We start from the raw sequence: 57,671 nt of genomic DNA on the forward strand, positions 1-57,671 counted from the left end.
GCAGCAAGAAGATGAGGTTGGCCCGCCTTTGTCACTGACCATGGCAAAGAGGTCATCTATACACCTCGCAGCATTCGGAACTATGGGCTCGCTGCTGCCGTTCTCTGCGACATGCCCCAACAGATCGAATGAGCCCATAGCCGACTTTGCTATTTGCCCTGGCTACCGCAGTTGCATTGGACTGCTTTCTGCCGAAAGCAGACAATGACTGCACAATGTGGGCCGAACATTCCCAAGCGATTTGGATGTTGAGGATGCAGTCGGCAGCAAAGCAGACCTATGCTCAGGGTGAAGCCAAAGTTCTATTTTGAGCTTTGGCGGTCCATTGAGTGCCCTAGCTGTCTGTTTGGTCTGGCCATCTAAGATTGGCGGTAGCCATGATACGCCCTCCCGTACGAAACTTGTTCATTCGGCCTTGCAGCGGTTGGGTTAGTTTCCGACCAGGCGGTAGAAAGCCCACGGGGCTTACATAAACTTGGCTCTTATGAACCATAAGACCGCGTAACGGAAGCCAACCCGCTTCTCTCAAATTCCCGACAAGACCACGACGTAGCGCGTTCGTAACAATATCTACCAATTCCAGCCCGGGCTCTGGCTCACTCGAAAATCTGAAGCTCTCACGATACATCTTCTGGAGATCGACGCCCGCACCGTATTTTCGATCAACAGGAGGCGCGACATCTCGGAGATATTCAGGGATGTCATCAATGATAAAACGGCCAAAATGGCGATAGTCGCCGCCTGGAAGCAATGCTCCGGGCTTGTTCAGTGACATCGATTGAAGCCATACGACGAGCGTCTTTGACCACCAGTCTTCCCAATCTGTAATCCCCGTTGTGCCTTTCGCATCCACAACCCAATGGAATTTTTCCAGTTCCTTGGGGAAGCGTTGGCAGTGATAGACAATCATATCTTGCATAACTTGATTGAGCAGATCGATTGTAACAGCTCCCTGAACGTATAATTGATCAGAAAACCCTTTCATTCTTTCTTGCAGCTCAGCAATGCCATCTCTGAGCTCTTGCGTGTGCCCGTTGCTGAGGTTTGCAGCAAGGCTGGCAATCTGGTTCGTTCGATGTTGCGCAATATCTTCGGCCGCATGCACTGACATATCGATCATTGAAGCACAGAACAAAGCACCGTTTTTCCACAGTATGTCGATGACCGATGCAACTTGCGATTCATTGAGAAGGCTTCCTTTGACTTCTCCCTTGCGCTGCGGAAGATTTGCGCGGAGCCGCTTATATTTTCTAACTAGTTTGGGTAAACGGTGTGAGGCGATAATTAGAGCGCCCAGCGTGGAAACGGCTGGTTTGCTTGCGCCGTAACCAGTGAATGTCCCAGACTCGTCAATGAATATATGCAAAGCAGTACTCCTCGATGGAACTTCTTCAACTCTGCTTTCGGTTATCGTCAAACCCAAAAAGAACGGAAACCGATCTGCCAGCCAATTGTGAACGGTTTCTATCGGTAGTTTAATGCTCTCTAACTGTTCTGCGCGGTTTTCGTTCACGCAAGATGCGCCAGCCGCCGGGACACGTACGACCGCGTTACAACGCAGTCACGTCATCTTAGCCGACCAATCGACATGGCGAGTGTTGAGACACTACAAGTGGAATCTAAAGTCCTTAGGAGGCGCGTAGAGCAGCGATCTTTTGATCGCGCCGTTAAAACCGAGAGCTTGTAGTTCCCTTTTCAATTCCTTGTATTCAGCGACAGAAACCTGTGGATGGATCATGATTTGGTCAATCAAATCATTTGGCTCAATAGAATAGCTAAACAGTTTATCTTCCTGGTCCGCTCGGGTCCTATAGTAAACAAGCCGAACTTCTTTCTCGTGCTTGAAGGCTTTGCGCTTAACCATATAAGAGGCTGCCGTAGCCTCATGTAAACTTTGGCCTGGGGATCTGAAGTGTCTGCGCCCCCAATCAACTAGCTCTCTATCATTCAAGTATTTTACTTTCCCAATGTGGCAAGTTACCGCCGGGAAATCGACTTTCAATTTCAGAGACTTGACCAGCTTGCCAACGTTTGTGCGTATTCTAAACCCATCATTTCCCTTTGAGTAAATTTGCCAAATTGCATCCGATGCGGTGTGTAAAGTCCAGCACTGACCGAAAAACCTATGTGCATTTCCGAGTTTACCTATCAGTCTCGTGTGATTGTAAAATGTGGATTGACCTAACAAGTCCTCGAATGTGTCGGGCCATATTGAAGGGTGAACAAGTGTGTTTCTCTTTTCAACTAGAATCTCCTCAAGTCTTTTAAACGACACGGTTCTGTAAATTCTTGTGCTTGAACGAAGGCCTTCTCCAATGATGCCTTCACCATCTACATTTTCGTCCAATGGCCACTCGCTCCATCGTTTAACCTTCATGCGTAGCCGATATTGTCTTCGCAGGCTGCCAAGGTCTAGACCGCGATTGGGCTATCTTTGAAAAAGGTCTATAGACGAAAGATGCCGTTAGGTATGATTGATCATGCAACCGCAGCGAAGGTCCGCTTGGTGGCCTTTCTGTCGAATACTCTATGTCACCTGTACCCGTGCCGGGGAGAGTCTAGCGTTGGTTATCTACTCTGACGATCCGAATGCGGTTGCAGCGACGATGATAGGCAAAGAGTGGGTTTCCGAAGACGAGGTTCTGGTTTCCTAGTTGTTTGTGATAACTCACTCGATGAGGTCATGCTTAGTTGCCGGTTGTGCTTTCGACAAACGTTTCTCCGCAGTGGAAAACAGTTACAACTCTGTTGGCCCGCTTAGGTCTCACTCAAAACCACGTCCTCTACCTGGAACCCGGAACATATCCCGCTTGATGGCATCCTGATGGTCCCCCCAGGGGGCTGCGTTGATTTTGTCCTGCTGGAAGAGTAACCGCAGCGCACCTTTGAACCCTGACGAACCCTGCGGCGCGACATCAATCCCGCGTGGTGGTACAGTGTTGTGTTTGACCAGCTGATCGATTTCCCGGATTGTAAACACCTTGTAGAGTTTTTCAGCCAGGGCGTTCCTGCGATTTTCCGGCGGCTCAGCGCCACTGGACAGCTCTTCCAGAACAGACAGGCGATCCTTGCGCAACTCATCCGGATCGGGCAGGGGCTCGATTACGGTCGCGCGCACGACCGCTTTGGCCAGATCTCGTGTGTTTTCGGGAAGGTCTTTTGGCAGGAAAGCCGTGGCACGGGCGATCGCGCGGTCTGTATTGGTTGCCTCATAATCTGACGGGACCATGTCTTGCAGGCGAGCCTGCAAGACTTTGTCGTACCTGGCGGCGTTTTTGGAGTTGAGAAAATCAAACGGGTTTTTGCCTCGGTGGACCGCCTTGACAGTATAGTGGTCATCCCGTTTTTCTCTGGATCCGCTTTCCTTCAGAACCATATCGATGACGTCCAGCTTGACGGCATTGATATGCCGACGGCGCGCGATTTCATGCGCGGCCGCTTCGACCTTCTCTGGATCGTCCGGGGCAAAGCGAGCACCGTCGGCCAGCAAACTGCGGAGATCGCCACGCAGGTTGGCGCGCTGATGCACGGGATTTTTGCCGTCGATATGCTGCGTGACAGCAGAAGCCAACGAGCGAGCCAGGTGCCCAAGCCGCGGCGGGGCAGGGCGAGCGGGCGCGGTTGACTGTGGGATCTCCCGCACGGGTGCAGGCTCCTCAATCAATGGCTGGCCGGTATCGATCACCAGTGTGCCGTCAGCGCTGCGTGTCAGCGTGGCCCGGTCGTCAACCGTCATCCGGGGACTGTTTTCCTTGTAGGCCTTGAGAAAACTTTCGACAAAGCCGGGCCCCCGGGATCTGTACGGCACGAACGCCTTAAGCACGGCCCGCGCTGCGGCGGCTTCGCTGTTCGGGATGAGATTGGAGAGCCGTCGGGGTGACGGAAGCCGGATAGGTGACCCGCCGCGTCGGGCATAGGGAGGCAATGTTCGCGTCTGTGCCGGGGCCTCGGGGGCGTTCGGAATCTGCTCGACCACCTGAGCCTCGAGCGTTTCAATGCCGGGGCCAGCGCGGACAATGTGCGCCTGCTTGGCATAGAGAGCGAGACCGCGGCGGAAGTGAGAGGCAAGATCAGCCTCGCCCCGGGTCTCTGCCAGTTCCGCCCCCCGGGCCAGCACCAGGGCCGCAGGCATGGCCTTGCCATCACGCCCCGGTCCGGCTGTGGCCAGCGCCAGACGCTCCGCGCGCGCCAGAATGTCTTTTGTACCGCGCTGTCGAAGGCTGGATTTTCCCTGCAGCCGAATGGCATGCCTGACAAAACCGTCGAGCCTGTGCCGCACGTCCGGAGCCGGAGCTGTACCGGTCTCGCGGATCGCACCCGCCATCACCTCACCGATTGCTTCCGCACCGATGCCTGCTGGCAGTCCATCAGACCCTTTCAACCGCAGGGCTTCACCGCGCGCAGCCTGCCGCATCGCAAGCGCAGGATCAAAGCTGTAATCCAGCGCCCCCCGCGCCCGTCCGTCTGTCTGAAGGATCTTACGAACAACGGAGATGCGCCGGTCTTCGCTGGCTGGCACCACCACGTTGAGCCGGTCCTTATGCAACGCCATTCCCGAGTTCAGAACTTCACGGCTCATGGCCGGGTTGACCAGCAGATGCACGGACCCATGGCCCTGACACCGCGCCCCGTTCACGGTGCTTGCGAAGGCAAAGCGGTACCGGAACGCCTCATCCTCACCCTTGAACACAACTTCCTTTTCGGCGCCGCCAGGTCTGCGCAGCCGGATCCGAACACTCTCCGCATCCCGCGATACCACATCGCCGATGCTGCCGGGCCCCAGTGCCGCAGCATCGTAATATTCCGTCAGGGTAATCCGGTCCCCAACCTGCAAGGCCGCAACCGATCCTGTATGCTGCGCCGTGTTTTTGAATGCCGCCCGCTCCGGCATGATCTCGTCCAGCTCCGCGCGGATTGCCGTGTTGAGCTTTTGTACCTCGGCACCCGACCAGGCCAGTGCGATCTTTGTTTCGGAGCCATCTGTCACATAGTTCCGCGCAAGGGTCTCGATCGTCGCGTGTGAGGTGCCACCAGCCTGGAATACACCTGCTGCTTCCAACGCTTTGAGTCCTTGCGCCGCCCGCTCGCCCTGCTCCGGTGCTGCCAGATCCGCCAGTGCCTTCGCGAGCCCCGGATCGCTCTGCCGGTGGCTCTCCCCGAGCGCGATCGATCCCATGCGCGCCTCCAGCATCTGCCAGACCGGCCCTGACCCAAACGGACCGGGTTGTTCCGGATCCGCCAGCATCACCATCTGCGCACCGCTCTTCTCTACCAGGTCAAAAAGACGTTTGCCGGTTTCCGCATCGAGCTGGCCCGCGTCATCGAGTACGATCATGCTGCCCGCTGTGAGCGACAGCATAGGATCAGCCCCCTCGGAACCTGCCGATGCCAGTTCCGTAAAGTGACGCGCACTGAACACCCGCCGCTCTCCGGCCTCCCGCAAGGCCCCAAGCCCCGCTCCGGTGGGGGCGAGCGTATAGACATGATCGGACCCGGCCTCGCGATACCCTTTGGCCAGCATGCTTGCCAGCCTTGTCTTACCGGAGCCGGACCCGCCCCGAACAAGGCTGAGTCGGGACCCGTTTGCAACATCGCGCAGCGCCTTCGCCTGCTGCTCGTCCAGTCCTTGCCGGCGGCCAAGCTGGTCAAGTAGAGCACCATCCGGGCGAGGAGCCTTAACATCCCGCCCCGGTAGATGGGTACTGAGCCCCAGCCGCAGGCCCTGATCGACAACACCCGCCTCGAAGGCAACCTGTGATTTTGTGCTGTAGATCCGACCCTCACCACCGATTCCCTCATCACTCATAATGATCAGATCCGGATGCTGCATCGCCTCGCGGAAGAGGCGCAGGAAGGTGGCGGGATGTTGGGTGACACGGGTCAGCGCACCTGCCACATCCGCCGCGCGCAGGTCTGATTGCTGTTTCAGAAGATCATCCACCACTTTTGCAGGGCTGGACGTATAGCCCCATGGATCTTCACCGACCAACTCCTGCCCCTGTGTGAACTCCGCCTTCAGCAGCCCGCTGATCCGGTTGGCAACCCCCGACAGATGCGCATCCGCTTCGAAGGCCACAACGGGAGCCGGAGTGTCTTCCGGCAGCAGATCGGCACGGGGCTCAACCACCCCTGGGGTGGCCAGCCCGGGTGAAGACCGGCGAGGTGACAGGGAAGTGCTGGTCGGATCCGCATCGGGATCGTCCAACCGCAGATATGCGCTGCGCAGCATTGCGGCCTCCAGCGCAGCCATGTCCTCCAGCCGGTCTTTCGGAGCATACAGCTCGAACGCCTGGTGATGCCGGGTCGCCATTACGGTGAGCACATGCCGGTTCATATAGCCGTGGCCAAGCCCATAGACATAGTCTTTGGACATGCCCTGGGACTTGTGAGCCGTGGTGGCATAGCCATAGTCGAAGCTGCTGAACTCCTTCAGATCGACCGTAACCGGCCGGGTATGCTTATCGATCAGTATGTCCACCTGCTGCGCCCGGATCGCCTGGACCGTGCCAAAGCTCGACTTCGGGATCCGCAGCCCGCGATGGCTCGCCGTGAACATGATGCGATCGCCCGTGCGCAGCTTCAGCGGCAGGTGGATTTTCCGCTCCCGCTCTCCGTCCCGCAGGATCCGCACGATCTCGCCGCAGTCCCGCTCCGGACCCTGCAACTCACCGCGCTGACCCGCCTCCGATCGCAACGCCGCGTTCAGGGCCCAGACATCCCTGTTTGTATAGGCCAGCGCAATCCGCTTGCCAGGTGCGCCACGCTCGAAATATCTCTCAGCGATCTGTGCGATGGCTCCAGACACATCTTCGGTAAAGCGGATATCGCCCTTATCATGGTAAAACCGCAGCGCGCTGATCGCCTCGCTGCCGCCTTCTTCCAGCTGTTTCGAGGCATGGCGTTCGAGATGGTTCTCCTGCCGGATCACCTCATACATCGCGGTGAACCCGATCTGCTCCTGATCCATCAGAACCAACTGTGCGCTACTTTCGCTGGTCGGCTGCAGCTGCCCCGGGCCACCCACGGCGACCAGCTTACCGCCAAGCGCATCAATCCGCTTTTGGACCCGCGCCCAGGTGTCGCCACCCACCATACCGGCCTCATCCATGAAGAAGACAAACCGGCCCGATGCCGGCCGCCAGCCCCGCTCCCAGCGCGACTCCCAGGCCGCCAGCGTCGCAACATCCAGATGTCTTACATCCGTGGCCAGCTGTTGGGTCATCGGGCCGGATGACGCGCCGCCGATCACCTCGTAGCCGCGCGCCTGCCAGACTTTGGCCGCCTCGCCGATCACGTAGCTCTTGCCCGCTCCGGGATCGCCTGTCACCAGGGTCAGCCGCTTTGCGTCCAGCATCGCCAGCGCTCCCGGGCGCTGCCCTTTTGTCAGGCTGGGGGACAACAGATCGAGATGGGCCTGTTCATCCACATCAAACCTGTCTGTCGCCATGGCCACACCCCGGGAGATCAGGTCCATCTCCACCGCCGAGCGCGCGCCGGTGCTGTATTGCGCCTGTCCACCGGGTCCTGTCTGCGCGATCTGCACCACTTCTGGCATGTCGAGCACCAGCTCAGCCAGGTCCCGCGCCTCTCCGCGACCCGCTTCGAGATAAGAACGGGCGGAACGGACAATCTCCTCCTCCGTAAAGATCGCCCGTTCCGCCGCAACGAGGCTCAGCATGTGTTCGGGATGTGCCCGCAGGAACGCCGCGTTCGCCGCGCGGATCTCCGCACTGGCAGGGCTCTCCAACACTGGGGCAGGGGCCTGAGACCACGGATCTGGCAGGTCATCCACCAGGCGCGGCTCAAGCCCTTCGATACCCGGTCCCCACCGGGCTTCTTCGGCACGCGCCCCATAGAGATCCAGACCACGCTGGAACCGCTCTGCCAGGTCATCTTCCCCAAGAGCTTCCGCGGCAACCGCCCCGCGCGCAAGGACCAGCGCTGCCGGCAGACTGCGTCCGTCGCTGCCCGAACCGGCCCGGTCCAGCGCCAGCTGGTCGGCGCGCGCTTCCGCCCCGGGCGGCAGGCGTCTGCGCAGGATTTGCCAGCCATCTTCTTCGGCGACATGGCGCACCATATCGGTCAGTGCGCTGCGCGTTGCATTTGTCGGCCCGGCCCCTGTTTCAAGAATCTGCGCGCCGATCAGCTCCGCCATTGCTTCGCCGCCAATGCCATGGGGCAGGGCGCGGACAGGGGGCACGTCTGTCAGCCCGATCATATCCGGAGTCGATATTTCCGGAACACCTGTCTCGGTTCTGACCGTCTCCGGCCCCATCCAGAGCGCCAGCCGTTCCGCGCCCTCAACGATCGCATCCTCGCGCAGCTCCACCGCCTGGCCCCGCAGTGCTTCCCTCGCCGCCAGCGACACATCGAACCCGTAATCCAGCGCACCCCGGCCGGTCCCGTCCTTCCGCTGGATGGCCCGCACCGCACGCCCCAGGTTGTCCTCCGGCACCGGCAGAACCACGTTCAGCGCGGTCTGGTGCAACGACATCGCCGCATCCAGCACATGACGGGTCATGCCCGGGGTGGCCAGTACATGCACCGACCCGTGGCTCCTGCCAGCAGCCCCATGCACCGTGCAGGCAAAGCCGAAGCGATAGCGGAAATCCCGATCCTCCACCGAGAAGGTCAGATGCCGCTCCGTCCCGTCGGGCGCGGCCATCAGCAGCGCAACTCCGTTGTCATCATGGCGCAGGACCTCGCCCTCGCTGCCGGCGGGCAGATTGGCCCCGAAGTACCCGCCCGCGAGCAGGATCCGATCCCCCGGGCGCAGAGCCGCGATCGAGCCGATCGGGGCCTCGGCAAGCTCCTTACTATTTCCGAACGGGCTGGCCGTTATCGTTCGCTCGGGATAACGCGCATCCATGTTCTCACGGATCAGCCTGTTGAGCTCATTCACATCCGCCCGGGCCTGGGCAACCACGAGTTTCGAGGACACCGCGTCGCGCACATAATCCTTCGCTATTCGGGCCAGCGCCAGGACTCTTGTCTCTCCCGCCTGGAACACACTTTCTGTCATGAGCCCGGAAAGACCCCGTTCCGCCGGACCTTCCCCTTGCGGATCGCCGGGAACGCCCGTCGGGGCCTGCCGGAACGCTTCCAGCAACTGTTTGCGCACCGGATCGACCTGACGCAGGCTGTCCCCGAGACGGTGCCCACCAACCCGATCCTCCAACATCCGGAAGACCGGGCTGGCCTCCAGGGCAGCAAACTGGTGCGTATCCCGCAGCGCCACGATCTTGGAGCCATGAGTTTCTGCAAGGCCGATCAGGCGATCCGCTGTTTCCGCTCCTACGAGACCGGCATCGTCGAGCACGATCACGCTGCGCGGCATCAACGCAATCCGCCCGTCTGCGACCCGCTCCTCGAACTGGCGGATGCTCATCGCCCCACTTTCTCCGGCCCGTCGTAACCGGTCGACGCCGGCGCTCGTGGGTGCGATCGCATTGACCTCTTTCACTCCCGCCGCGCGGTAGGCCCGCGCCAGCGCCCCTGCAACCCGGGTCTTGCCGGATCCCGATGGGCCGCTGACAAGACTCAGCCCCGGCTGATCGATCGCGGACCGGAATGCGGCCTCCTGTTCCCGAGTCAGACCGGAGCTTTGGATTTCGGCTGACAGGAGCGCTTCTTCCCCAATTCCGTGCAGGGATTGGCCGAAGGCCTTCGACCGGGCTTTTCCTGCATGAGGCAGATGTTCCAGCAGCGACAACCGTACACCACGATCCAGGACATTCATTTCCTGGGCCACCTGCGTCCGCGTACTGTAGATTCGTCCTTCACCATTGCGGCCACCCTCATCGAGGATGACCAGGTCAGGATGTTCCATCGCCTGCTTGAAGAGCCGCAAGAAGGTCTCCGGGTCCTTGGTGATCTGCGACAGCACATCTGCAATATCCGACGCCCGGAACACCGCCTGCCGTTCCATCATCTCGTCGATGACGCGCCAGGGATCCTGCGCATAACCTTGCGGGTCCTCTTCCAGGATCGGGTCCCCGTCCACGAATTCCGCCGAAAGCAGGCCGCCCACGCGCGAGGCTATACCTGACAGATGTGGATCGCCAATGAACCTTTCCCGAACCAGCTTCTGCACGGTCTCGCTGACGGGTATGAGATCCAGTCGGTCCTTCGCAAGCCCACTTTCCACCAACCCGGTACCTGCACGCCGGATCTCGTCTGGTTCCTCGGACCCGTCGATCCACAGGTGGCTTTTGGTACCGAACAGATCCTTCAGGTCTTCGAGTGTCTCGATCCGGGCCTCCGATACGTAGAGATCCACCCCCTCTTCATGCCGTGTCATCGCCACGTTGCCCAGGTAGCGATTCATCCGGGGATGCGCCAAGATATGTACTCGTCCTTTCGACATGCCCTGCATTTTATGGATCGTTGCCGCGTAGGCGTAATCGAATCTGTTGAACGCCTCCAGGTGCACCCGCACCGGGGTATCGGCGCCATCAAGCAGGATATCCAGCGCCTTGTAGGGCATTGCCACCACCGTACCCATGCTGGACTTCGGGATGCCCAGTTCGCGATGGGAGGCTGTGAAGATCAGCCGCTCGCCCTCCCGCACCAAAAGGGGGTGGGTCAGGCGCACATCGCGAAGACCCCGGTGATCGATCCGAATGATCTCTCCCAGTTCCTGTTCCCGCTCCCCCAGCACGCCGCGATTGATTGCCTCGGCGCGCAGCAAATCCTGCAGCGCCCATACGTCGCGGTTCGACACCGCACCTGCTATCCGCTCATTGCTATGACTGACAGGTGCATCGAAATACCCCTGGACCAGCTTTGCAAAGGTTTCCTCGTTGTTTTCCAGGAAGTGGATATGGCCCGCGCCATGGTAATGATCGAGCGCTTGATCTATATGTTTCCCGCCCTGTGCCAACTGCCAGGACGCTTTCAGATCGTCTTCGTTGTTCTGCCGCACGATCTGGTCCATCAGCACCGGGTCTTTTACTTCCAGCAGAGCATCCACGATGCTTGAATCCATGACCGGCTGCAGCTGCTCGCCGTCACCCGAAACGATCAGCTTGCCTCCCATGTCCGAGACCCGCTTGAGCACCCGCACCAGCGTATCACCCCCGACCATGCCAATTTCGTCGAGGAAGAAGACAAACTTGCCTTGTACGGGCAGAGCGCCCCGGGCCCAGCGAGCCTCCCAGGCCGCGAGGCTGGCGATCGCCATCTCCGGTATTGTGGAGAGTTCCTGTGTGGCCTTACCCGAGATTGCCCCACCCAGGACCTCATACCCGCGGGCTTTCCAGACCTTTGCGGCCTCCCCGATGGTGTAAGTCTTTCCCACGCCACCGTAGCCAGTAACCAGCGACAACCGATCCGGGCTGACCATCTCCAGCGCCGCATTGCGCTGCGTCTCCCGGAGACCCTCGGACAGCAGATCCAGCCGGTCGGACCCATCCACATCGAGCGACTGACGCGACAGAACCTTTGCATCGAGAACGAGATTGCGCTCCCTGTAGGCCCGAGCCCGTGTGGTCAGGCCGGGCCATTCTTCACCCTTCCTATCCTCAATCGTGCAGTCCAGTTCCACCAGTTCCCGCGACGCCATCGCAGTATTCACCAATGACCTGACCTCATCTTGACCGGCATCATCGAGCCGCCTTTTGAACTCGTTTTCAATATCCTGCTCGGAGAAGATCGTGGCCTTCGCCGAAACCACGGTAAGCACATGCTCGGGATTGGCACGAAGGTAGGCCGCATTGTCGCGCCGCACCTGGGTGATACGGTCCTTCTCCCGGGCCAGATCGCCGGACTGTTCTGCATGCTCGGCGACATGCGGATTGTAGCTGTCGGGCTTCAGCTCAATGCCCTGTTCTTCCAGCGTACGGTGATCGATCCGCTGGTGCAGGCCCGCCCGTTCCAGGGCTGTATTGGCCACATTTGCCCATTCCATCCGCCAGCTGCGGAGCAGGGATTTATTGTCCCATGCCATATTCTTTTTGCCCCACGCATCGGGTCCGAGATCCCGCATACTGGCCATTACGTGGATATGCGGGTTGTCCTTGAGATCGTGGAACGTGCAATCTGCGATCATGCCGCGCTCTGCAAAACTGCGCTCCACGAACTCCCGGCTCAGCCTTACTTTCTCTTCAAAACTCAGCTCCAACGGCAGCGCAAAAGTTACGCTACGGGAAAGCCGGGCTCTGTCACGACGGGAGTGTTTGCTGTGAACCTCGATGAGGGTCAGGTCTTCCCACAGCCTTGTCGAGACCTTGGCTACTTCGGCACGGGCTTCCGGGCTGTCACCGAGAAATGTCAGGTAGCGCTGTTTTGCCCAGTCGGGTGCATCCTCTGGAACTGCGATCCAGGTATGAGCTATTTCGTCTTTCCCGGTGTAATCAAAGGTTTTGCCTGTCGTGACGTCTTTGACCTTGATGCCATGCCGATAGGCGGCGGCGGCAATGGCTCCGTTTCCGCTGCCGCGGGATAAAATGCTGACGTTGAAATAATAGACCGCCATGGGGGGATTGGAGCACCGCCTGTATGAGATGTCAATCTCATACGTAAACGTGCTTATGTTGATTTCTCACAAAATCATTTCGGATAGCTTCCTTCAACTGGCTGCGGCCCTTTTCAGAGCCCTGTTCCAGCGGTGAGCCCCAGATTTGCCACGAAGTGCCAAAGGCGAAGTTGACACCGACCCTCTCAGATCGACCGACATCGCGAGGTGCTAGCTGTGCGGCGCTGGTGCCAGACAGGACGGGCAGGGCATTGATCTGCCCCGCTGCACTGGCAGCCTTCCGACTGCAGGGCTTTCAGCGCTCGCGCGCTGGCTGTCCTGGCCGGAACGACAGCCACATACCCGGAACGCCGGCGCCTATGGCAAACATGGCCGTCTGGGGCGGCCTGCAGAAATCGCCAAAGGCGCGATATCCGGGCCACTGAGCGCGGTTTCTTTATTTTGGCAGGGAGCAGGGAGCCACGGACCCCCGTTAAGCCCGCTCTACGGCGCGCTCAGGGGCTCACCTGAGCCCCATCACACGTGCAAAACACCTTCTGGCCCCTCAACCAGAAGGGCATAAGAACTGGCATTACCAGTCTTTATGCCCAGTTGTTTATCTGGGCTATAACTTGATAGTTGCTGGCTATTGCGATTGCTATTGCCCGGTATTTTGCCAGTTGGTTACATTGGCAAACGTAGTGCAACTAGCCCTGATGTTATCTGGATGATCAACAGGCAATTGCCTTTGCACTTTACCGGAACGAAGGGAAACGCTCATGGCCGGACAACCGGGCGCGTTCGAAAACGCCCTCCAAAATATTAGAGACGCCGCCAGATCAGAAGAGGGGCCTGCCAAAGAGGACCCCGCACTCGGCCCGGGCGCCAAGCCGAAGACCGCCACAGCCAATCCGAAGCCGAAGTCCTCACCGGTTCGCTCACTAAAGGGGCGGAGAAAACCCGGGACCGAACCCTTCAATCACCGCATCGATGTCGAAATCAAAGCCTACCTCTACGACATAGCGCTCGCCAACGACTGGACCATGAACCGCACCTTGCGCGAAGCAGCCAAAGCTTTGGCAACAGCACGGGGCGATAAGAAAGGGGCAGGGCTGTGACAGCGCGACCGCTTTCCGACGTTTCTCAGCAATTGGGGCCGCCTGAGCGGCCCCTGCACCCAACCTATGAAAGTCTGGCCCGAAATCTTCCGGAGGAAATTTCGGCTCTCCAATATCCCCGAACCGGGGGGTTCGAAGGGGGTGCAATCGCACCGCACATCAACCCGCTGATGCGTTGACCACGACGCAGGGCGATAACAAAGGAAGCGAACTTTGAGCGCACATGTCTGGGCCACTGCCAGCACCAAGGGCGGTGCAGGGAAAACAACACTCATCGCAATCCTCGCCGGGGAGATTGTGCGGCTTGGCGGAACCGTCGCGCTCATCGATGGCGATCCAAACACACCGTTGCTGAACTGGGTGAACCGCTCGGACCTGGCGAAGCGGATTCCCGTCATCGTTGACACCGATCCGGAAGGCTCCGAATTGGAGAGCAATATCGAGAAGGCATCCGGGCAGGCGGAGTTCATTTTGCTGGATACGGAAGGCACAGAAAACGCGCGATCGGCGCTGGCCGTTCAGCTAGCCGATCTGGTTCTAATCCCGATGCAATATTCCGCCCTCGATCACGATGAGGCGACCAAGGTTCGGACCTTTCTCACCAAGCTGGAAACCCGTACCGGCCGGGCTCGACCAAACGTGATTGTTCCAACGCGGGTTCCGGCCGCGATCAAGTCGCGAACCCAAAAAGGCATTGGCGATCAGCTGACGGATCAAGGCTTCCCGGTGCTGGATCCACCCGTTCTGGAAAAAGACGCCTACCGCCAGATATTCAGCGAAGGATGTCTGTTGCAGGATTTGCCACCTGCGCCCGCACTAACGTCGGCGCATCAAAATGCGCAGGCGCTTCTGCAAGGGCTGGCCGCGATCTACGGCACAGCACATGCGGCATGAAGGACCTGCTCTCCGCGATACTGCGCCCCGCGATCCTCTGGATGGTCGCGATCTCCGCAGTCACCGCGGTCGAGACCCGGTTCGGGCTACCTCAACTGACCTATCTTCTTGTGATCATCTTCGCTCTTTTCTGGGGCGTTGAAGCAATAACCTGTTGCCTCGTCTGGTCGCCGTCCGAAGGAACCCGCGATGCTTTGGGCTTGCTCACCGCTTTTGTGTTGTTCCGATACTGGCCGAACATCGAGGGCGGTCTCACGGTGCAGGCCACCGGGCCACAATACAAGTTTCTAACAGAATCCGATCTGACAACGTGGTTAATTGCGGGCGTGGCGATCTCCGATTGGCTGTTGCCATGGGTGTTGATCGTCTCGACCGGGATACTTGCGCTTGGCAATGTCATCCGCCTGTTGCGACCAAAGCCATCAAACAAGCCAACCACAGATGCGGCGGGGGCAGGTCCGGTTTCAGCCGCTCCCCGTCAAAGCGGCTACGTAGCATCTGAAGAAAATCCTCTCGACACATTCCGACGTTTCTAGGCATTGTTAACAGGGAGACGGCTGTCGGTCTTTGCTTTTGCCCGTCAAGATGACCGGCGTCTGCTTCGTGCTTCCACAGGAACGGATAACGCCAAACCTGCCCGATCTTCGGCGCGCCGTTGTCAGTCATTGCTTATGCTGGCCTCTAACTCGGCCACAAGACGCGCAGCCTCGTCATCATCCAGGTCATCAACATGATGTGCGGAGCGGCTGTCTTTGCCAAGACGCAGAGTTTCGAACTCCTCGGTTGACAGAACCACAAAGCGGCGCTTTCCGTGGCGAGCAATGGCGACGGGCTGCCGCGCAGCGATAGCCAGAACATCACCCGTCTTATTGGCGAGGTCTGTTGCAGAAAACTGTCGCATCGTATTCCTTTCTTGGTTTCAGCTAATTTAGCTAATATACACAATACGCCGAGCGGCTTAACAATGGGTATTTTAGCTAAGTTATATAAAAATTTAGGAGCAGCAGGTCCGGTTTCAGCTGCTCCCCGTCAAAGCGGCTACGTAGCATCTGAAGAAAATCCTCTCGACACATTCCGGCGTTTCTAAGCAATTGGAGCCGCCTGGGCGGCCCCGGCACCCAACCTCTGAAAGTCTGGCCCGAAATCTTCCGGAGGAAATTTCGGCTCTAGGATGTCTCCGAACCGGGGGGTATCGAAGGGGGGCACCCCCTCGACGACTGCGCAGCCATTAGCTGCGCACCGGTCGCGCGGTGCAATCGCACAGCAGGTCTTTTCAATTGTTATGAAACAGGCGATCTGCCCAACATCGTGCGGAAACGCAGAAAAGCGGCCCCGAGGGGCCGCAAACTCTCACAGAAAAAGCTTGGTGAACGCTGCAGCACCGGCGAAGAACGCGGCACCAACAATCAAGAGATACCAACGGTTCTCAGTATTGATCTTGGCCGTTTCCGCGACAAGCTTTGCGATCTCGGCGCGCATCTTATCGTCCTGGAGTCTGACTTCAGCTTCGGTCATGTCGTTCATGCTCATGATGATTTCCTTTGAATATAGGTTGAAAACCGTTTGAAAGCAAAGCGAACTCGCCCGCCCTGCACGGTCGCGGGCATTTGGACACGCCGAGTCAAGGACCGCTGAAGGCGGCGTGCGAGCGCCGCGCCTGCGCGGCGTGAAGTCCTTTACCGGTGTGGGATAATGACAAGACCGTGTGGGGGTGGGCCGCCCGGCCCTGGGCCGCGCCCGGCGCGGGCCAGGTTAACAGCCGGGCACGAATGGCACGGAATCCGACTGGCGCAACGTGCAAATGATGCGACTGGCCGGACCTGCAACGGTTGTGGGTTCAAATTGAAACAGGCGATCGCCCAACATCATGCGAAAACGCAGAAAAGCGGCCCCGAGGGGCCGCAAACTGTCAGGTTCCGATGAAGTTCAATATTGCTGCCGTGATTGCCGTCGTGGCACCGATCAGCGCAGCTGCAGCCAGAAACGGTGCTAAGAAGGTATTGACGCCGATCTGTTTTGTTTCAGCAATCAGCTTCGCCACTTCAGCGCGTAGTTTCTCATCTGTCAGTTTGACTTCGGCTTCGGTCATGTCGTTCATGCTCATTGATGATCTCCTTTGAATATAGGTTGAAAACCGTCTGAAAGCAAAGCGAACTCGCCCGCCCTGCACGGTCGCGGACATTTGGACACGCCGAGTCGAGGACCGCTGAAGGCGGCGTGCGAGCGACGCGCTTGCGCGGCGCGAAGTCCTTTACCCGTGTGGGATAATGACAAGACCGTGTGGGGGTGGGCCGCCCGGCCCTGGGCCGCGCCCGGCGCGGGCCAGGTTAACAGCCGGGCACGAATGGCACGGGATCCGCCAGGCGCAACGTGCAAATGATGCGACTGGCCTGACCTGCAACAGTTGCGGGTTGTAATTGAAAAGTGCGATCTGACCAGCAAAAAAAGCTGACCGCAGCCTTATTCTCTTTCGACGGTGGTCACCCGACCTGCTTTCAATTCCTCACCCAGTTTTGCAATCAGCTTCTTGTAGAAGATGCGGCTAAAACTATGACCCGTTCCGATCTCAGAGATGTAGAAAGATGTTTCAAAAATCTCGCGGTTCCATTCAGAGAGAATGACCCACTGCGATAGGTTCCGGCTAAGGCCCGCACGTTGCACCTCGGTACGCGGAACTTCCACAGCCACCTGATCCGCAGTCGGCTCCTTAGTGGTGATCGGCAGCATGTAGACACGATGGCGGCCGGATCGTAGCGGGACAACCAGTGCGACACAACTTGGCCGCTCTTTGCATCCCTCTGACTCGCCGCGGTTAGCCTGCCAAGACCATAGATATGGGTAGTCAAAAGCCTCGCCAGACTTCGGAAGATCAATCACGGCTCAACTCAGCATCAATAGCAGTCAGCATTTCTTCACGCACACCGTCTGGTACGGTGTCCAACTCAAACACCTCACGGCCATCTCTGCCTTTGGTCAGCCTTTCGTAATGCTCAGCGCTCATCAGGACATATTTTGCGCGACGATACTTCGTGATAGCGACAGGGCCGCGTAATGCAGTTTCGAGGATCTCTCCGGATTTGCGCGTGATATCTGTAGATGGGAATTGTTTCATCGCGACCTTCAATAATACGTAATATACAAAACTTTTGTATATTAGACAAGATCAAACCATCTTCGGCAAGATCACAAAATCATCCCCAAAGGTGGCATGTAAGTCAGTTGATCGCCCGTCCATTTGCGGATTTCAGCCAGATGGCTGACCTCAGTTTCACCACCCGTTGTCAGCTGTTGAATGGTTTTCGGGTCGTTGGGATTTCCAGTTTTTTAACATAATTTCTATTACACCGCTTATTGGTTACGCCATACTCGCTCACTCCGTCTGCCAGTCATCATCGAGCGAGGATTGCACTCCGCTCTCTGTGATCGAAGCATTGTGCGTGGCGGTTTCGGTGCCCACTTCTGTACCGTCACCCGACATGTAGGCCTGTGCGAACTCAGTGCGCTTGAACACGGATCCATCTAGTTCGATTGTGGTGCGGTCCTCCGCCGTCGCGCGTGTAACAGATCCATCGTACCAAACCTTGATCCGTGTCCGGTCTGCAATCTGTACCACAACGGCCATGGGTTCGATCTGCACACCCAGCCAACCTTCATCGGTATCTCGCCGCGCGATAATCTTGTCAGACAGAAACTTGACCTGGACATCACCTGACAAACTGTTGCCGGTTGATTTCAGAACAACAAAAGCCTCCTGTTCGGCCGGGTTTGGATGGATGGTTGCACTTGCATTCTTAGGCGGCCAGACTTTGGCAGAGTCGCGCTTATTACCCTTCTTGTCGCGATGAAACCCGACATAAAGCTGGGCTGATCTCCAGATGCGCGTGGCCTTCCGTGTAAGTGCCGTGGATTTTGCAGTCATGTGATTGGGCCTTTTGGAACGGATATCTCGAACTGGTGCTTACGGACGCCATGCGGATCTGACGGGTTAAGGTCGAAGGGCAAGGTATCAAGTGTGAACCGCCCGATAGAATACCCATGAAGAAAATCCAGCAGGTAGACTGGATCAGCTGGGTACGGCGCACAGTTCCACGCCTGGCGCAGGGCGGCGGCTTCGTTGGAAGAATGGGCCGCCATCCGGCACCGGGCCTCACGCCATTTATCGGCGCGTTGTTTTCGGCTGCTTTTCTCCTGACGTTCCCAATCCACTGCGCGTTTGCGCATGACCTCATCTTCGCCTGGTTGTTGCTCAGAGATCTGATCCGCCAATAATGGAAGAGCCTCGCGTTCCTTCTGTTGTTTGCGACGCAGGGCGGCGCGCTTGCGCGGTGTATCTTCGAAGGCAAAACGGGACCACATCTTGAACCTCATGGCGTTTCCTCCAAACGGTGCGCATGGGCATCCAGCCGCCCGATGAGCGAAGCCATCAGTTCTCTCAGCGATGCCTGATCGGCGAGGATAAGTGCGGCGCGTTGACCCGCTGCCTGGGCGGCGACCTTGGGCGGCTGCGATTCTGTCATCTGGACTGCAGGTGGCAGAACGCCCAGTCCGGCCAGCTCGTCGGTAAGGGGACTCAACATATCTGCCAGTGCGTCAGTATCGGCGCTGTTCGAGGTGGCGGATTTCACGATGAGCCGCAGGGTGTCCACCATCTTTTTGACGCGGCCTGTGTTTGTGTCGTTTTGGAATGCCATGTCGTTACCCTTTCGTGTCTTCCACGGCGCAGTCGCCTTTCCTCTTTGTCGTGATGCGGTTGCTGCTGTCGCCCGGCCTGGCCGCTTGCGTTTCGTTATGAGCACAGCAGGCCAAGGTAACGGCCTGCTGGCCTGTCCTCTCCCCCTGCCCCATCCGCGTTTTTCCCGGACGGGAGTGGGGGGCGATGGAAGAGGTCCGAAACGGATTCCGCCGGGTTGGTCAGGCTAAAAAACGGAAAGTTTGGCCCAAGGGGCTAAAAGCCGTTTTTTTGCTTGAGGCGTACAAGAAAGAAGATGTGATCCGCGTTTTCGCGGATCTCCAATTGCGCCCTCCAGCCCGCCGGGATCGGTTACGAGACCTGTTCGCCCCCCCGAACCGTCGGGGAAACAAGCGCCGCAGCCCGCGTCTGGCGGGCTGCTCAGCCAATCATGATAATGTCGGGGCTGGGGTGAGTGCGCCCTGGCGCGTTGAGCCCCTGCCCCGTCCATTGGATATCTGCGAGCCGCGCGCCTGGCGCGCGGATCTCCAAAGTCGATTGCGAAAGGCCGAGAGAAACGAGGGAATCGCGTTACCTTTTATGGGCCGAAACAACCTGATGCAGGCGACTTGCGGCCGCGGTTAAAGCTGGCTCGAATGAGACAGATTTCACCGCTCCCGGGCCGCAGGGAGATCGCGTCTGGTTGGTTCGGGTCGGATGCCGGTGCAACCGGCATCCGAGTAGCGACCGGTCCCGCTGCCTGTGGCGGCGGGATTTGCGCATATTACCCCCAACCTCATAAGACAAGAAAACGCCACCATCAGTCACAAAATTCCTGTTGAATTGTAATCCGCTAATGGAACCAAACTGGCGCAATATTGGAGAAAGTTTCCCACCACCGACACGAAGGATGCGCGGCAGCGCCAGTCCTGCGGCGATGCGGACCCGAAGGGGCCGGGTTGGCGCGGGACACCCCTACCCGGCCGGGATTTGGTACAGGTATGATCTGTTGGGGGACGCGTCTTCGTTTGCGCAGGCCGCGAGTTATCCAGTTGTTGGGATTTCGACCCTGGGAGAAAGTGCTTTCGGCAGTCTTGCCGAAAGCGGTGTAATCTCGACGACCGGATAACTCGCGGCCGCGTGCGCTTTGCGGGCGCTCAGAGCGAAGCGACCCGTCCTGTTGGCTGCGCGGGGCGCTCTGTCCCGCTCAGCTACAGGACTACCAGACCCGCCGCCCGGCCTGCGATACGCCAAAAAAAACCCTGCGCAATGCAGGGCTAGTCACGGGGGAGTTCAGGGTTATGCGCCGAAAAACAGCTTTGCCATTGCGACGCCAGCAGTTAGCAGCACACCGGCAAAGCCAGTGCCCACCGCAATAGGATACCAGCGGGATTCCGTGTAAATTCTTGAGGTTTCAGCATTCAACTTTGAAGCCTCAGAAATCAGCTTTGCGATTTCAGCGCGCATTCTGTCGTCTGCAAGTGCCTGTTCCGCTGCTGTCATATCAAGGTCGCTCATGGGTCTATTCTCTCAATCAAACATAAGGTGTATTGGGATGGATTGCCAGATTTTGCTTTAGCGCGGGCGGGGCGATTGCCCCGCCCGGTAAGTTTGAGGCTTTCTCTTCCAAGTAGTCCAGCTGGGTAGCTCCAATATCGACCCGCGCCCGGAATCCAGAGATTGCTTCGTCTAGTGTCACCGGTTCGGTAACACTCGCTGTGCAGTTTTCGACGCGTCGACCGGACAACAGGTGAGAAATCGCGTATCCGCCGGCTATGGCGTGGGCAACAAATGGAAACGCTCGCGCCTCGTGATAGATAAGAAACAAATGTCCGTCTGTTGGTTCTGTTTTCCCGTCCATCATCGAGCGATTGAAAGTGATTTGCATGGGTTTCTCCCGTTGTTTCGACCCCAATCGGGTCACAACACAGCAAAAGACCCCCCTTCTCCTCTCGGAGTTGGGGGCAAGGTCAGAAATCGGCCGCGACGGTCTACGCGCTTCGGAACAAGGCCACGGCTTCATCCAGTGGCAGCGTGTTCAGGATCCGGATTCCGGGGTGCTGCGCTTGGAGTTTTTCAACAACCCGCTCAGCCTGGCCTCGGTGTTTGATCTCATAAACGCCGGGCTTGTCGGGAAAGATGAAAAGAACCTTGATCTTGATCAGCCGTTTGTAGTCCTTCGTGTATTGCCATGTTTCCAGAAGACTGCCGCAGTGATGCTCAAGATCTGTTTCGTGCTCTTCGTCGGAAAACTCGGGCAGTGACCATTTGGGCAAGTTCTGTCGGCACCAGGTATCAGCCTCCTTGTAGGCGGCATGATCGCCCCTGAAGAGATCGCACCCGCCCTTACCGTCGTTGGAGACTTCTCCGATTTTTTTGCCATCAACATACAAGCTGGCGGTGTAGCAGCTGGTCTCTTCTGAGGCGAAGGCCCCGAATTTGATGTTTTTCAGTTCGATTTTCATGGGAGTATCCTCGCTGGTTGTCTTTGTCCCCGGATTAGGGACACAGCAAAAGAAGCCTCCTCTCACTTTCACCCAGCAATACCATATGTGGTACGACGGAATCCTATAGACACTATATGATTGCCTTTGAACCCGGTTTGTTCTACAATGAAGCAATGCTGCTGAAGGAGAAATACCGATGTCTGCACCTGCCATTTCGGAATCTCAAACCGCGCTGCCAGCCACGGCTAAGCAACTCGCCTATGCACGTAAACTCGCGGAGCAACAGAATGTGGTTCTGCCTTGGGAAATCCAGCAGGATCGCCAAGCGCTCAGCCAGTGGATCGATACGCAACGTACAACGCCCCGCGTACACGATACCCGGCCGAGCTCAAAGCAGGTGGCCTTTGCCGAGCGCATCGCCCGGATCAAGCGCAGCGCCATTCCAGACGAGTGCTTTCGCGATCGCAATCTGATGTCCCGTTGGATCGACAGCAACAAGCCGAGGTAACGCGCGCGCCATGGCTGCTCAGCTTGCTGTTCATCTTCGGGCACGAAAAAACCTTCGAACGCCCTTTTAAATTCTGCGAGCGGATCATCGGGGTCCTCGGGAAGATCGATTCCTTCAGCAGTCAGAAACTGCATGCTCATCTCCATCAACATTTCGCTGCTGTGGTGCGTGCCACGGATGAGCCGCTGCATTGATGGCATCGAGACGTCGCGCTTCTTGGGATCGGCTTTGAGAACACGATCCCACAAGGTCGGCACGCCGATGCGATGGGACTTCATATAGGCCTTTAGCGCGGCCCTGATTTTCGCGCGCGTTTTGGTATCGAACGCTGATGCAATGCTATTTTCCGCCATGAACGCCCCACACAAAATTCTCAAGCTGAATGGGGCCGATGATCAACATCTGACCATCCTGCGTCAACCGGTCAGGCCAAGTAGCGCCGCCCGTGACCAGCCTGTGACCAACGCAAAGGCGACGTGACCAGTCCGTGTTCTTCAACGCTGCCATCAGAATGAAGAGCTTGTGTCCGCACGCCCGCGTCCTGCGCGCAACTAAGGAGACAAGCAAATGGAATGGTCATGGGAAGTTTGGGCAGGTGTCGGCATCGCGATCTTCGCGCTGCTGATTCTGCTCGCCTGGCGGTTTGAAGAAGAGCAAAAGACGACCTACGGCTCGGCCATGTGGTGCCAGGTTTGGGATATGTTCCGCTCGCGCTTGTTTCGTCGCGGCGGTCTTTACGTCGGGGATTGGACCGGCAGGCTCGGCGTTTATTACAAAGGCGCACATGCCATCACCTTCGGGGTGACGGGTTCGGGCAAAGGTACGAGCGCGATCCTGCCAAACTTACTGCAACAGCGCTTTGCGTTCGTGGTTGATCCTGGCGGCGAGAATACAGCGATTGCTTCCAAGGCCTGGCGCAGTGCTGGCATGGAGATGCGTTGCATCAACCCGTTTGCGATGTTCACGGGCAAGCCGTGGAACCTACCGACTGACGGTTTCAACCCGCTCGATCTGCTGGATGCGGCAAGCCCGACCTTTGCCGCAGACACGCTGCTCTTCGCTGAAATGCTCACCCCGCGCGCGGGCAATGAGGGCGGCAATACAAGCTATTTCAAGGATGCGGCAACAAGTGCCAAGCGCGCGATGATCGGCCACATCAAAACGGCAGAACCGGAAGCGCGCCGGAATATCGGCACGCTCTATGAATATGCGTATGCGGACGCTGATAGCTGGGAAGCGCTGATTTCTGCGATGAAGGCGAACCCTGCTTGCGGGCACTTGGCGGCGCACGAAGCCTCCAAGCTGGAGCGCATCGAGGCGCAGGCACAGGAAGAATTCTCTGCTGTGATGTCTACAATCCAGCAAGACTTGTCCTTTCTGGCGGATCAACTGGTGCGCGATGCGCTCAGCCGCAGTGATGTGTCTTTTGATCTACTCAAGGGGCGCACTAACCGGAAAGGCGGTGTCATCAGCATCGTCATGCCGCTCGAATATATAGAGAGCCATGCCGCGATCACGCGGCTGGCGATGGCCTGCGCCATACTGGAACTGCAGCGCGAGCCTTATGCGAGATCGCGGGTCACCTTCCTGATCGATGAGGTGGCAGCGCTCGGCAAGATCATCCGTTTGCCGAACTGGCTCGCGACCCTGCGCAAATACAATGTCGGTATCTGGACGATCTGGCAGAATATCGGTCAGGTCGCTGATCTTTACGGCACGAACTGGCAAACGCTCGTGAGCAATTGCGGGCTGATGCAAATCCTCGGTGTCGGCGATCTGCAGACAGCGCAATATACGCAGGCGCTCATGGGTCAGTGTACGGTCGCAACCGCGTCCACGAATGCGCGCGGTGAGCGCACGATCTCGCACACAGCGCGCCCGCTGCTGATGGCAGAAGAGCTGATGCGCACAAGCGGGCGTTACCAAATCGTGCTGATGGGGCGCTTGTGGCCAATGATGCTCAAGAAGACGCCCTATTGGAAGCAGCCGAGCCTGATGGGCCGGTTTCATCCAAACCCGTACCGTAATGGTAAAACAAGCGAACCCGGTTTGCTGGATGATTGGGCCGGATATTGGGGCAGCTTTTATTACATGCTGGTCTGGTGGATGGCACCGCATCCCATTGCGGCCTGCATCATGGCAACGCCTATCGTCCTGTGGCTACTGAAGCTCTTTGGCGTGGGGGCAGTGTGATGGATGCGCTTTTTATCATCTTCGTACTTTGGGTACTGTTCATGCTGTTCTTCGAGAGCATTGTCCTGCCGCTTTCCGAACTGCTTGTCATGTTGCTTTGGTTCATAGGGATCGTCCTGGTCACGGCCATCACTTATGTCGGCTATCACAGCGGGACCGCGCTTCTTGTCGCGGTGGGTTGGACAGGCAAAACGCTGTGGCGGCTCATCACGGCCCCCTTCCGCTCGCGAGCAATGGGGCAGTGGGAAGAACCGGAGCCCGAACCGGAACCTGAACATCTATGGCGCGGCCTCACGCGCTATGAGGTGTCCTGCAAAATTCTTCAGCTGGAGCCCGGCACCTTTGATCGCGCCGCGCTCAAGGCCGCGTACCGTGCCACAATGCGCCACGTGCATCCTGATCAGGGTGGTGATGCGGAAGACGCAAAAGTCGTGAACCGCGCGCACGAGATCATCTGCAATGCGCATGGATGGCGCTAAGCGCAATGCACCATGACCAGTCCGTGCTCACGCGCAGCGGGCTGGTCATCGCCATCTTGGTTTCCATCAACACGTCACAATGATGGAGGCAAACATGCCAAGACTTTCAATTGATCTGAGCAGCGAAGACCTCGTGTTCTTGCGCGATATGGCGCGTGCCGAGGGCTACCGCGATGCCGAAACCTATCTCGATGAGCTCTTCAGCAGATTCCTGGCCGAAGAGTATTTTCAATACTATGAGATCGGGCCACGTTGCTGGATCGATGATCCGGATTGGGAAGATGAAGAATTGTTTGAGCGCATCGGCGACGAGCTTTATCTCGATCCTGGTGGCGGCGTCCGGCACGAAGACGAGATCAAACCGCAAGGTGGTGACATGGATGACGGCTTCCCATTTTGAAGGAAGCCGTCATCACGGTGAGAGATGGGAGAGCGCCTAAGCGGCGCTCTCTTCTTCTTCGATCATCTTGGGATCAAATTCCCGCAGAACGACACGTCCTGCTGCGACGGGAACCAGATCGAGCTGGAGTGTGAAGCCGCGTTCGTCTTTGTGATCCCAGGCGGCCCCGATGCGGGTCCAGGGTGCGTTCTCGCGATCAGGGACATGATAGGCGATCAGGGCCGGTGCTTTTGCTTCCTGGGCTTTTTGTTTTTGGTTTGTGCGTTTCATAGGTCTTCTCCTTTTCAAGGTTTCTTCGTTTCAAGATGAACCTGCACGACTACTCAGGGCGGCAGAGGCGGCATGCACCGCGATAGCGGGAAACCGGCAACACGGGAGCGCAGCGAATGGAGCGGGCAGCGGGTTGCATGCCGCCGCGCCCTGCGTAAGCGTCATGGGTCGTTGAAACGAAACTTTGGAAAGAGCGGAGAGACCGCGCGCACGAACCAAACAGACATTTACAGGGAAGCCCACCGGCTCGCGCCATAAAATCAAAATCGCTGAATACGCGATACACCTGATCCGCCGATCTTCGGGTCCGCTGGATTACAAATACGCGCCAAAAAATTACTCACAGCAACAAAGCCTCGCCGCACGGATCGGCTGTGATTAAAAGGGAATATATAGATGATCAAAGAAAGAGTGTTTGCTGCGCTCTCCTATTATCGACGAGCAGAACTGCGAATATTGGATTGGATTGTGAATTGGCCAAAGCGCGAGGGATCGACGCCGGATGGCCAAGACCGCGCAAAAAAGAGCGCGGGCTTGGTTCACGAGAGCCCGGTCCTGACTTGCAGGACGCGCCGGAATTCATACTAAGGACAATGATTTACTCTCATGGTATAGTTGCAAAAAGCAGCGCATCTTGGATTTCTAGTGCGTGCTGGAGAAGAGATTAATAAGCAGGATATTTTCGAACGGTCCGAACAAGGATTTCGTCATCAATCCGTTTTCGCAGTCGATCGAAGGGTCATCGCGCATGCACTTGGCAGCGCCCTATTTCACGCAGGCGGAGCCATTGCTCAAAGCAGCGCAGAGGGGCAAGACTATTCAGCTTTTGATCGGGCTCAACGAAGCCACCAGTCCCCAAGCGCTTAGAAAAATCCACGAGATACCGGGCATCGCGATCCGTTATCTGACCAGCCGTTTCCACGCCAAAATCTTTATATTCGATAAGGCTGCGTTACTTGGTTCATCAAACCTGACTGACGGCGGGCTACGTGCCAACCGCGAAGCTGTGATCCGGCTCGATCGTGAGGAAGATGCAGATGAACTCGAAGACATACGAGCGTTATTCGTTGAGCTTTGGGACGCCGGGCAGGTTCTGACCAGCGAGAAACTTGACCTGTTTGAGAAAACGCACACGGATCTCAGAAGACGAACACCCGATGCCGAGAAAGAGATCGAAGCGGCACTAGGGCAAGCCCAACCACTCAATATCAACGTGGCAAGCCACGAGAAATCGAGCGAACGCGTCTTTCTCGAAACACTCCGGCAGGAGGTTTACGAACAATATCGCCCAGCTTTCAGCGAAGTTACCGCAATACTGGACGAACACGATTTTCGCCGCCCTGATCTTGCAGATGTCGGGATTGCAAACGAAACCAACCGCTTTTTTAACTATGTCCGCCTCACCCATGTCATCGGCGATGAAGCTTGGCAGGCCGCACCGCTCCGTAGCCCGGATGAACGGCGCAAAGAGATCATGCAATACGCGCAGGAATGGGTCACGGCGGCAAACAACAAAGTTCCCGAGGATTATGCCTCGTGGTTGCGGACCGTGAAACAGGCATTCGGGACCCGTGAAGCCATCAAGGCTGCCGACAAAGAGCAGATCACCCAAGGGCTGATGTCACTCCATGCCTTCACGGAACAGCTGCGGTTTGTCAAAGGTGGTCTGAAAAACCTTCCGGCGGAATTTTGGAAGGCAAATGACGAAGATGTTGATCGAGTCCGCACGACACTGACCTACCTGTTGCACGGGCCGGGAGATTTCATCCAGCGCTTCCATGACGTGCTGTATGACCTTTCGGTAAAGCCCAAGCGCTTTGGATATTTCTGCGCACTCAAACTTTACGGCACAATCAATCCAGAAGAATGCCCGCCGATGAATGGGCGCATGGCCAAGGTGATGCGTTTTCTCGGCTTCGATGTGAAAGGAGCATAAATGAATTCCAAAGGCACGATCATTGGAAAGATCACCAGGAGAACAAAAATCTACCGGGTCTTCCCGCGCGACCGGTTCTTTCAACTGTTTGAAGAGGCCAATAACGCCCTCGTCCGGCCCACAATGTGGGACGATCCGTTCGAGAATTTCATTCTCAGATCACCAGTTCGCACAGCGAGCGGCGAGAAGGGTGAATTCGCATTCCACAAGCACCTCTACGGGCAATGCTGGACGCTGCACACCGCTTCTGACGCGATGTGGCGCATTTACTCACCAGAGAAAGATGCAGTGCGGGTCAGGACAACGGTTGGCAGATTGCTGGACAGCCTTTGTGCCGCCAACAAGGGAACCGAGAACGACAGCTGTTACATCGGCAAGGTTGATTACCCGACCGAAGCAAAGCTCAAGACATTTGCTCGCACAATCTTCAAGGATGGATTGACTGCCCGGGCAGTCGCTAACTCTTTGCTGGCCAAGCGGAAAGCCTTTGAGCATGAGAAGGAGGTGCGCATCATTTTCTTCGAGGGCGGTCAGACTGTCCATGAGAACGGCGTCTATAAGTACCCCCTTGATCCCCATGCCGTCTTTGATCAAGTGATGCTCGACCCAAGGATGTCGACCGAGGAGTACGCCAGATTTAAGGAAGACATTGTCAAGAAAACGGGATTCGATAAAACACGAATCAAGCGCTCGTTGATCTACAAGCCCCCTGAGGGCTTCGTCATTGAAATCCCGTGAGAAAAAAGGGCTGCCTAAGCAGCAGCCCGATCACGAACCTGAAATCCATGAAGGTAATCTGCAGCACGTTGCGCATGCGCAGCGGCGCTGAAGATAGCGCGTTTGTCGTTCTTCAGCACTTTGAGCCATGAGCCGATATAGGCGGCGTGATCATCACGATCACACAGCTCAAGACCAAGATCGGCACAGAGAAACGCTGCCCCAAGCTCTGCGACGAGCTCTTCACGGGCATAGCCTTGATCACCGAAGCGCTTGCGGCCAAAACTACGATCAAGACGATCTGCATGCCGCGTCCAATGCACGCTCTCATGAGCCAATGTCGCATAGTAACGCTGCGCACCAAGAAAGCTCTCAAAGGCAGGCATCTGGATGTGATCGGTATCAATCCGGTAGTATGCAGAATTGCCGCCAGTCACCACATTTGCGCCTACAGAAGCAAAGAAAGCCTCAGCCTTCGCGTCACGTTCATCAGGATTCTCAGAACCCGAGGCAACTGCATAGTAGTGCGTTGGCAGACCTTCAATCTGATCGACATTGAAGACGGTGTAGCCCTTCATGAATGGAATGGTGCGATCAACATCATCGCCGGATGCTTCATCGGTCTCTGTCTTGACGATGGTATTGGCATAAACGACGGGCGAGCCCTTCTCGCCCTTGCGGACATGGCCACCGAGCTCACGTGCTTGCTTGAAAGTCATCCAGATCGGACCTGCAAAACTGCGCTCCATCGCGGATGCCCAAAGGGTCAGGACGTTGATCCCGCTATAGCCTTCGCCGTTAAATCGAAGTGGCCGTGAGACAGGCCCTGCGGCATGGGCGGCATTCCAGGGCTGTGTCCAGGGTTTCACACCTGTTTCCAGAGCACCGATGATCTGATCGGTGATGCGGCTATAGATGTCCTGCCGTGGTGTTTTGGTCGTGGTCATGATGGTCTCCTTTCGTTTTAAGTCCCTGTGGACGCGAAAGAAGATGGCCGGTTGTAACAGCCGGACGGTCACCGCCGTAAGGCGGGGTACGGGCAACACGGGAATGAAATGAACGGAGCGGGCAGCCCGTTGACCGGACTGCGCAACCGGCCAGACAAAGCGTCAAACCACAAGGACAAAAGCGTCAAGGAGAAGCGATCGAGCACCGCAAACAGTCGGCTTGACTCATTATAGCACTATCTGCTATTAAATAGATAATTGCAGAATTAAGGAGAATAGATATGACCCGCACCATCCCCGTGTCGACCGATGTCTTCGCCGCTATATGGGCACAACGCCAAGACGGCGAAGAAAGTGAAGACAGAATCCTACGCCGTATACTTGGCTGTGCAATTCCGCAGGCGGACGCAGCTCCCAGCCCAGGACCGCAAGAGAGCGGCGGATACCATGACCGGCGCAACGACGTGCACTTTCCGCAGGGCTTTGAGATTTTCCGGACCTATAAACGCAAGGACTACCGCGCGGTGGCTCAGGATGGGCGCTGGCTTCGCCTTGACACAGAAGAGTTTTACCAGACGCTGAATCAGCTCAACGCATCAATTGCGGCGGGCTCTGAGAATGTCTGGAATGGCAATTGGAAGTTCAAGGATGCAGACGGAACGATCCGCTCAATTGACGCACTCCGGCACTGAATTGGTGCCAATTTTGCAGTAGAGCTACCTACAGAGTTTTTTTTCTGTTGACTCACCCCAGAGCTTATCTTTATCCTCTGTTGCATGAATTACAGCGTAAAAAATATGAAGCTTTCGGCAATTTGCGATGTCCAGAGCGGCTATACTGCCCGGTCACGGCTCAATCCGACCAGTAAGGGCGGAGTTCCCGCAGTCCAGCTTCGCGACCTTCAGGGCGAAGATGATTTCGATCCTGCAGAAGCTTCGCAGTACGCCCTTGGGCCGTCGTTCGAGCGTTATTGGGCTGGCGCTGGCGATGTCCTGTTCCGCTCTAGAGGTGAGCGAAACACGGCTGTATCAGTGGCACCAGATTCAAATGGCGCGGCGGTGGCAATCCTGCCCCTGATCGTTTTGCGGCCCGACCCCTCACTTGCGGACGGTAGATATATCGCTTGGTACATCAATCAGCGCCCGGCACAGCTTCACTTTGATAAACACGCCCGGGGAACGCGCCTGCGCATGATCCCCAAGGGCTGCCTAGATAATCTAGAGGTTCCGTTGCCGGACCTTGCAACGCAGCAGCGGATCGTCGAGGTCGACGCGCTTGCGAAGCGCGAAGACGCGCTGATGATCGATCTCGCTCAGAAGAAAAAGCTATTCACGAGTTTCGTCCTGCTAGAGCAGGTACGAAAAGCCCAGCCCCACGGCAATGGAGCTGGGCAATCAGCCGCCCGTCAGATCAAAAATCCGGCGGGCAAGTCGAAACGGACAAACCTATGAGGTGCAACATGTCCATTCAAGTTGGAAACTACCATGCCGATGGTCCCTTCGGCAATGCAGATGATCTGCAGGCGCGGTCGGGGGTCTATGTGATCCTCGGGCGCGGCAATGGGGTCACTACCTGGAACGTCGTCGATGTCGGCGAATCCGCAAATATCAGGGAGCGCGTAGCTAACCACGATCGTGCGCCCTGCTGGCGCGGCCAAAGTCACTCCGAACTCACCGTCGCAGGAATCTATGCGGATCAGCACAACAGGATGCTGATCGAGAAAGAACTGCGCGGCACGTTCAATCCCCCCTGTGGAACGATCTGAAAAACAATTTGGGGCGGGCACATAGCCCGCCCCAATATAGAAGACGAAGAGGACATTGAGATGAGCAATAAATTAACCCAACAGGAAGTTAACCAAACAGCCTGGGCTGCTTGCGATACGTTCCGTGGCGTCGTGGATGCAGGACAATACAAAGACTACATCCTTGTGATGCTTTTTCTTAAGTACATTTCCGATCTTTGGAATGATCACTTTGAGACTTACAAAAAGCAATTCAGCGGTGATGAGACTCGCATACGTCGCCGCATGGAACGCGAGCGGTTCAACCTGCCGGACGGTGCGAGTTTTTATGACCTTTATGAGCAGCGCGATGAGCCGAATATCGGTGAGTTGATCAATATCGCGTTGGAGAAAATCGAAGATGCCAACCGGACAAAACTCGAAGGCGTGTTCCGTAACATCGACTTCAATTCTGAATCCAATCTGGGGCGAACCAAGGACCGTAACCGTCGCCTGAAGCACATGCTGGACGACTTTAACAAACCAGCACTGGACCTTAGCCCCTCGCGCGTGACCGAGGACATCATCGGCGAGTGCTATATCTATCTAATATCCCGTTTCGCCTCCGACGCCGGTAAAAAAGCAGGTGAGTTCTACACCCCAAGTGCCGTTTCTGGATTACTGGCCAAGCTTGCTACACCGAAGCCAGGCGACACAATCTGCGATCCGGCCTGCGGCTCGGGTTCGTTGCTGATCCGCGCCGCCGAAGAAGTCGGCTCTGACAACTATGCGCTATACGGCCAGGAAGTGAACGGTGCGACCTGGGCGCTGGCCCGCATGAACATGTTCTTGCACTCCAAAGACGCGGCGAAGATCGAGTGGTGCGATACATTAAACAGCCCGGCCTTGGTCGAGGGGGATCATCTCCAGCGCTACGACGTTGTTGTCGCCAATCCGCCCTTCTCGCTCGACAAGTGGGGCGCAGACAACGCCGAACACGATCAATTCAATCGTTTCTGGCGCGGCATACCGCCCAAATCCAAAGGCGACTATGCCTTCATCACGCACATGATCGAGATCGCTAAGCGCCAGTCAGGCCGTGTCGCAGTGATTGTTCCACACGGCGTTCTGTTTCGTGGCGGCGCTGAAGGCAAAATCCGCCAGCAACTGATTGAAGAAAATCTGCTCGATGCTGTCATTGGCTTACCTGCCAATTTGTTTACCACCACCGGTATCCCGGTCGCTATCCTGATCTTCGATCGCTCACGCGAAGAGGGTGGAGAAAATGAAGACCGCAAAGATGTGCTGTTCATCGACGCGAGCAAAGAATTTACGCCCGGCAAGACCGTGAACGTGATGGACGAGGACAGCCACATCAAGAAAGTCCTTGAGCACCACAGAGAGCGCAAAGTCACCGAAAAGTATTCTCACCTCGCGACGCCTGAAGAGATCGCCGAGAACGACTTCAATCTCAACATCCCCCGCTACGTCGACACATTCGAACCCGAAGAAGAAATCGACGTCGCCGAAGTCCAGAAAGACATCGTCCGTATTGAAGCCGAACTCGCCGACGTCCGCACCAAGATGGCCAGTTACCTGAAGGAGCTTGGGATCAATGCTTAATACTGCTCTGGATGTACCAGAAAATTGGCGTGCTGGCACCTTGGCTGATGTCATTGCTGGGGTTTCTGGTGGGTTCAGTGTGAAATGCGAGGAGCGTGAGGTTGTTCAAAGTGAACTTGGAGTGCTAAAAACAGGCGCTGTGCTTTCCAGCGTATTTGAGCCGAGGCGAAACAAGTATGTTCCGCCGGAACAACACAATCGTCTAAGAACACCGGTCCGCAAGGACACTTTCATTTTCTGTCGGAAGAATTCCGAAGACGTGATTGGATCTTGCGCACGTATTAAAGATGATGCCCCTGAACTCTATCTTTCTGATTTGCTATGGGAACTTGACCCGTCCCCATCCGTGGACCTCGGCTGGCTTGATGCAGTCTTACAATCGGAGAACTTTAAGCGCCACGTGAGGTACCGTGCGACCGGAACGCAAAGCACCATGAAAAATATCTCGCAGGACAGACTCTGTGAGATTCCAGTGGCGATTCCTCCGCTCCCAGAACAACGAAAGATTGCCGCGATCCTGGGGGCTTGGGACGAGGCGCTCGAAAAACTCAACGCACTACGAGCGCTCAATATCCGTCGTCGAGTTTGGTTTCGGACGCATCTCTTTACCGGAAAGGTTCGCTTGCCAGGCTTCGCGGATGAATGGCGCAAGGTGCCCCTGAGTAACGTTCTGCAAGAACATGGCTTAAAGCCTACGGGCACTGAAGAGGTTTATTCGGTGTCGGTGCACAAGGGGTTGGTTAACCAAGTCGAACATCTCGGGCGATCGTTCTCGGCGGCGAACACCGACCACTACAACCGTGTGCAGCCCGGCGATATCGTCTACACCAAGAGCCCCACGGGCCACTTCCCGCTCGGCATCATCAAACAGAGCAAGATCGACAGCGAGGTGATCGTCTCTCCGCTCTACGGTGTCTTCACGCCTCGGAGCTATGCACTTGGTGTGATCCTCGACGCCCTTTTCGAGTCCGCTTTGGCCGCGCGTAATTATCTTCACCCCCTCGTACAAAAGGGTGCCAAGAACACGATTGCCGTCACGAACAAACAGTTCCTCGAAGGAAAGCTTAATCTGCCAATGGACCCGGACGAGCAGACTGCAATCGCCGATGTAGTGAACGCCTCACACGCCGAGTTGGCCTGTCTGGATGCTGAGATCAAAGCTCTGACGGAACAAAAGCGCGGCCTAATGCAGAAACTTCTGACCGGCGAGTGGCGCATCGAGGCCTCGGGCGACGAAGAGGTTGCCGCATGAAGTTCATCTATGTCGATGAGAGCGGTGCACGAGACCAAGGTGACGTCTTCGCGATGTGCGGCCTGATGGTTGATGCATACAAGCTCCGCAAGAAAACTGCTGACTTCGACGAAAAGCTCGAAGGACTGTTCGCGCGTCACCCCGGTTCGCGAACGGAGCTGAAAACCAAGCGGTTTATCAACGGATCAGGTGCTTGGCGGCATATCGATGCTGAAGAGCGAAAACAGTTTCTTACTGAAATCTGTAAGCTTGCTGTAGCGAACGGCGGGAAGATTTTCGGGATCGGCTTGTCGTTCCAGGAATTCGACGCTGCGGTCGCAGCCGGTCACGGACATCCCTTCAACAACAGCTACTGGATAGGCTCTGCAATTTTCACGAGTGGCCTCGTGCAAAAAAGGATGCAGGGTGTTAAAAACAGCAAGGGGCTCACCGTTGTCATTATGGACGACAATAAAGTCGACATGCCCCAATATTCCGACGCACTCTATGACTGCGATCCTTGGTATGACGGCTTGTACCAGGTTCAGGTGCGGAGGCGCGGGAAGCTCACGTGGGTTGGAAGAACGGCCAAGAACCGTTTCGATCAAATCGTCAACACGTCATTCGCAATAAAGTCAAACCACTCGTCTCTTGTTCAGGTTGCTGATGCGATCTCGTATGTCTACCGACGCCATCTTGAGTTGACCACCGAGGCAGAAGCTTGGGTCGGAGAGCAAACCTATTATGCAGGCCTGGTGGCGACACTTGACGGAGCGCGAGAGAGAATTGGCCGGTGCCCCGACGCTCCCTGCGTGCAGTTTTTTGGGCAAGCGAAACATGCGGGGTGGCAATTGTGACCTTCGACCCCGCAGAAAAGTACCAGTCACAAATCCCTGCGCTGCAGACGCTGATCGCACTCGGTTTTCAGCCGCTCTCACAGGCTGAGGCCAATCAGTTGCGCGGCAGAAAACGCAACGTCGTGCTTGATGACATCATTATCGAGCAGTTGCTCAAGTTGAACGCTTTCACCTACCGCGGGAAAGAATACTCATTCGATCTCGAAGACGCCCACGAGGCACTGCGCCGCCTGAAGCCAACACCAGACAAACTTAAAGGCCTTCTGGGAACTAATCAGGACATTTACGACCAGCTTGTGCTCGGGACCACAATCACCAAGGCGATCCAGGGCGACAGCAAGAGCTACTCGCTCCGCTACATCGACTGGCAGAACCCGGAGAACAATATCTATCACGTGACAGCCGAGATGTCGGTCGAACGAACGGCAAGCACGCAAACGCGGCGCTGTGACATTGTCTGTTTTGTGAACGGCATCCCTTTCGTTGTGATTGAGAACAAGCGACCGACGGAGTCGCTCAAAAAGGCAGACAGTCAGCTCCTACGTTATCAATTCGAAGACAACATCCCTCAACTCTTTCACTACACGCAGCTGCTAATGAGCATGAAACGCCAGGAGGCGCGCTATGCGACGGTTGGTACACCGCGCAAGTTCTGGCAAGTCTGGCGGGACGACGAGGATCGTGACGAAAACATCCTGCCGGTCATTAATCGCCCACTGTCCGGTGATGAGAAAGACGTTCTATTCACCGATGAATTGTCAGATGCGCGTCCATTCTTTGATGAGCTGGCTGCAGCGGGCGAGCGGGCAGTTTCCGAGCAGGACCGTCTCATCTATGCACTTTGCCGTCCCGATCGCCTGCTAGACTTGATCCGGCGCTTTACCGTGTTTGATGCCGGTGTGCGAAAGATCGCCCGCCATCAGCAGTTCTTCGGCATTCGGAAGGCGGTCCAACGAGTCAAAGATACCGACAAAGACGGCAGACGCAAAAGCGGTGTGATTTGGCATACACAAGGCTCGGGTAAATCTCTGACCATGGTCATGCTGGGCCGGGCGCTCGCTCTTGATAAAGATATCAAGAATCCGCGCCTGATAATCGTCACTGACCGGGACGATTTGGACAAGCAAATTAAGGGTACCTTCAAGTCTTGCGAGATGGAACCGGTTCGCGCTGCAACCGGCTCGAACCTTATCGATCTGATCGCAAACAAGACACCGCTGATAACGACGATCATCAACAAATTTGACACGGCGCTGAAGGCAAGAGAGTTCCAGGACGAGAGCGCGGATATCTTTGTACTCATCGATGAAAGCCATCGTTCACAGACCGGTCGCTATGGCGGGCACAGCAAATTCAATCTGAAGATGCGACGCGCTCTACCAATGGCTTGCTATCTCGGCTTTACTGGTACGCCGCTGCTAAAGAAGGACAGGAACACGCTTCATGCCTTTGGTGGTCTGATCCATAAATACACAATTGATGAAGCCGTCGCCGATGAGGCCGTCGTTCCCCTACTCTATGAAGGACGCATGGTCGAACAGCAGGTAAGCGGCAACGTGGTCGATAGCTGGTTCGATAAGATCAGCGAAGGGCTAACCGTTGAGCAAAAAGCCGACCTAAAACGGAAGTTCACAGCGATGAAAGCGTTGTCGAAGACCAGCCAGACTATTCAAGCAAAAGCCTTTGATATTTCCGAACACTATCGGCAATTCTGGCAGGGAACCGGCTTCAAGGCGCAGCTTGTAGCTCCTTCGAAAGCGGCGGCTGTGCGTTTCAAGGAAGTACTCGACGGTATCGGCCACGTTTCCAGTGCCATCATCGTATCACCGCCAGATGACAAGGAAGGGAATGAGGAAGTCGATAAAGAGTCGAAAGACCTCGTCCGAAAGTTCTGGGACGGAATGATGGCGACCTACAAAACAGAAGCAGAATATAATCGTCAGATTATCGACGCTTTCAAGGGACCTAACGGACCCGAAATCCTAATCGTTGTTTCTAAGCTGTTGACTGGTTTCGATGCGCCACGGAACACGGTACTTTATGTGTGCAAACAGCTTGCTGACCATAACCTGCTTCAGGCAATTGCGCGCGTGAACCGCCTCTTCGAAGATGAAGGTAAGGAAAAGCAATTCGGCTTTATCATCGACTATGAAGGCCTGCTCGGAGAGCTGGACCGCGCGCTGACTACTTACAGCGCTTTCGAAGGTTTCGATCAGAATGATCTGGTCGGCACACTGCATGACATTCGCGAAGAAATCCGCAAGCTACCGCAGCTACATGATCAACTCTGGGATATCTTCAAGGAGATCAAGAACAAGAAAGACATGGAGCAGTTTGAACAGTTTCTTGCAGACGAGTCCAAGCGCCACGAATTCTATGCGCGACTTCGCGCATACGCGCGCTGCCTTCACATCTCAATGTCATCCGAGAAGCTTTACGACGTTTTCCCCGAAGACAAGATTGAGGCCTATAAGAAGGACTGGAAGGCATTTGCGGAACTGAAACGATCGGTCCAGCTCCGCTATCAAGAGACGGTTGACGTCAAAGAGTTCGAACCGAAAATCCAGAAACTTCTCGACGATCACGTGACGGCCAAACCGGCAGAAGTGATCATCGAAGCGGTAAACATCAACGATCCAGACGCACTAAAGGCGGTTATCGAAGAGGAAGGAACTACTGCTGCCTCAAAGGCCGACAGGATCGCGAGCGCTACGAAACGCACCATCAATTTAAAGATGGAGGAAGACCCTTCCTTCTATAAGAAGTTCTCAACTATGCTTGAGGATACGATCCGCGATTACCGTGAGAAGCGCATCTCCGAAAAGGAATACCTTAACAATGTCATTGACCTAGCAAGCCGAATGGCCCGGAAGGACCACGGCAGAACAGTGCCTGACAGCATTAAAGCTGACGATGACGCGCAGGCGATTTTCGGAGTTATCGAGCCCGTTTTGAAAGCGATCGGCAGCCACGCAAACGACAAGACAGCCGCCGATATCGCCAGCTCACTTGTTGCTATCATCAAGGAACATCATATCGTCGACATTTGGTCGAACGAAGTTGCACAGAACAACATGCGCAACGCGATTGACGATTTCTTCTTTGATGTCGTTCGAGATGAGAAAGGCATCGACATGCCTTTGGACAAGCTGGATGAAATCGAGCTTGAGATCATGCGCATCGCCCGAGCGAGGTTCCCGGGATGAACGCGGAAACTCTTGAGTTATCATACGGAGAGACGCGTATCGGATTCATCTTACTACGGAGCGAGCGAAAAACTCTCTCGATCAGCGTAAGGCCCGACCTCGTCGTGGAAGTCGTCGCCCCGATCGACGCCTCGCTCGAACGTGTTTTTGAGAAGGTCCGAAAGCGCGCGCCCTGGATAATGCGACAGCTTCAATTCTTCGGGCAGTTTCAGCCGCGAACCACTGAAAGACGCTACGTTTCGGGTGAGACCCATCTTTACCTCGGGCGTCAATACAAACTCAGGGTCGTTCCGCACGTCCAACAGCAAGTGAAGCTCTATCGCGGAATACTGGTAGTGCAGAGCCACAAAGTTCAGGAAAATTCTCGAACCAAGCATCTCTTGGATAACTGGTACAAGACACGAGCAAACCTCAAATTCTCTGAGCGTTTGGAACTTTGCCGAAAGCGCTTTCCCGATCCAGAAGAAGTTAATCCAAAGAGCATCGTAGTGCGACGCCTTCAACAGCGCTGGGGATCAATGACACCAACCGGAAAATTGATCCTGAACCGGTCGCTAATCAAAGCCTCCGTCGATGCGCTCGACTACGTCATAACGCATGAGCTGTGTCATATTCGGCATCCACATCATGGGTCGGCATTCTTCGATTTTCTGGATCGCGTTATGCCTGATTGGGAGCACCGGAAGCTCAAGCTGGAGCGCCAGCTCGCTTGACCGAGCCACTTTCCGCTTGCCGCATAGCTAATTTAAAGGCGAGCACGCTTGCCACAAACTCGCCACAAGGAAATTCAGAGCGATTCAGAGAACGGTGGATTTCTGAGGGATACGCAAGAGTTGCATCCCGATAGCCGCCTACAAAAGGGACGGGGCTCGGTTTCTTTCCGTGATATCGGAAAGGATCAGGCATTTTCTCTGACTATGGAAATTTTACCGCCTATCGAACCTGGACCTGATCCGGCGAACTCAAGATGATTTGCGGCTTACCTTTGTACAGCTTGATAGTCCCCGTGATAGCAATGGTCCTGCCTTCATACCCGTAGACGCTTGGGAACTTATGGCCATGCTTCTTGAAGATGACGGCGTAGAAGGTGTGATTTGGATATCGACCGCCAAAGTTGATGAAGGTCGTTCCTTTGCCGCTGTTTGCTACTTGGCTGACTACGCCAACAACAGTTGAAAGCTCTCCGACATGCTGGGCTGCGTCTCGTGGCGTGATTTCGCCAGCGTGCGCTGAGACGGCCAGAACGATTGACAGGAAGACGACAGAAAGAAGCTTGTACAGAATGCGCATGAATCCACTCAAATAGAATTAACCGATTGTTAAACTCTATGTGATTGTGCGGGCGGAATTATGACCGCTGGGCTGCTATTCCCGCTATTTTCGCTATTCTTGCTATTCTTGCTATTCGGGCCAGGGGCGTTTGGGAGTGATGGGGACCACTATGCAAACCGGAACTCTGCTTCGAACCATCGCCAACCACCGTCAGAACGGTTTGGAACCGCGGCTGCCTTGTCTATGTCCACAGCAGCGGAGAGGCTGGCAGCCCGCTTTATCGCAAGGGTGACGATCTGGCCGGGTTGCTTGAACAGTTTCAGCGCGACTATAACGCGATTGCTATGCGGCTTGCTCGCGCAAGAGGGAGGCCGCAACCTAAGAAGTGATGCGGGCGATGAGGAGCAGATTCCCCAATGGAAGAGCTGCACAAGACATTTGAGGATTTCGACCCTCGAAATGAGGAATCCCTTAAGGAAGCGCTTGAGCTAATTCGGAAAGTGCCTGAGCCGTGGTTGAGGCTTTGGATTGAGGCGGAGGGGCCGGGAGTGCCTCCAGGGCAGGCAGCTCTTGTGAAAACTGAGTTGGCACGGCGTGATCAACTTGCAACTGAAAAGCTAACAATGCGCGTAACGGTTTGGGCGGCTAGCGCCGGGATCTTGGGTGCGCTTTTGGGTGGTGTCTGCGGTGCGTTCCTCACTTACCTGTTGTCCAGATAAGGAAAAAACTAGTGCAACTGCCCCCACTATATAAATTCATGGATCGCCGCGGTGCGCGCCTTACGCTAGGCAGTGGAAAGTTTCAGCACGCTAAGCCATCTTCATTCAATGATTTGCAGGACCTATCCTTGAAGAACCGCTCATTCGAATAGTGCACGGACAAAAAAAGGGCAAACCCGAACATGCCAGACAGTCAACACGTATCAGATACAAACCGGCAAAACTCAAACAAGTTTGCCATTCTTCTGGAAAAGTCATGGGAACTAAGCTGGGTTCTCCGGGTGCTATGTGCGGGGGTGTTTCTGGATTCATTTATGATCTTGTCTGCATCCATCGGAATCTATGATTGGGCATTTGGGACAATCCCGCCACTTAATCTCGGATGGGTGATCCTAACTGGACTTTCGTTTTGTGTGACTGTTGGTTTGGTTCTACCGTTTGTCCTTTGGCTATTGAGACTCATTACAATTGCAATTCCCAGTATTGGTCGATCGGAACAGTTCAATTGGAGCGACAGTAACTATATTTACGAAGGTCGCGTTCTCGATGACGCACTTAAGCGAGAGAGTCAGTTTTCACTGGATTGGTATCAAAACAGACAGCAGAAAAATTTGAACCAAGCCAGGGATCGAGATGAGTTGAGCGATCTCCTGGCCAGTTTAATACTGCTGGGAGCAGTAAACTATTTTTCTGGCCACTATGTCCCAAACGCAAATTCACTTGTTCTGACCGTTTGGGGCCTACCATCCGATGTTGGTCGCTTTCTGTTGGGCGGATTTGCATTTTCTTCCATCTTGTTGATTGTCCAGACTTGGCGTGAACCGTCGTTTCACCGAATTTATTATCCTGAACTGGCTGCTCGGGAACGTGAGAACCGGCGAAAGTGAAACGATCTTTCGAGCATGCAGGCCCTCGGCGAGTTTCCAAGAGTGAGAGGGAGGCCTAAAGGGGACTGATCCTGCCGAGTGAGAGCGCGGCGTGGATCGCAACATTCTTCATTCCCGAAAGGTAACACCACGATCTAAATGGTTTCCTCTGCCGCCGGCGCGTCGGCGGTTGAACCATGCACACGAATAAGACACTTCCATAGAGTCAAAATAAGGTGTGGTGACGCAATGCTCTATGTCCGGGCAAGGCGAGGCTGGGTTTCGTTTCATCGAACCAAGTGTGAATCGACAGATAATCGTTAGTAACACCACCGAACTTGCGCGCAGAGCTTTCCGCGTGATGCCAGGAATGGGCCATATCAGACATCCTCGTGGTTATAGTGATCGGTATCAACAAAACGGTCACTGTGGCTGACATCGATCTTGTCTTCCAGCACATCCCATACCACCTCACCATAACCGCCTTCGTTGATCTCGAATCCGGGATGTAGGCTGTACGGAATACCCCAGAGGAAGTCCTCTAGATTTTTGTCTTGTTCCGCACCCAGCTTGGTACCTTTTGGTTCAATTATCACATCATTGACATTACCGCTGTCGCCATAGCCGTCATACGATGCCTCAATCTGCGTTACACCAGCCTCGCGCAGAACGCCCAGCATCGTTGTTCGCTCAGCTTGCAGTTGCTCCTTCCGTTCGCGCGCCATTTGCTCCATGCGAGTGTTGATTTCAGACAAATCCATTGGGTTTTCCTTTCCTGATTAAATATGGAACACCCAAGCGAAAGGTCTCTCTTTCTCTGTTGAGCCGACACTTACCGCAGGGGCAACAGCGGGTTTCTTCCGACACGGAAATGCCAGTCTTGCATTGCTTCTTCCCAAGGTTATATGCAGCGCTCAAAACAAGAGCAGGACCGGAACATCCGATATGACCAACTGGCCCGAGACCATCCCTCATGATCTGCATATTGCACTTGAAGCCGCCCGGACGGACAACTGGCAGATGGCTTTTCGACGCTGGTCCAAAGGGCACGGTCTGAAGCTGAAGATCCAGTGGTATCGAGGCTTGCACGTGAACATGGCAGAACTGCATGAACGGCGAGCGGATGCGACGCCACATGACCACTGGGTGGTGCTACGGGACTGGTTATGCCGCCACGACGTCCCCGTTTCGAAACATCTTGCAGAGTTTTCGCAATCGGAGTGATAGAACAGAGCAGATCCAAAACGAAAACAACGGGAAGGAAAAGCTGTGAGGCCATGTGTCCCGTCATCGAGCGACAGACGGTAGAATTCCTTCCCGCCAAACTTTTTGTACCACAGCGCTAGACAAGGCTTAAACCGGCAATTGTCGAGATTTATCAGCGACCCAGGTCAGCCACCAACCCTGATTGCGCTCTTACTCAGCCGCAATCTTGGTAAACTCGCTAACCGGCCAGATTCTTATTCCTACACGTTTAGGACAATAGAAGAGCGTTGGGAACTAAGGCACACCCTTGCGATAATACTGCCTGATACCAACCGGCCGTCTACCACACGAAGAGCACCGCATACGTTTCAAAGCATCGTGATACGTCGCGCTCGTCATCCCTAGCCGCTCAAGCAAATCGCTCGGCGCAAAGGTCTGTCCGTGACTACAGCGCGCATCCTCACAGCAGACATAAAGGCCGAAGTCGTCACTCACCTGGGCTATGGGAAGAGGGAGAATCGGATCAGGGATGGCTACGGCACCAGTATCGGGTCGCTTGTCAGGCTCAGGCCCGACTGAACAGGACACAACCGCTCAGGCGGGACATCAAACAGTTGCCCCATGGCTTCCTGAGTCGTCGTATTCGCATAGAGGTTACACATAGCGAGGCAGGCTAGGGCCGAGAATCGATTTGGACAAGCCGCAAATGTTCTCTACATGTTCTCACTATGCCAACCGCGATTCCACCAGTGCGTCTGCATCCGGGAAAGCCATTCCGCAACATGAAGGATGCAGCACGGGGCCATCAGATTGTCGCGCAGCAGTGTAACTTGTGCCGACGCAAGATCAACTTACTCGCCTCGGACCTCGTAAGCATCGTAGGACCTGACTGGATGATAGGATGCGTGACCGAGGATGTGTCGATCTCGTGGCTCTCGTACCAGATCAGGTTCTCCGGGTCTTTGCCCTGGTAGGCCTTGAGCGCCTCGATGACATCCGCTGGCATAGGACCATCATCAAGCCGCCAATTCCTCTTAACGAAGTCCATGGCGGCGTTATCTGCTGTGGCTTCATCGGTAAATACAGCAACGTTGGGGCCATTCTCATCGTCTGTTGTTACCGTGTAGATTTTCATTTGCAGACCTCTCTTGTGATGGTTGAAACACCCAACCCAAAGCCTGCTTTTCCTTTTGGAAGTATTGGGGTGCGTGACGCGGTCAGAGCTAAACCCCCGTTCATACCGCGCCACGCTGTAACCAAGGGGGTATGGTTAGATTTCGGCCATATGGGGATCGAAAGCCAATACTGATGCACTATTGTGGAATAGCCGATAACTATGGCTGATAGGCAAACCGAAAGCCTGCCTGAACGTGTGGTGACCGGATATCATGAACCGGAGGATTTGTTGACCCGGAGGCAGTAACAAATGCCACCTCCGGGTCTCTTGGGCCTCATTCGGCTGCAATCACGCCTGGCTCGTCCACAGCGTGGCCTGATTGGATTGCAGTGAGAACGCGCAGCGCCTGGTCTTCTGGCTCTGCTGGCACGAACACCCGGAGCTGGTACTGGTGGATCTCGGTGAAGCAACCCAACGACTTGAGCCAGGGTAGGCTGTCTTTCGAAACTCCGGTGAGTTCCAACCGCTGATGCCCGGCCACGCGGCGGCGTTTCTGGCTGAACCCATTGCCCAGTTCGACGGCCCGATCCGTATCCAACAGGATCCGGAGCATGTCCGTTGGTGTAGCCGCATCAAGGTCCATAAACTTGCCGCGCAGAACTGATGCCTGGGTCTCATCGAGCGCGCGGCCGAGCAAGGCAGGCCCCTCCTCCGGCTGCACCCGATAAATGCGAGTATTGTCACCCGGAATCTCCGTCCAGATCGGCAGGATCAACCCGGTCAGCAGATGAAGTTGGCGTGTCTCCGTAGCGGGCAGCTCGGCAACCTCTGCATCCCAAAGAGCCCGAAACGTGGTAGTATTTACGGGCTCCCAGTTTGACCGCTCAAACGCCTCTTCGGTCAGGAAGCTTTTCTTCGCTGGACGCACCATCCGCCGCTCAAGAACCAACTCACCCTCCCCGCCGTAGACCTGCTTCGGCCGGGTAGCGATCAATGCGACCGAACCGGAGGTTGCATTGCGCATGGGCGCGAGACGAGGGTAATCTTCGATCACGGTGTCAGCACTGCGATAGAACAGGCGGTTCTCGATCGTCAGCGGAACCAATGAGGTGACCGCGCCCGTTTTATCGCACTTGTGCAATTCCTGCGGTGTGCCGGCCGCTTCGTCTTGAAAGGCGGTATGCTTGTGACCCTTTGGACCAAGGACAGAGGCCGGTTTACCAGGAACGTAGATTTCCTGTCGTTCGGTGCTGAGGACGAGGAAACCCTTAAGGCGGCCATTGCCGAGATTCTGGCAATCGACACAGATGACGGCCTGATCTTTGACGACGCCAACCTTACAGCAGCACCGATCAGGGACGATCAGGTCTACGGCGGCATGCGCCTGAAGACGACTGCCTTTCTCGAAAAGACGCGGATTCCGATCACGATCGATGTCGGGTTCGGAGACGCGCTTGGAAAGCTCGACTACGGCTCACTGCTCGACTTTCCCTCGGCAGCGGTGCGCGCCTACTCCCCCGAAACGGTCATCGCTGAGAAATTCCAGGCCATCGTGACACTCGGTATCATCAATGGTCGGATGAAGGATTACTACGACTTATGGGCGCTGCCGAAGGCCGTCGATCTCAATATGGACGAATTGCAGGCCAGCATTGAGAAAACCTTTGAGCGACGTCAAACGGAAGTGCCGAAAGAACGACCGCCAGGCTTGTCCGAGGCATTTGCCAGCGACGCGACAAAGTCTGCCCAGTGGCGCACCTACTCCGAAGCCACCGAGATCGAAGACATGAGCCTCGCGGACGTCGTCGACGATATCTGGGCGATGCTTGAACCTATCTGCGCGCGCGTCGGTCGTGCAACGTTAATTCGAACTGCACGACAGGTGGGCTTGCGCCAACGTCTCCTCGATTTCAAAGATGTGTTTTTCCCGTTCTTTGCGTGCTGCGCACTCAGCCATCCACTTTTCTCTCTCAGCGGCCCAGAGCGCATCGGCTTTAGCCCTGGGAATGTACTTAAACGAGCTCTGGGGGTTCGTGAAGCTCTTCACCAGTGTCGATGTTAAAATGTGCAGTAGAATAGTCTGCACCATCGCATTTGTCGCTATTGCACCATGAATGATCGTAGGTGTCGACGAGTACCCAACGTGTCGTAAAGCTCGGCTGCACTCTCAAAAATCTCAATACGAGGCGTGTGGTAATTAAGACCGGGGGTCGGCTGAATGCTCTATCGGCCCACCCAGAAACGCAAACCAGTCATCCCGCGCCGGAATGTTCTACGTTCCAAATGTTTTGGGGGCGGTGGTGCCGTCAGACAAATTCGAACCAGTCCCAAACAAGCCGGCAGAGCAATCCTCCAATCGCCTATCGATAGCTTTTGGATATACTAAAATAGCGCTTCAGTATTGGTTCCCGGGCGCAATATAGCCGATAAGTATCGACACTCCCTGAGGCGCTAGCGTGACGCGGCGGTGTGGATGGGATTTTTGCCTAACCGCGTCACGCATCGTCTGAATTTTCGGTTCCAGGTCAGTGACTAAAGGGAAGCGAGACGTAAACAGTTAATGTTCCCCTGCTAAACGCATAAACAAAAGGTTACGAAATGCGCATTTTGAAGACCGCTTATTGCGGAGCGGTGTCTGTATCTCTCGCGTGCGTTGCTCTTGCGGACGTTCCAGCGGGCATAGTTGCCCTTGAAGCTGGCGATGTTTCCGGCGCTGTCGAGGAGTTTCAGGCCGGCTTTGACGACGGTGACGCGGACGGCGCGTTCTTCATCGGGCGTCTGTTTGAGATGGGCCTGGGAACTGAGCGTGACATGCGCAGCGCTGTCGAGCTCTATAGCGCGGCGGCCGATCAGGGGAGCGCGCTCGCGCAGAACCGGCTCGGCTTGATGTATCTGAATGGCGAATTGGTTCTTCAAGACTACCAGCGCGCAGCGAAATTGATTTGTGCGGCGGCCGAGTCCGGCGATGCCAACAGCGCGTTTAACTGCGGGCTGCTTTTAGCAGATGGGCAAGGAATTGACGAAGATACTGCCAAGGCCGTGACCTACTGGAAGCGAGCCGCTGAGCAGAACCACGTGGCGGCAATCAACTACCTGGGTCAGGCCTATCGCGATGGCGAAGGTGTTGAACAGAGTTATGAGACTGCTGTCGAAAACTTTTCGCGCACGGGAGGAGCTGGCAATCCGTTGGGCCTCTTCGAGCTGGCTAAAGCCTATCAATCAGGAAACGGCGTGAACGGGATCTCATCAAAGCGCATGGCTATGCAAACCTGGCGTCTGCACGGGGTATGGATGAGGCCCACCGGTTGACTTTAGCAGGTTCCTAGTAGCACGGCGATGTTTGGCGTTTATCCTGAAATACAATGCAAATGGTAACTTACGCACACGTTTGGCCAATCGAACCGTGTAGTCGTTTTCTTCTCTCCACTGCTCCAGCAAAGGCACCAATTCCGAAGCCTCGGAATAAACCTTGTTTTGCAACGCCAACAATTTGTTCTTGTTGCTTAGTACTTTTTGTTCGAGATCCGTTACAAGGGCGTCCCGTTTAATTATCTTTTGTTTGAGGTCCTGTTCTCGGCGACGCGCATTCAAAACGCACATTGGGAACTTCCAGGATGGAAGCCGCGCTTTGGTTTGAAAGCGTTGTTTGGCAATACTGAGGCTGTTGCAGTAGTAACAACACTAGGTCATCCAGTGTTTTGATCTCAGGTAAGAGGTGCTTCTCTATAGGTCCTGAAAACACTTCTAACTTCTCTGCTGGCAGAAAAAGCAGACCGCACTCGGCACCATCAGAAAAAATATTCTCTTCCGATTTGTTGAAGTTTTCAGATCGAAACGCCAGCGTGATCAGACCGTAGCTAATATACCCTCGCTCGGACATATACTTGTATATCTGCGCCCCGCCGGACAGATCTAATACCTCACAAAACACAACAGGTCGGTCCTGAGAAAGAATTCTGTTCGCGCCTTGCAATGCTTCCAGTTCAGACCCTTCAAGATCAAGCTTAATAAAGGAGACTTGTCCAAGAACCTCGTCATCGAGGCGCACCACTGTAACTGTACCACCTGTTTCGCAAGCCGCTATTCTGGTGCCCCCCGCATTGTCTTCAAAAGCCTGGGAAACTTGGCCTGTACCTGGTTGTGCTCCCAAAGCGGCTGCCCTCACATCGATGTTGGCGGCCGGGGAGGCGTTTGCATTTAGTTGTAAGAACTGGCGGTTCTTGGTAATGGGTTCAAAGCTGATGACTTGGCCGTTCGAACCAACGGCGTGCGAAAACGCGCGTGAGTGCGTTCCAAAACAAGCTCCGCCATCAACGACTGTATCTCCATCTTTTAGAAAATCGCAAAGAATATTAAGCTCGGATTGAGCCCACTCACCATACTTGCGTAACGATTCCGATATAAGGTCGTTCCCGTTTGGGATAAAAAACGGGCCATATCGGGTTTGGATCGACGAACCCAATTGCTCGGGCACCTCCCGAGTGATTTCTCGCATTGTTCTCTCCTTGGCGCGCTTAAACAATTGCCTTCTCAATTATCCCAACCATGTTTCATGAATTAGAATTGCAGGGAATTTGACCCTTAACCCATCACTTCAGAAGGCGTGCTCATGTTCCACACGACCGAGAAATGTCATGCGGTTGAACGCCCTTGATGCGATCTGGGCTTCAACCCGAGATCGCTGGTTGTCTTCCGTCTCAGCTTGCCACCTCATTCTGCCACGCTCAGCGATGGAATCGATATGTTGAGTGCGTTGTGCATTTTCACCATGAGTTGCGTTCTTTAGCGGAAGGATAATGATCTCTATCCCGGACCCGAATTTGTTCTCCAAGCAGTCTACGACGCAGATGCCCCATCAATGAGCATCAACGCATCTCAAGGTTTGGAGCCAGCAAGGTTGCTGTGTTTGTGCGTTTGACAGGGGAACCACTAGCTTAGGTGCGTCTTTTTCCTTCCGTCACTGACCCGAAATAATAAGTTCCAGAGTTGCGTGACGCGGTTAGATAAAGCTTCACCTAACTCCAGGTCACGCTGTACCCGAGGGGATTTCTATACATATCGGTCATACTACCCTCGGGGACCAATACCGAAGTGCTATCTTAGAATAGCCAATAACTATAGAAATGCGGCGATCCCTTGCTGATGGTATGGCGTCCCTCGAACATGATCCATCTGCTGATCTTCCAGCCAGTCGGCCAACTCGCTGGAGATGTAACTGGACCCGTTGTCGCTGAGCAGCCGTGGCTTGTGAACGACTGTCGCACGGTCACAACCCGAAGCCTGCAACGCGAGATCCAGCGTGTCGGTCACATCGCCCACCTTCATCGTCCTGCAGAGTTTCCAGGCGATGATGTAGCGGCTGTAATCATCGAGGATGGTCGACAGATAGAAGCAACCCCAGCCGATCACCTTCAGATAGGAAAAGTCGCCCCAGTTTGGACGGAGAAGGCCATGAGCGCGCGACACGACGGCAATGCCGTGCTTTGGCCGACCCTCTGGCTAAAATTTTCGACCGGCTTTCAACGGCTGGATTTTTCAACGCCTTCCGTCAAAAATGGAGTTTTTCAACACTATCAGCCTAGAGTGACCGATGCTGCAAGATTCATGAATGGCCGCTTTCGCTGAAGCAAGGCGTGAGGTTCCATATTCAACATTGTCTTGACGCCGTTGGAGGTAGAGCGGCTAGTGTTGGATGTAATGCCAGTCAGCCCTGAGTTAATTAGGGTACAGTGACAACGGTGGTGCACTGATCAACATCATCCCAACCGCGGGCAGGAAATGAGTTTCCTGATCGCGACTGGTATGGCCGGAAACCGGGTTTATGCATGTGCGATTATGATGACGTTGGTATTTCCGAGGTACCCGTACTGGCGTGACCAGTATGTCACGACTTCAGCCTTGGAAAACCCCACCTCTTTAAGGTCTTCTAGTACGTTCCACCCAAAGTAGCGGAAACACAGGCCCCCCCCGTCTGGGTCGATTGGGTTCCCGTGGTATTCCGGTTCCATAAGGTGTTCAATTTCGCCTTCATCCGTGAGGTGCGCCCGGATCTCGTCTTCATTTGCCCCCTGTTTGAAAGGGGCGGTCAAAAGAGCTCGCCCGCCCGGCTTCATGCACCGGCGCAATTCTCGAAAAGCTCGGTCAGGGAAGGGGACGTGTTCTAGAACTTCCAGCGAAATTATTAGGCTGAAACTTTCGTCATCAAAGCTCAGGTTCTGGATATCTTCGTTCCGGAGCCCGTCAATCAAATCTCCCCCCTTATGAGGAGGACCAAAATATTCGCTACCGCTTACATGTGGGTACCGTTCCTTGAACCATTCAAACAAGGGGGTTTTTTGTTCGGTAAGGTATATATGGTCATCGGCATTGGGTGCAAGTTCTTGGTAAAGAACCTGCAATGTCGCCCGAAGGCGATTTGTGAACCCGCATTTTTCGCAATTCACATGTTCGCGCCAATTTGGAATAGGCCGACCATCGCTGAATTTTCCAGAGGAGTACATGGACGAAACAGTCATCGAATGAGGTTCGCCGCAAACGACACAGTACCCATCGATCCTGAAGACATCATCGGCCGGGACGAGGTTGTCTTCGATTGCTCGACGTTCACCTTCTATCAATTCGATGGTTTCCGACTTTTTCTCAAACTCTTGCAATGAAGATGCGCGTAACAGAGGCAGGTTGGGAAAAGTGGCATCAGGGTCTGCGATCCGAAAAGCGGTGCCGCCCCCTTCCGACCCGCTGACCATCGCTTGAGGTGTATGTTCGTTATTCCCCAGCGGATTGTTCCAGTTGTATGAGAACGGGTATCTTTTCTGATAGTAGGCCAACCCATTATTCTGAACTGTTTGGCAATAGTCGGCAAACAGGTCGTCCAAATCCCTCAGACCGTTTTTTACATAAAAACCGCTATGACGGGAGAATGTGGTGGGTTCAGAGACCACCGAGCCGCTAAAGTGGAAGAACCGCAGCCGCTTTCCATTCACGGACCAATGTCCATCTTCATTCGTAACGCGGCGATGCGACATGTTCCAATACGCGACGTTGTAACCCGGATGCCGCAAAATTGTGGTGCATTCGATAAAGCAAGGAAGCAGGCCTGCCCACTTCTGGTCAACAAACAATCCTTGCTCAAGATCGATGACACATTCGGTTTCCAACCGTCTAGCCCACCAGCGACAGACTTGCACAACTTCATCTGTGCCGCGCAGTCCAAGGAATCCCAAATTATAAGCGCCAAATTGCAGGATTTGTCTCTCATTCATTTCAGCCCATTCGCAGGGTTCTGTCATGTGAGGCGTCAAAATACAGTCTGCGCCTTGCTCGAAGGCTTCCTGCAACTCCAAAAGAGGGCTGACAACCAGAATATCAGGGTCAAGGTAAACAACTTCCGCTCTTGGTTCCCGCTGGAACAGGTAATCGAAAACAAATGGCTTGATCGCTGTATTCAATTCCGTGATGTTGTACTGCTTGATCATTTGATCAAGAGCGGAAATTTGCAAATCTTCCAATGCTATGACTTCGAAGGGAAAGCCGTTGGTAGCCAAGCTCCCGATTTCATCACACAGCGCAACAGAAAACCCCGCGTGCGGGTGGTGTCGCGAAATACTCTCGTAGAGAGTAATCGCCTGCGCCAAGAAGTTTCGCGAACAAATAGTAAAGAACCGCATCTCTTGATCCTAAAGTAGCGCTTGTGACGATCTCAAGCGGACGTTTTTGAATACCTGCTCCAACCTTATCTGGCCAGATTCCACGCTTAGATTGGCTTGGCCAAAACTTTTTGCTTTCTGAGACATGGTTTCCCAACGTGCCTGATCTTCAAGCAGATGAACGATTGCACTTGCGAAATCTGCTGGATCATCAGTGGCTATGACTGCATCATCTACGAGCCCCATTCCCTCGAAGGAAATTTTTGTTCCAACAACTGGGACACCATGCGAGATGCTGGACGCGACTTTACCCTTGGCTCCGGCGCCATATCGCAACGGAGCGACTGTCATTTTCAGGCCATTAAGCCACTCCGTGAGATCTTCGACATGCCCGATGTAGGAAACACCTTCAGGCAGAGTGTTTGCGATGTCTTCCGGCAAATCGCTACCAGCAATCGAAAACGTTGCGTTTGGTGCTTTGTCTCTGACCAGCGGCCACATTTCCTTCAGAAAGTATTTTATGGCATCAATATTTGGGACATGTTTGAAGCCACCAACAAAGCCAATTCCATTTCGGCTCTCGAAACCGGAGACTCTGCTGGGCAATTCACGATATAGAGGCATGACCGAAACACGTGCGCCTGGGACAAATTTATCCAGAAGGTCTTTTTCAAATTCGGATACAACAATTGTCAGATCAGCTTGCCGTATTAGATATAGTTCTCGATCGCGTGTATTTTGTGCCGCATATGCGCCAGAGAGGCTATTCGCAATCTGCGCTTCGCGCATTTCGCGAATGTGGTGAAGATCGACGGTATTGAAAACCACTGCCGCAACCGGGTTGGCAATACGGCATTCTTCAAAGAAGGCACCACCACAAGAAACTCGAGACAGAAAGAAGAGGTTATAGTTCTTCCCGTTTTGACGGATATGTTTGTTTATTTCTTCCTTGCTGGAAAAGCGAAGCTGCGACGCTTTGGTCGCCCGTATTGCGCTGTCATCGTAATTCTCGACGTCAGGCGCAAGGGCTATGAAGTCAACCTCAAAACCCAAAGACAAGAGCCAGTTGACGTAGTTAACAGCATCAACGGATCCACTGTCCCGCGTTGGGTTTGGAAACGAGGCATCAATGATCAAAGCACGTTTGGGCAAGTCGGAAAACGAAGGCGAGTCATCGTTGAAAATGGCGGGCGCGGGCGCCTCCTGCGTTTTGACCACCTTCTGGGGTTGGCAAAGATCCCGTTGCGCCAAGTACTCCACTGAGGTCATCCAGTCATGGAAAAACGAGTGCGGAACGCCATCTTCAGAAATCAGATATTTTCTGAATATTCCCCGCGGGCGACCAGACGTATGAAACAACAGGCGGCGAAGAGCCTTTTTGGGGCGTCCATTTTTGCGCAGCAAGGCTCGCTGCAAGATGGATCGTTGTGCTATTTTCAGTTCATTTTCCAAGTGTGTGACGCAGTTTGTTAGGTTCGAGAACTCTGCGGCCCTCAAGTTCAGGTTTTCTTGGAGGCGAGCCATATTTTGTCCCACTGTGACCAGTTCATCTTCTAGAGCCTCCTTTTCAGCCAGAACCAAAGCGAGTGTTTCTTCTGAGCGCGCAGCTTTGTTTTTTTCTTCAGCTAATTGAGGCAAAAGGCTGCGTTTTTTCCCTCCATCCTGAGACGCTCTAGCAGAGTTGCGATCTGCATCTGTCGGAAGCAGCAAGTAGTTCAGAATTGAAGCATGATATTCCAGAGCGGCCTCGACACGATAAGCGCATCTTTGGAGCCAATCCGTAAATTGCGGTACATCTACCAAGTCTATTTCGACGTAGATGACAGGCTTAGCCTCATTGATCAGTGAAGCTCCTCCAGCCAGCACCTGCATTGCGCTTCCTTCAACGTCAATCTTGAGAAGATCAACCTCACCCAACTGTAGGTCATCAAGCCTTTTGATCGGTATGGTTCCGTCTGCGTCTGACTGGACGATCTGAGCCCCGCCCCGATTTCGGATGGCGACATCGCTGGAACTAATTTCAAGTCGCCCCTTGCCAGTGAATTCTCCAACGGCAAAACCACTTGTAGAGAAATCCAGTGCCTTACACTGGTTTGCCTTCGCGTTGACTTGCAATTCGGTTAGAACGTCGTTGTTGGGTTCAATAACAAAGACCTTTTCGGCCTTGGCGATCCGATCAAAGAAGATGGCGTGATTTCCGATATTTGCTCCGACATCAACAATGCGCGCTCCTTCAGGGATGGAGGCGCGCATCAGTTCGAGCGCATCAGCTTCATAAAAGTCAGCGTTTTGAGAAATCCAACTCTGAATCGTGTCAGGGGAATCGTCGACCCAGAATTGAAACCGTTCACCCATCTTTTCGAATTCGAACCAGTGCCCATTCTTTTGAGCCAAGCGATTTTCCAACTTCATGGTTAACTTAGATCACCGCATTTCGGGTTTATATCGCAACCAATAATGGCCTCAGCATTGGGAAGGTACTTCGACCAATCTTCGAGCGAGCCACCATTCTGCACTCCGATTTCTAGCAACCTAATCGGGTCGTTCTGATGAGGAGTTAATAATTTTTGGTAGAACGGAAGGTATGAAGACCATTTATCCCAAACCTTTTCATGGTCAATTTCGGCTATTTCCGTCAATAGTTTATTCATAGTTAGGGAGAGCTCCGACTTGGCAATACCCCGCCATCTATGGTTGAATGAATGGCGCAGGAGTTTGGTGAGGTTAGCAAATCGAATTAATCAGGGTTGATTGCCAAAATAAAATACATATAAACAATGGTTAAATAGTCATATCCTATTCTTCTTCGCCCCCATGGGAACGGCGTTGTTGCGCAACTCATGCTTCAGACGGACTTCCCCTTACCCCAGTCTGCTTATACGACACATTTGATCTCGGCTTGGCCGAGAGATGAGAAGTGGTTCATGAGGGCGATGCGGATGTGGACTTCAGCGGTCTGGCGGTCGGTGTCTCTTGCGGCGATGCGCTCTCCGAATGACTTGAGACTACGCATTTTTGCTTCGACGCTGGATCGGGCATGGTAGCCGCTCCAGCGTTTACAGAAGTCTCGTCCGTAGCGTTTTGTGGCACGAAGTATTTCGTTCCAGAACCGGGCCAATGCACCGCCATCTTTCCACATCCGTCCGTTCTTTCGGATCGGTATGATCGGGGTGGCATCCCGCGCGAGGATCGCGGTGTGGCAGGACGGGGCTGTCGCCCGCTGACTACAGTTGTTTGATTCAATTAGGAAGGTCTGGAATGACCAAGATCATTTGGATGTCGGATCCTCATTTTCAGAGTGAGGGCACAATCGATGGGCTCGACCCCCCGCGCACGGCTCACCACCGCCATCAATCACGCAAACACTCATCACGCGGACGCCGATTTCGCCATACTGTCCGGAGACTTGGTTGGGGATGATATCGAGGGTGACTATACCGCATTGGCAGGATACCTCGCCAAGTCTGAGCTGCATATCTATCCGATGATGGGGAACAACGACGATAGGGGTGGGCTTCGATCCCGTCTTCCATTGCCCGATGATACCATGCCGGATTTTATCCAATTCGCGCTTGAGGCTGCGGACGGCACAGTGATTTGTCTGGACACGCACAAAGTTGGCTCGAACGCAGGTCAATTTTGTGAACTGCGACGAGACTGGTTGGACACCCTATTGAGCAAGAACGGAGATCGCCCTGTATACATCTTCATGCATCATCCACCGCTGGCGCTCGGGTTGCCTAAACAAGATGAAATCATGCTTGAGGATGGCGATTCATTTTTGGAAATCATTTGTCGTCATGCGAACGTCAAGCACTTGTTCATGGGCCACGTTCATAGGCCAACCTGTGGGGCAATTCGTGGGGTTCCATTCGCGACGTTAGGTACGCTGTCGTTTCAAGCACCCGCGCCACGCCCCGCTTGGGATTGGGATAGCTTCAAGCCTCCTAGAGAAGCACCGCAGTACGGAGTGCTTGAGATATCGAACGGCAATGCGACACTACAATACACTCAGTTTTGCGATTTCGCTCTCGGTATGGACGGCTAAGCGGTGCTGGCAGCCATTGGCGTAGTTGCAGCAAATTACCGCCTGCTGTAAGAGCAAAATATTACATACCGATTAAGGACTGAAGTGGGCTCAAAAACTTGTTCAGACCAGCGCGGATAATGACGGCAGTTAGGCCCAAAGTTACTGATCCTGTGGCTACAAATTTCTTGAAATAGCCTGTTTTTCTGCCAACGGTCAGTTATGAATATCTTGATCGTCTATCTCCAGTGGCCGTGCCACGCAACTCTTTTGAGGGGTTTGCATCGGTGATCGCATAGCGATCCGATTGCCCCCTCACTTTTGACTTTTTGTGGAGGTGAAAGATGACCATTCCGAATGGTTTATGGCATCTCGTCATCGAAGTGCCTGACTTCGTAGACCGAGAATTCTGCCAACACATGAAGGCGCGGGCCACTGCACTTGGATTTCAAGCGGCTATGATGCTGCGGGCAATATGCGCTCGAACAGCCATCTGGGCACTTATGATTACCTGCCCGGAACCCACCGTCCGACCAGCGTGGCGCAGAGCTTTAGTGATCCCAACGGCCACATGACGCTCGGCCTGCATGGCAAGGGTAGGTCCTCTGCCTTTCAGGTGCGCATCTTCGGCAATATAGCAGTTCCATAGGCTGAAAGCATCGGTTCTGGCGTGGCGGCATGAGACAGCGGAGAGTTGATAGCGGCGGGGACAAAACACAGTGTTAATCTGATCGTGCGCGGTGATCTGCAGCGGTCGATGGATTGGTCAGTGTTGTCTGAGCAGTTGAACCCCCACTTTGAGTATTGAAGATCGGATCGCCGTTGCTGTTTGTGCGGATGTTTCCATCGGCACTTTTGAGTGGCGTGTAAACTTGCCCATCAGCTGAAGTAACGGTCCCATCTGCATTTGGTGCAATATCGCGGATCGGCTTTAAATTGCTTCGCAACTTATCTGTGATTATGACACGGGGTTCGCCGAATTGCTAAATCAACCGCTGCAGAAATCGCTTGACTGCCTTGGCGTTCCGCCGGGACTGGATGATAATGTCTACGCAATTGATTAAGCCGCGCAAGCGATAGGCTTCGCCTATCAAAAATAGAAATCCAGTATTTTCCAAAAATAGCAAACCAGACCTAAAATTTAAGTGTTATCAAGCTTTGAAGGCTCAGAACCAAGTTATCAGGTGACAAAATTTGGGGTGGTGCCGGTCTTATGAAAGCAGGCATGCTTTATGCACTGTTATCTCTGGAACAAGGCCGTAAGGCAAGTTTGTTCGAGATGAGGGAAATTCGTCCACAACTCGAGTTGCGTGATGAAACAATCTCTTAACTTTGACGAATTTTCAAGATGGACTCGGTCTTTAGTCAGAATACATCAAATTCTGGTCCTTAAACGTCTCCGGATCGCCTTCTTAAACTCTGCCTCTGGCGGTTGTTGGAGGTCAGGCTTTGTCTGCCCCGTTGATCCATGCCCGGACTGGCAGTCTTAAATGTGGACAAACCCAAGAGCTGGGCGCTACTGCGTCAGCACCACCGAAACAGTCTTTCGAGAGGGCTATTGCTCAAGGGGGCGCGCTAGAGGCCAAGCAAGGTTTGACGGGAAAATCTTCGACCAACGTCGCGGGCGCAATGCAGAAAAAGCTTGCTCCTCTTCAAAAACAAAAAACGTGAAATATTAGGGGTAAGTAGTTGTTTAAAGCATTTTGGGGCGCGTGTTTCAGCGTCTTTGGTCTGATCGCCGCAGGAACGGCTCAGGCTCAGGCTGATAACGGTGTTTTGGCGACACCAGAAATCAAAATCTCCAATAGAGTTCTTTCGGATGGGGGCTTCAGGTATTCGATTCCGATTGAGGTTCCGGAGTTTCGGGGCTTGGAGCCCAATCTGGACCTGAAGTACAGTTCCAGTTTTAGCGGGCATGGCACGCCGGATGCGGTTATGGGGGCCGGGTGGCGGCTAAGTGCGCTTTCCTCTATCGAACGTGTTTCACTCGGCGGTGGTATCCCGATCTATCACAGCGACAAGGACATCTACCGGCTGAATGGGCAGGATCTTTTGCTGTGCAACGATATTGCTGCGACTGATAAATTGACGAGATCGTACCCTTCGCAGCGCAAGACAGATCAAGCGAGCGCCAGTTGCACTGCAGGGGGTCATTTTGTGACCCAGGTCGAGAACTATTTGAAGATCCGCAGGGACGGAAACTGGTTTCAGGTCACGCGTAAGGACGGGACGAAGCTTGACTACCGAAGCATGGGGGCCATCCGGGGGCTCAATTCGACCCCGGGAACCACGGCGCACAGGATTCTTGAGCACAGCAGATACTTGTTAGCTCAGGTTCAGGATACGTCGGGGAACGTTGTTCGATACCACTATAACCTGAACCATCACGCTGAAGCTTACGCACCGCGTCTATATAAGATCACTTATGAGTTGCCGGATGGCACAATCGTATATTCTGTGCGGCTCATCTACGAAATTCTTGAAGATCATGTCGCTCGCCCGACCTACGCCACAGGGACGCCGCTGATAGGAAACCAAAAGCTTCGCCTGTCAAGCATTCTTGTGCTTGAGGGGGACATGGAAACGCAGATCCGGGCCTACCAGCTTGACTACACGATATCCGAGCAGTCGAAGATCAGCCTATTGCGCACGGTCAAAAGATATGGATCGGACTTCGTGTTTAGTGGGGGCCGGATCACCGGTGGAACGCAGCTTGGTAAGCCGTATCGTTGACCTATACGGCCGACAAAATGTGGTTCAAGCGTGTCGGTGGTGGTCCCAATGTGTTTGAGACGCCGATCACGGTTCTCGACTTGAACCAGGATGGACGTCAAGAAGTTCTGGTGACAACCGGCAATCCCAAGCTTATTCGAGCCTATCAATTCAACAATAGTCGCGTTGCCTCGATCAGGCCGCTACCGCCGGGTTTGGGAGATCTCTACAAAAACAACTATGGAAGCCAGTCTAGTCAGTCGGGGAACTGGAATACTATTCAGGGGTTTTCCGGGTTTGATCCGGTGACTGGGCAGACCTTCTACCAGTATCATCGCTTTAATCGAGACCAGCGCGACCCTGGCGATCCGTACATTACAACAACTACCAAGCGAGCGATCCGAGGGATTACCCCGGGAACGGCAGATTCGCTC

At 54.9% G+C, this 57,671-nt stretch carries 50 protein-coding genes and 4 pseudogenes (1 of these 54 running past the window's edge); 26 read left to right on the top strand and 28 right to left on the bottom strand.

What is annotated here, in order from left to right:
- Window positions 1–334: 334 nt before the first annotated feature.
- The 3 genes from ACR0BU_RS22415 to ACR0BU_RS22425 form a co-directional block, all read right to left on the bottom strand.
- The gene (locus ACR0BU_RS22415; RefSeq protein WP_480739154.1) at window positions 335–1,513 is read right to left on the bottom strand and encodes a DUF3800 domain-containing protein; all 1,179 of its coding nucleotides are present in this window, start codon (window positions 1,511–1,513) and stop codon (window positions 335–337) included.
- A gap of 93 nt (window positions 1,514–1,606) precedes the next feature.
- Window positions 1,607–2,347 (bottom strand): DUF2971 domain-containing protein, encoded by a 741-nt coding sequence (locus ACR0BU_RS22420; RefSeq protein ID WP_480739152.1) that lies wholly within the window; start codon window positions 2,345–2,347, stop codon window positions 1,607–1,609.
- Between the two features lie 417 nt (window positions 2,348–2,764).
- Window positions 2,765–12,475, bottom strand: a complete 9,711-nt coding sequence (locus ACR0BU_RS22425) for an AAA family ATPase (RefSeq protein ID WP_480739150.1) — start codon at window positions 12,473–12,475, stop codon at window positions 2,765–2,767.
- Window positions 12,476–13,233: 758 nt separating this feature from the next.
- Between ACR0BU_RS22425 and ACR0BU_RS22430 the strand changes: the two genes are divergently transcribed.
- From ACR0BU_RS22430 to ACR0BU_RS22440, 3 genes are all read left to right on the top strand, one after another.
- On the top strand, window positions 13,234–13,572 hold the full coding sequence (locus ACR0BU_RS22430) for a hypothetical protein (RefSeq protein ID WP_480739149.1): 339 nt from the start codon (window positions 13,234–13,236) through the stop codon (window positions 13,570–13,572).
- Between the two features lie 213 nt (window positions 13,573–13,785).
- Window positions 13,786–14,466 carry a division plane positioning ATPase MipZ gene (locus tag ACR0BU_RS22435; RefSeq protein ID WP_480739147.1) on the top strand — a complete coding sequence of 227 codons (681 nt, stop codon included), beginning with the start codon at window positions 13,786–13,788 and terminating at the stop codon, window positions 14,464–14,466.
- Window positions 14,463–15,002 (top strand): hypothetical protein, encoded by a 540-nt coding sequence (locus ACR0BU_RS22440; RefSeq protein ID WP_480739145.1) that lies wholly within the window; start codon window positions 14,463–14,465, stop codon window positions 15,000–15,002. The genes ACR0BU_RS22435 and ACR0BU_RS22440 overlap by 4 nt, the downstream gene beginning before the upstream one ends.
- Before the next feature lie 122 nt (window positions 15,003–15,124).
- Here ACR0BU_RS22440 and ACR0BU_RS22445 read toward each other — a convergent pair whose 3' ends face one another.
- The 11 genes from ACR0BU_RS22445 to ACR0BU_RS22495 all read right to left on the bottom strand — a co-directional run bounded on the left by ACR0BU_RS22445 (window position 15,125) and on the right by ACR0BU_RS22495 (window position 21,600).
- Window positions 15,125–15,367: a type II toxin-antitoxin system prevent-host-death family antitoxin gene (locus tag ACR0BU_RS22445; RefSeq protein WP_008759072.1), complete on the bottom strand. Its 243-nt coding sequence runs from the start codon at window positions 15,365–15,367 to the stop codon at window positions 15,125–15,127.
- 449 nt (window positions 15,368–15,816) lie between these two features.
- On the bottom strand, window positions 15,817–15,996 hold the full coding sequence (locus tag ACR0BU_RS22450) for a hypothetical protein (protein ID WP_299082981.1): 180 nt from the start codon (window positions 15,994–15,996) through the stop codon (window positions 15,817–15,819).
- A 379-nt stretch (window positions 15,997–16,375) separates the two neighbouring features.
- Window positions 16,376–16,570, bottom strand: coding sequence for a hypothetical protein (locus ACR0BU_RS22455; protein ID WP_298937997.1), 195 nt, complete (start codon window positions 16,568–16,570; stop codon window positions 16,376–16,378).
- Window positions 16,571–16,926: 356 nt separating this feature from the next.
- Entirely contained in the window at window positions 16,927–17,343 is a 417-nt protein-coding gene (locus tag ACR0BU_RS22460) for a hypothetical protein (RefSeq protein WP_480739143.1), read from the bottom strand.
- Entirely contained in the window at window positions 17,336–17,578 is a 243-nt protein-coding gene (locus tag ACR0BU_RS22465; protein ID WP_480739142.1) for a type II toxin-antitoxin system prevent-host-death family antitoxin, read from the bottom strand. Before ACR0BU_RS22465 ends, ACR0BU_RS22460 begins: the two co-directional genes overlap by 8 nt.
- Window positions 17,579–17,836: 258 nt before the next feature.
- A complete protein-coding gene (locus tag ACR0BU_RS22470) occupies window positions 17,837–18,385 on the bottom strand; it encodes a hypothetical protein (RefSeq protein ID WP_480739140.1) in 549 nt (182 codons plus the stop codon).
- Window positions 18,382–18,834, bottom strand: a complete 453-nt coding sequence (locus tag ACR0BU_RS22475) for a hypothetical protein (RefSeq protein ID WP_480739138.1) — start codon at window positions 18,832–18,834, stop codon at window positions 18,382–18,384. The genes ACR0BU_RS22470 and ACR0BU_RS22475 overlap by 4 nt, the downstream gene beginning before the upstream one ends.
- Window positions 18,831–19,157: a hypothetical protein gene (locus tag ACR0BU_RS22480; protein ID WP_480739137.1), complete on the bottom strand. Its 327-nt coding sequence runs from the start codon at window positions 19,155–19,157 to the stop codon at window positions 18,831–18,833. The genes ACR0BU_RS22475 and ACR0BU_RS22480 overlap by 4 nt, the downstream gene beginning before the upstream one ends.
- A 1,277-nt stretch (window positions 19,158–20,434) precedes the next feature.
- Entirely contained in the window at window positions 20,435–20,653 is a 219-nt protein-coding gene (locus ACR0BU_RS22485; protein WP_298938004.1) for a hypothetical protein, read from the bottom strand.
- A gap of 16 nt (window positions 20,654–20,669) precedes the next feature.
- Window positions 20,670–21,023 carry a hypothetical protein gene (locus tag ACR0BU_RS22490; protein WP_480739135.1) on the bottom strand — a complete coding sequence of 118 codons (354 nt, stop codon included), beginning with the start codon at window positions 21,021–21,023 and terminating at the stop codon, window positions 20,670–20,672.
- A gap of 103 nt (window positions 21,024–21,126) precedes the next feature.
- Window positions 21,127–21,600: a hypothetical protein gene (locus ACR0BU_RS22495; protein ID WP_480739133.1), complete on the bottom strand. Its 474-nt coding sequence runs from the start codon at window positions 21,598–21,600 to the stop codon at window positions 21,127–21,129.
- A gap of 178 nt (window positions 21,601–21,778) precedes the next feature.
- Here ACR0BU_RS22495 and ACR0BU_RS22500 point away from each other — a divergent pair, with 178 nt between their 5' ends.
- The 4 genes from ACR0BU_RS22500 to ACR0BU_RS22515 all read left to right on the top strand — a co-directional run bounded on the left by ACR0BU_RS22500 (window position 21,779) and on the right by ACR0BU_RS22515 (window position 25,162).
- Window positions 21,779–22,090: a hypothetical protein gene (locus ACR0BU_RS22500; protein WP_480739131.1), complete on the top strand. Its 312-nt coding sequence runs from the start codon at window positions 21,779–21,781 to the stop codon at window positions 22,088–22,090.
- Between the two features lie 567 nt (window positions 22,091–22,657).
- Complete coding sequence (locus tag ACR0BU_RS22505) at window positions 22,658–24,283, top strand: type IV secretory system conjugative DNA transfer family protein (RefSeq protein ID WP_480739130.1); 1,626 nt, start codon at window positions 22,658–22,660, stop codon at window positions 24,281–24,283.
- Complete coding sequence (locus ACR0BU_RS22510) at window positions 24,283–24,762, top strand: J domain-containing protein (RefSeq protein ID WP_480739129.1); 480 nt, start codon at window positions 24,283–24,285, stop codon at window positions 24,760–24,762. The genes ACR0BU_RS22505 and ACR0BU_RS22510 overlap by 1 nt, the downstream gene beginning before the upstream one ends.
- Before the next feature lie 94 nt (window positions 24,763–24,856).
- A complete protein-coding gene (locus ACR0BU_RS22515) occupies window positions 24,857–25,162 on the top strand; it encodes a hypothetical protein (RefSeq protein WP_480739128.1) in 306 nt (101 codons plus the stop codon).
- Between the two features lie 36 nt (window positions 25,163–25,198).
- Here ACR0BU_RS22515 and ACR0BU_RS22520 read toward each other — a convergent pair whose 3' ends face one another.
- The gene (locus tag ACR0BU_RS22520) at window positions 25,199–25,432 is read right to left on the bottom strand and encodes a hypothetical protein (RefSeq protein ID WP_458904884.1); all 234 of its coding nucleotides are present in this window, start codon (window positions 25,430–25,432) and stop codon (window positions 25,199–25,201) included.
- A gap of 649 nt (window positions 25,433–26,081) precedes the next feature.
- On the opposite strand from ACR0BU_RS22520, the gene ACR0BU_RS22525 reads away from it, so the two are divergent.
- The gene (locus ACR0BU_RS22525; protein ID WP_480739127.1) at window positions 26,082–27,368 is read left to right on the top strand and encodes a phospholipase D-like domain-containing protein; all 1,287 of its coding nucleotides are present in this window, start codon (window positions 26,082–26,084) and stop codon (window positions 27,366–27,368) included.
- The gene (locus ACR0BU_RS22530) at window positions 27,369–28,106 is read left to right on the top strand and encodes a DUF2971 domain-containing protein (RefSeq protein WP_480739126.1); all 738 of its coding nucleotides are present in this window, start codon (window positions 27,369–27,371) and stop codon (window positions 28,104–28,106) included.
- Between the two features lie 14 nt (window positions 28,107–28,120).
- On the opposite strand, the gene ACR0BU_RS22535 is transcribed toward ACR0BU_RS22530, so the two are convergent.
- Entirely contained in the window at window positions 28,121–29,032 is a 912-nt protein-coding gene (locus ACR0BU_RS22535) for an ArdC family protein (RefSeq protein ID WP_480739125.1), read from the bottom strand.
- 281 nt (window positions 29,033–29,313) lie between these two features.
- On the opposite strand from ACR0BU_RS22535, the gene ACR0BU_RS22540 reads away from it, so the two are divergent.
- From ACR0BU_RS22540 to ACR0BU_RS22575, 8 genes are all read left to right on the top strand, one after another.
- Window positions 29,314–29,724 carry a hypothetical protein gene (locus ACR0BU_RS22540; RefSeq protein WP_298936872.1) on the top strand — a complete coding sequence of 137 codons (411 nt, stop codon included), beginning with the start codon at window positions 29,314–29,316 and terminating at the stop codon, window positions 29,722–29,724.
- A gap of 105 nt (window positions 29,725–29,829) precedes the next feature.
- Entirely contained in the window at window positions 29,830–30,483 is a 654-nt protein-coding gene (locus ACR0BU_RS22545) for a restriction endonuclease subunit S domain-containing protein (protein ID WP_480739123.1), read from the top strand.
- 8 nt (window positions 30,484–30,491) lie between these two features.
- Window positions 30,492–30,797 (top strand): hypothetical protein, encoded by a 306-nt coding sequence (locus tag ACR0BU_RS22550; RefSeq protein WP_480739121.1) that lies wholly within the window; start codon window positions 30,492–30,494, stop codon window positions 30,795–30,797.
- A gap of 60 nt (window positions 30,798–30,857) precedes the next feature.
- Window positions 30,858–32,378: a type I restriction-modification system subunit M gene (locus tag ACR0BU_RS22555; protein WP_480739119.1), complete on the top strand. Its 1,521-nt coding sequence runs from the start codon at window positions 30,858–30,860 to the stop codon at window positions 32,376–32,378.
- Window positions 32,371–33,630: a restriction endonuclease subunit S gene (locus ACR0BU_RS22560; protein ID WP_480739118.1), complete on the top strand. Its 1,260-nt coding sequence runs from the start codon at window positions 32,371–32,373 to the stop codon at window positions 33,628–33,630. Before ACR0BU_RS22555 ends, ACR0BU_RS22560 begins: the two co-directional genes overlap by 8 nt.
- Window positions 33,627–34,466, top strand: coding sequence for a DUF3800 domain-containing protein (locus ACR0BU_RS22565; RefSeq protein ID WP_480739116.1), 840 nt, complete (start codon window positions 33,627–33,629; stop codon window positions 34,464–34,466). The genes ACR0BU_RS22560 and ACR0BU_RS22565 overlap by 4 nt, the downstream gene beginning before the upstream one ends.
- Window positions 34,463–37,672, top strand: a complete 3,210-nt coding sequence (locus tag ACR0BU_RS22570; protein ID WP_480739115.1) for a type I restriction endonuclease subunit R — start codon at window positions 34,463–34,465, stop codon at window positions 37,670–37,672. Before ACR0BU_RS22565 ends, ACR0BU_RS22570 begins: the two co-directional genes overlap by 4 nt.
- The gene (locus tag ACR0BU_RS22575; protein ID WP_480739113.1) at window positions 37,669–38,385 is read left to right on the top strand and encodes a M48 family metallopeptidase; all 717 of its coding nucleotides are present in this window, start codon (window positions 37,669–37,671) and stop codon (window positions 38,383–38,385) included. The genes ACR0BU_RS22570 and ACR0BU_RS22575 overlap by 4 nt, the downstream gene beginning before the upstream one ends.
- A 220-nt stretch (window positions 38,386–38,605) precedes the next feature.
- On the opposite strand, the gene ACR0BU_RS22580 is transcribed toward ACR0BU_RS22575, so the two are convergent.
- A complete protein-coding gene (locus ACR0BU_RS22580) occupies window positions 38,606–38,962 on the bottom strand; it encodes a nucleotide-binding protein (RefSeq protein WP_480739112.1) in 357 nt (118 codons plus the stop codon).
- 398 nt (window positions 38,963–39,360) lie between these two features.
- On the opposite strand from ACR0BU_RS22580, the gene ACR0BU_RS22585 reads away from it, so the two are divergent.
- Window positions 39,361–39,663 (top strand): hypothetical protein, encoded by a 303-nt coding sequence (locus ACR0BU_RS22585; RefSeq protein WP_480739110.1) that lies wholly within the window; start codon window positions 39,361–39,363, stop codon window positions 39,661–39,663.
- Window positions 39,664–39,845: 182 nt separating this feature from the next.
- Complete coding sequence (locus ACR0BU_RS22590; RefSeq protein WP_480739108.1) at window positions 39,846–40,550, top strand: hypothetical protein; 705 nt, start codon at window positions 39,846–39,848, stop codon at window positions 40,548–40,550.
- Window positions 40,551–40,755: 205 nt separating this feature from the next.
- On the opposite strand, the gene ACR0BU_RS22595 is transcribed toward ACR0BU_RS22590, so the two are convergent.
- Together ACR0BU_RS22595 and ACR0BU_RS22600 are read right to left on the bottom strand one after the other, a co-directional pair.
- On the bottom strand, window positions 40,756–41,007 hold the full coding sequence (locus tag ACR0BU_RS22595; protein WP_480755761.1) for a DUF6915 family protein: 252 nt from the start codon (window positions 41,005–41,007) through the stop codon (window positions 40,756–40,758).
- Window positions 40,910–41,290 (bottom strand): DUF6878 family protein, encoded by a 381-nt coding sequence (locus ACR0BU_RS22600; protein ID WP_480739105.1) that lies wholly within the window; start codon window positions 41,288–41,290, stop codon window positions 40,910–40,912. Before ACR0BU_RS22600 ends, ACR0BU_RS22595 begins: the two co-directional genes overlap by 98 nt.
- A 184-nt stretch (window positions 41,291–41,474) precedes the next feature.
- On the opposite strand from ACR0BU_RS22600, the gene ACR0BU_RS22605 reads away from it, so the two are divergent.
- Window positions 41,475–41,753 carry a hypothetical protein gene (locus tag ACR0BU_RS22605; RefSeq protein ID WP_298938312.1) on the top strand — a complete coding sequence of 93 codons (279 nt, stop codon included), beginning with the start codon at window positions 41,475–41,477 and terminating at the stop codon, window positions 41,751–41,753.
- 787 nt (window positions 41,754–42,540) lie between these two features.
- Here ACR0BU_RS22605 and ACR0BU_RS22610 read toward each other — a convergent pair.
- Window positions 42,541–42,870 carry a hypothetical protein gene (locus ACR0BU_RS22610; RefSeq protein ID WP_298938311.1) on the bottom strand — a complete coding sequence of 110 codons (330 nt, stop codon included), beginning with the start codon at window positions 42,868–42,870 and terminating at the stop codon, window positions 42,541–42,543.
- Window positions 42,871–43,186: 316 nt separating this feature from the next.
- Window positions 43,187–43,957, bottom strand: a complete 771-nt coding sequence (locus tag ACR0BU_RS22615; protein ID WP_480739103.1) for a hypothetical protein — start codon at window positions 43,955–43,957, stop codon at window positions 43,187–43,189.
- A 30-nt stretch (window positions 43,958–43,987) separates the two neighbouring features.
- Here ACR0BU_RS22615 and ACR0BU_RS22620 point away from each other — a divergent pair, with 30 nt between their 5' ends.
- Both ACR0BU_RS22620 and ACR0BU_RS22625 read left to right on the top strand, forming a co-directional pair.
- Window positions 43,988–44,914: a nucleotidyl transferase AbiEii/AbiGii toxin family protein gene (locus ACR0BU_RS22620; protein ID WP_480739102.1), complete on the top strand. Its 927-nt coding sequence runs from the start codon at window positions 43,988–43,990 to the stop codon at window positions 44,912–44,914.
- Window positions 44,915–45,450: 536 nt separating this feature from the next.
- Window positions 45,451–46,161: a tetratricopeptide repeat protein gene (locus tag ACR0BU_RS22625; RefSeq protein ID WP_480739100.1), complete on the top strand. Its 711-nt coding sequence runs from the start codon at window positions 45,451–45,453 to the stop codon at window positions 46,159–46,161.
- Window positions 46,162–46,396: 235 nt separating this feature from the next.
- On the opposite strand, the gene ACR0BU_RS22630 is transcribed toward ACR0BU_RS22625, so the two are convergent.
- The 5 genes and pseudogenes from ACR0BU_RS22630 to ACR0BU_RS22650 form a co-directional block, all read right to left on the bottom strand.
- Complete coding sequence (locus ACR0BU_RS22630) at window positions 46,397–47,347, bottom strand: FkbM family methyltransferase (protein ID WP_480739098.1); 951 nt, start codon at window positions 47,345–47,347, stop codon at window positions 46,397–46,399.
- A 641-nt stretch (window positions 47,348–47,988) separates the two neighbouring features.
- A pseudogene (locus ACR0BU_RS22635) lies at window positions 47,989–48,279 on the bottom strand (DDE-type integrase/transposase/recombinase); the annotation flags it as partial.
- A gap of 392 nt (window positions 48,280–48,671) precedes the next feature.
- On the bottom strand, window positions 48,672–50,519 hold the full coding sequence (locus ACR0BU_RS22640; protein WP_480739096.1) for a methyltransferase domain-containing protein: 1,848 nt from the start codon (window positions 50,517–50,519) through the stop codon (window positions 48,672–48,674).
- 9 nt (window positions 50,520–50,528) lie between these two features.
- The gene (locus ACR0BU_RS22645) at window positions 50,529–52,910 is read right to left on the bottom strand and encodes an FkbM family methyltransferase (protein WP_480739095.1); all 2,382 of its coding nucleotides are present in this window, start codon (window positions 52,908–52,910) and stop codon (window positions 50,529–50,531) included.
- A 463-nt stretch (window positions 52,911–53,373) separates the two neighbouring features.
- A pseudogene (locus tag ACR0BU_RS22650) lies at window positions 53,374–53,700 on the bottom strand (transposase); the annotation flags it as partial.
- 111 nt (window positions 53,701–53,811) lie between these two features.
- Between ACR0BU_RS22650 and ACR0BU_RS22655 the strand changes: the two are divergent.
- Both ACR0BU_RS22655 and ACR0BU_RS22660 read left to right on the top strand, forming a co-directional pair.
- Window positions 53,812–54,546, top strand: coding sequence for a metallophosphoesterase (locus ACR0BU_RS22655; protein ID WP_480739093.1), 735 nt, complete (start codon window positions 53,812–53,814; stop codon window positions 54,544–54,546).
- A 454-nt stretch (window positions 54,547–55,000) separates the two neighbouring features.
- A complete protein-coding gene (locus ACR0BU_RS22660; protein ID WP_480739091.1) occupies window positions 55,001–55,174 on the top strand; it encodes a hypothetical protein in 174 nt (57 codons plus the stop codon).
- On the opposite strand, the pseudogene ACR0BU_RS22665 reads toward ACR0BU_RS22660, so the two are convergent.
- Window positions 55,151–55,267: pseudogene (locus tag ACR0BU_RS22665) on the bottom strand (IS6 family transposase); the annotation flags it as partial. The gene ACR0BU_RS22660 and the pseudogene ACR0BU_RS22665 overlap by 24 nt on opposite strands.
- A gap of 156 nt (window positions 55,268–55,423) precedes the next feature.
- A pseudogene (locus ACR0BU_RS22670) lies at window positions 55,424–55,577 on the bottom strand (DDE-type integrase/transposase/recombinase); the annotation flags it as partial.
- Between the two features lie 637 nt (window positions 55,578–56,214).
- Between ACR0BU_RS22670 and ACR0BU_RS22675 the strand changes: the two are divergent.
- Both ACR0BU_RS22675 and ACR0BU_RS22680 read left to right on the top strand, forming a co-directional pair.
- Window positions 56,215–57,258 carry a SpvB/TcaC N-terminal domain-containing protein gene (locus tag ACR0BU_RS22675; RefSeq protein WP_480739090.1) on the top strand — a complete coding sequence of 348 codons (1,044 nt, stop codon included), beginning with the start codon at window positions 56,215–56,217 and terminating at the stop codon, window positions 57,256–57,258.
- Window positions 57,259–57,275: 17 nt separating this feature from the next.
- Window positions 57,276–57,671, top strand: partial view of an integrase core domain-containing protein gene (locus ACR0BU_RS22680; protein WP_480739089.1) — the 5' portion only. The gene runs 234 nt beyond the window's last position; 396 of the gene's 630 nt are visible here — the first part of the coding sequence; its start codon is at window positions 57,276–57,278; its stop codon lies beyond the right edge, outside the window.

This window comes from Ruegeria sp. CK2 (assembly GCF_056536585.1).

Excerpts from the sequence above, each read along its gene's own strand:
- ACR0BU_RS22445 (WP_008759072.1), bottom strand. The coding sequence starts at position 15,367 with ATGCGACAGTTTTCTGCAACAGACCTCGCCAATAAGACGGGTGATGTT.
- ACR0BU_RS22475 (WP_480739138.1), bottom strand. The coding sequence starts at position 18,834 with ATGAGGTTCAAGATGTGGTCCCGTTTTGCCTTCGAAGATACACCGCGC.
- ACR0BU_RS22655 (WP_480739093.1), top strand. The coding sequence starts at position 53,812 with ATGGGCTCGACCCCCCGCGCACGGCTCACCACCGCCATCAATCACGCA.
- ACR0BU_RS22450 (WP_299082981.1), bottom strand. The coding sequence starts at position 15,996 with ATGAGCATGAACGACATGACCGAAGCTGAAGTCAGACTCCAGGACGAT.
- ACR0BU_RS22660 (WP_480739091.1), top strand. The coding sequence starts at position 55,001 with ATGCGCTCGAACAGCCATCTGGGCACTTATGATTACCTGCCCGGAACC.
- ACR0BU_RS22550 (WP_480739121.1), top strand. The coding sequence starts at position 30,492 with ATGTCCATTCAAGTTGGAAACTACCATGCCGATGGTCCCTTCGGCAAT.
- ACR0BU_RS22490 (WP_480739135.1), bottom strand. The coding sequence starts at position 21,023 with ATGCAAATCACTTTCAATCGCTCGATGATGGACGGGAAAACAGAACCA.
- ACR0BU_RS22440 (WP_480739145.1), top strand. The coding sequence starts at position 14,463 with ATGAAGGACCTGCTCTCCGCGATACTGCGCCCCGCGATCCTCTGGATG.
- ACR0BU_RS22585 (WP_480739110.1), top strand. The coding sequence starts at position 39,361 with ATGGAAGAGCTGCACAAGACATTTGAGGATTTCGACCCTCGAAATGAG.
- ACR0BU_RS22470 (WP_480739140.1), bottom strand. The coding sequence starts at position 18,385 with ATGACTGCAAAATCCACGGCACTTACACGGAAGGCCACGCGCATCTGG.
- ACR0BU_RS22625 (WP_480739100.1), top strand. The coding sequence starts at position 45,451 with ATGCGCATTTTGAAGACCGCTTATTGCGGAGCGGTGTCTGTATCTCTC.
- ACR0BU_RS22555 (WP_480739119.1), top strand. The coding sequence starts at position 30,858 with ATGAGCAATAAATTAACCCAACAGGAAGTTAACCAAACAGCCTGGGCT.
- ACR0BU_RS22595 (WP_480755761.1), bottom strand. The coding sequence starts at position 41,007 with ATGGTGAGGTGGTATGGGATGTGCTGGAAGACAAGATCGATGTCAGCC.
- ACR0BU_RS22610 (WP_298938311.1), bottom strand. The coding sequence starts at position 42,870 with ATGAAAATCTACACGGTAACAACAGACGATGAGAATGGCCCCAACGTT.
- ACR0BU_RS22515 (WP_480739128.1), top strand. The coding sequence starts at position 24,857 with ATGCCAAGACTTTCAATTGATCTGAGCAGCGAAGACCTCGTGTTCTTG.
- ACR0BU_RS22480 (WP_480739137.1), bottom strand. The coding sequence starts at position 19,157 with ATGGCATTCCAAAACGACACAAACACAGGCCGCGTCAAAAAGATGGTG.
- ACR0BU_RS22455 (WP_298937997.1), bottom strand. The coding sequence starts at position 16,570 with ATGAGCATGAACGACATGACCGAAGCCGAAGTCAAACTGACAGATGAG.
- ACR0BU_RS22495 (WP_480739133.1), bottom strand. The coding sequence starts at position 21,600 with ATGAAAATCGAACTGAAAAACATCAAATTCGGGGCCTTCGCCTCAGAA.
- ACR0BU_RS22600 (WP_480739105.1), bottom strand. The coding sequence starts at position 41,290 with ATGGATTTGTCTGAAATCAACACTCGCATGGAGCAAATGGCGCGCGAA.
- ACR0BU_RS22500 (WP_480739131.1), top strand. The coding sequence starts at position 21,779 with ATGTCTGCACCTGCCATTTCGGAATCTCAAACCGCGCTGCCAGCCACG.
- ACR0BU_RS22545 (WP_480739123.1), top strand. The coding sequence starts at position 29,830 with ATGAAGCTTTCGGCAATTTGCGATGTCCAGAGCGGCTATACTGCCCGG.
- ACR0BU_RS22540 (WP_298936872.1), top strand. The coding sequence starts at position 29,314 with ATGACCCGCACCATCCCCGTGTCGACCGATGTCTTCGCCGCTATATGG.
- ACR0BU_RS22465 (WP_480739142.1), bottom strand. The coding sequence starts at position 17,578 with ATGAAACAATTCCCATCTACAGATATCACGCGCAAATCCGGAGAGATC.
- ACR0BU_RS22530 (WP_480739126.1), top strand. The coding sequence starts at position 27,369 with ATGAATTCCAAAGGCACGATCATTGGAAAGATCACCAGGAGAACAAAA.
- ACR0BU_RS22485 (WP_298938004.1), bottom strand. The coding sequence starts at position 20,653 with ATGAGCGACCTTGATATGACAGCAGCGGAACAGGCACTTGCAGACGAC.
- ACR0BU_RS22510 (WP_480739129.1), top strand. The coding sequence starts at position 24,283 with ATGGATGCGCTTTTTATCATCTTCGTACTTTGGGTACTGTTCATGCTG.
- ACR0BU_RS22565 (WP_480739116.1), top strand. The coding sequence starts at position 33,627 with ATGAAGTTCATCTATGTCGATGAGAGCGGTGCACGAGACCAAGGTGAC.
- ACR0BU_RS22505 (WP_480739130.1), top strand. The coding sequence starts at position 22,658 with ATGGAATGGTCATGGGAAGTTTGGGCAGGTGTCGGCATCGCGATCTTC.
- ACR0BU_RS22520 (WP_458904884.1), bottom strand. The coding sequence starts at position 25,432 with ATGAAACGCACAAACCAAAAACAAAAAGCCCAGGAAGCAAAAGCACCG.
- ACR0BU_RS22605 (WP_298938312.1), top strand. The coding sequence starts at position 41,475 with ATGACCAACTGGCCCGAGACCATCCCTCATGATCTGCATATTGCACTT.
- ACR0BU_RS22580 (WP_480739112.1), bottom strand. The coding sequence starts at position 38,962 with ATGCGCATTCTGTACAAGCTTCTTTCTGTCGTCTTCCTGTCAATCGTT.
- ACR0BU_RS22645 (WP_480739095.1), bottom strand. The coding sequence starts at position 52,910 with ATGAAGTTGGAAAATCGCTTGGCTCAAAAGAATGGGCACTGGTTCGAA.
- ACR0BU_RS22535 (WP_480739125.1), bottom strand. The coding sequence starts at position 29,032 with ATGACCACGACCAAAACACCACGGCAGGACATCTATAGCCGCATCACC.
- ACR0BU_RS22640 (WP_480739096.1), bottom strand. The coding sequence starts at position 50,519 with ATGCGGTTCTTTACTATTTGTTCGCGAAACTTCTTGGCGCAGGCGATT.
- ACR0BU_RS22560 (WP_480739118.1), top strand. The coding sequence starts at position 32,371 with ATGCTTAATACTGCTCTGGATGTACCAGAAAATTGGCGTGCTGGCACC.
- ACR0BU_RS22575 (WP_480739113.1), top strand. The coding sequence starts at position 37,669 with ATGAACGCGGAAACTCTTGAGTTATCATACGGAGAGACGCGTATCGGA.
- ACR0BU_RS22430 (WP_480739149.1), top strand. The coding sequence starts at position 13,234 with ATGGCCGGACAACCGGGCGCGTTCGAAAACGCCCTCCAAAATATTAGA.
- ACR0BU_RS22425 (WP_480739150.1), bottom strand. The coding sequence starts at position 12,475 with ATGGCGGTCTATTATTTCAACGTCAGCATTTTATCCCGCGGCAGCGGA.
- ACR0BU_RS22630 (WP_480739098.1), bottom strand. The coding sequence starts at position 47,347 with ATGCGAGAAATCACTCGGGAGGTGCCCGAGCAATTGGGTTCGTCGATC.
- ACR0BU_RS22590 (WP_480739108.1), top strand. The coding sequence starts at position 39,846 with ATGCCAGACAGTCAACACGTATCAGATACAAACCGGCAAAACTCAAAC.